Origin of the sequence: Azoarcus sp. KH32C, assembly GCF_000349945.1 — a bacterium.
Classification (GTDB): domain Bacteria; phylum Pseudomonadota; class Gammaproteobacteria; order Burkholderiales; family Rhodocyclaceae; genus Aromatoleum.
Window position 1 is genome coordinate 2,344,958 of the sequence record NC_020516.1, and the last position, 56,318, is coordinate 2,401,275.

Here is a 56,318-nt window from a genome sequence, read left to right on the forward strand (position 1 = left end):
GGCGGTCAGCGCGCCGATGTCTTCCGGTGTCACGAGGGCGTGCATCGGCGAGCGCTCGACAGCCGTCGCCATCAGGGCGTCGAAGCCGGCGATGCCGGATGCGGCGCGGGTCATCAGCGGGCCGGGCGAGACGGCGTTGACGCGGATGTTCTTGCCGCCGAGTTCGAACGCCATGTAGCGGGTCGCGGCTTCGAGCGCGGCTTTGCACAGGCCCATCACGCCGTAGTTGGGGATGACCTTTTCGCTGCCGAGGTAGGTCATCGTGACGAGTGCGCCGCCGCCGGCCTTCTCCATCAGCGGTTCGACCATCTTCGCGAGGCGCACGAAGGAGTGCGTCGAGACGTCCATCGCCAGCGCGAAGCCGTCGGCCGAGGTGTCGACGACGCGGCCGTGCAGGTCGTCGCGCTTGGCGAAGGCCATGCTGTGGACGGCGAAGTCCAGCTTGCCGTGGTTCTTTTCGATCTGGGAGTAGACGTCGGCAAGCGTTTCCGGGCGGGTGACGTCGAGCAGGTAGGCGTCCTTGATGCCGAGGCGGTTGATGACCGGCTCGATGAACGCGCGGGTCTTGTCGTTCTGGTAGGTGACCACGAGGGTGGCGCCGGCTTCGGCACAGGCTTCGGCGACACCGGTGGAAATCGATTTTTCGTTGGCGATGCCGGTGATCAGGCCGACCTTGCCTTCGAGGTTGACGAGGGGCTTCATTGCAACTCCGTGAGCGGTTTGTGTTCCGGGAGGCCGTGTCAGTCGCCGCGGTCCCGGGTGGTATAGGGAGGGAGGCGGGATGCTGGCACGGCGACTGCTTGCAGTAATTTGCGCAATGCAGCATTCTAGCATCACGGGCGGTGAAGCGCCTTTACTGCCGACGAGCGAGCGATGACCGGTACGACCTATATATTCATGGATTTTGATGGCGTCACCCACCCTTGGGGTGAGGTGGAGGACTTCCGCTGTTTGCCGCTAATCGAGGCGGTGCTGCGGGAGTACGAGGAAACGCGCATCGTGATCGCGTCGGATTGGCGGATGCTGTTCTCCCTGTCCAAGCTCGTCAGCCGTTTCGCCGAAGACATCCGTCCGCGCGTCGCCGGGGTGACGCCGCACGTCATTCCGAAGCGCGGAGCCGAGCTGCATGGCCTGCGCGAACGCGAGGCGATGCTGTGGCTGGGCCAGCACGTGCCGAACGTGGCGGACGCGGCCTGGTGCGCCTTGGACGACGCGCCTGGTAACTGGCTGTCGCGCTCACGTCTCGTGCTGACCGATTTCAAGCACGGCTTCACGGATGAAGATGCCGGGGCGCTGCGCCGCCTGCTCGACAGCTTCCGGTCGGGCAATCCGGTTCCGGCGACGTCCCGCGAGCCGTCTTTTCTGGGGCGCGCCTGACGGTGCCGGGTCGCGCTCAGATCGACCAGAGCGGCGGTTCGTCCATCAGCGCGATCTGCTCGCGCATTTCCAGGATGCGGTCCTGCCAGTAGCGCTGGGTGTTGAACCACGGGAACGCGGCCGGGAAGGCCGGGTCTTCCCAGCGGCGGGCGATCCAACCCGAGTAGTGGATCAGGCGCAGTGTGCGCAGGGCTTCGACGAGGTGCAGTTCGCGCGGGGCGAACTCGTGGAAGTCCTCGTAGCCCGCGAGAACGTCCCCGAGCTGCCGGCTCATCTCTTCGCGCGTACCCGACAGCAGCATCCACAGATCCTGCACCGCCGGCCCCATCCGGCTGTCGTCGAAGTCGACGAATTGCGGACCCGGTGCCGGACCTGCTTCGCTCCACAGGACGTTGCCGCCGTGGCAGTCGCCATGCAGGCGCAGCGTCGCGTAGGAGCCCGCCCGGTCGAAACAGCGGTGCACGCCGTCGAGCGCCTGGTCGACGGTGCTATGCCAGGCCGCAAGCAGATCGTCGGGGATGAAGTGGTTGGCGAGCAGCCAGTCGCGCGGTTCTTCGCCGAAGCTGACGATGTCGAGCGCCGGGCGGTACCGGTAGGCCTCAAGCGCGCCGACCGCGTGGATGCGACCGATGAAGCGGCCCATCCATTCGAGCGTCGCCGGATCGGAGAGCTCGGGGGCGCGTCCGCCGACGCGCGGAAAGACTGCGAAACGCAGGTCCTGATGACGCAGCAGCGTGTGGCCGCCAACCGAAATCGGCGGGACAACGGGAATTTCCCGGGCGGCGAGCTCGGTGACGAAGGCGTGTTCCTCAGCGATCGCTTCATCGCTCCAGCGCGCCGGGCGATAGAACTTCACGACCAGCATCGGCCCGTCTTCCATGCCGACCTGGTAGACGCGGTTCTCGTAGCTGTTGAGCGCCAGCAGGCGCCCGTCCGGGGCGAGGCCGCAGGACTCGAGGGCGTCGAGGATGAGGTCTGGCGTGAGCGTTTCGAAGGGCAGAGGGGACATCGGAGTGGTCGGGAAGGGCATGGTGCCATTGTCGCAGGATTTGGATACGACCGAGGGATTTGCCCGCGCGGCGCCCGGAGGCGAGAATAGATCCTTTTTTCCGCGGAAGCCGAGCATGACCGACGACGCACGTACATCGCCCTCGAATTCCATTCCCGTCGATACGCTGGCCCCGGTGGTCGGTGTCGATGGCCAGAAGCTGGCCGCGCGCATGGCGCAGGATGCGTTTGCCCAGGTGTTCCGCTTGAGTTTCTCTGACGACGAAGGCGAGCGGGTTCGCGGGCTGGAGGCGTTGCGGGAGGCCTTGCGAAAATGGAGCGACGCGGCGGGCGAGGACGATGCCCGCGCCCTGCGCCTCGCGATGGTCGTCGCCGGGCTTGACCAATGGGGGCTGGCGTATAGCCAGGCCTTCGATCTGGTGGCGATCCCGGCCCTGTCCGAGTTGATCGGCGCCTTGCGCACCGCGCTCGATGCGTCGCAGGAGGCGCGCTTCCTGCAGCAATTTGCGGCGATCGATGCGCTCGAAGGCAACGCCATCGATTTCAAGATCGATCTGCGGCGCGGCATCCACCTCGCGCTGTGGCACGCGATGATCGCGAGCGAAGAGCGCGAGCAGGCGACGGCGATCCTGACGCGACTCGGGGGCATGATGTTCGCGCTGATCCAGGTGATGCCCGAGCTGGGCTGGCGCCTGGTGGCCGATGCGCTCGCCAACATCCAGATCCAGTGTCTGGCCGAAGGGCTTGCCGCCGAGGGGCTGGCGCGCGAGATGAATGAGGCGCTTTTTGCCGCACTCGCCACGGAGCTGCGCGTCGATTGCCGCGACCGGGTGATGGCGCACGCGACGCAGGCGGTGCTCGCATGGCAGCGGGCGCGCCGGCCGGCGTCGGGACAGATTCATTAAGGATATTTCATGGCGTTGAAGGCGACCATCTACAAGGCGGATCTCTCTGTCGCCGACATGGACCGGGGTTATTACGGCGATCACAACCTGACGATCGCGCGCCACCCGTCCGAAACGGACGAGCGGATGATGGTGCGCCTGCTCGCGTTCGGGCTCCACGCCGATCCGGCGCTGACCTTCGGCAAGGGTCTGTGCGTGGACGACGAGCCCGACCTGTGGCAGAAGGACCTGACGGGGGCGATCCAGCGCTGGATCGACGTCGGCCAGCCGGACGAGAAGTGGATCCGGAAGGCCTGCGGGCGAGCCGACGAGGTGGTCGTGATCAGCTACGGGCGGGCGTCCGATGTATGGTGGAACGGGGTGCGGGACAAGGTTGCGCGGCTCGGGAATCTGACCGTGTGGAATCTCGACAGTGACATCGCGCCTGCGCTGGCCGCACTGACGAAGCGGACGATGCGGCTGCAATGCACGGTGCAGGACGGGCAGGTCTGGATGACCGACGGGGCCGAGACGGTGGTCGTCGAGCCGAAGCGGCTGATGGGGCCGCAGGCGGCCTGAGCGGCTCCGCGTTCGCGTCACGCTGGTCGGCGTGACGATATTCCGCATCGCTGCATCGTGGCGTTGGCGTTTTTCGCACGGGCGCTTTAGAGTTGCGTCATGTCGGGTTCCGACTGCGATGGTGGAGATAGCCATGAGGCGAGAGCTGGCGGCGTGTATCCTCATTGGATGGGCCGGAGGGGTGGGTGCTGCCGATTCGGTGGCGCCGCAGACGCCGGCGGAATCCGACGATCGTGACAGCGTGCTCGTAGGGGGGCGTGAAGCCCTGCGTGGTCTCACGGAGCGGGTCGCGACCGAGGTCGACAGCTGGTTCGGCGACAAGCCTTTCCGCGAAGGGGGGCGGGTGTCCGGCAGCATCGGCTTCAAGGCCTTGTTTCGCCAGGGCGATTCGCCCGACACGAGCGTTCGCTTCCAGGCCCAGGTCAATCTGCCGAATCTGAACGACAAGGGCTATCTGTTCTTCGGGCGGGACAACGAGCGCGAGCTGGTGACCGACCAGCCCGACACTTTTTCGCGTCGGGAACTGCTCCTCAACGAGCGGCCGCGAACCGAGCAGACGGCTTTCGGCGGTGTCGGCTACCGCTTTCTCGACTTGTTCGACTTGCGCGCGGGCGTGCGTAAGGCTTACAAACCGTATGTGCAGGCACGCTATCGCAAGGTCTTCGGGCTGACGGCACACGATGCGCTGGATTTCCGCGAGACGCTCTTCTGGAACACGGATGACGGCGTCGGTTCGACGACGGCCCTGAATTTCACCCACGCCTATACGCCGACCCTTGCGCTGCGCTGGCAGAATGCCGGTACGATATCCCAGGATTCCGATGGCACGGAGTGGTTCTCGAGTCTTGGCCTGTTCAAGAACCTGTCGGAGATGCGGACGGTATCGTTCGAGGGGCTCGTCAGAGGCGAGACGGCCGGCCCGAACGATATCAAGGAGTATGGCGTGAGGCTGACCTGGGAGCAGCCCGTCTTCCGGGACTGGACCTTCGTTCAGGTCAGCCTGGGGCACTTCTGGCCGAGGGGCGAGGCGGATTCCGGTCGCAGTCGCCAATGGTCCATGGGACTCGGCGTCGAACTGCGGTTCTGACTTTCCGCCATCGACCCCCGCCGAGGCCCTGCAGCGCGTCGGCGTATTTGCCGCAGCATCGCTATTTGTCTTGTCTGCCCGTCCTGTCGGCGGCAGGGGGAGCCGTTTTGTGAGTTTCAAGGATCAACTGCTGATCATTGCGTTGCTGATTGCACTGAGTGCCTTTTTTTCGATCGCGGAAATTTCGCTCGCGGCCGCGCGCAAGATCAAGCTGCGCATGATGGCGCAGGATGGCAACGCGGCGGCGGGGCGGGTGCTGAAGCTGCAGGAGAACCCAGGACATTTCTTCACCGTGGTGCAGGTCGGGCTGAACGCGATTGCGATTCTTGGCGGGATCGTCGGCGAGTCCACGTTTTCGCCGGCGCTGGAGCAGGCGATCGGCCTCGTCTACCGCGGCGAGATGCTGGAGACGATCAGTTTCGTGCTGTCGTTCGCCGTGGTCACGTCGCTCTTCGTGCTTTTCGCGGATCTCATCCCGAAGCGGCTGGGCATGATCGCGCCGGAGCGGATCGCGGTCGCAGTGGTCAAGCCGATCCAGTTCTGCCTGGTGGTCTTGGCGCCGGTCGTGTGGGTCTTCGACGGGCTTGCGAGCTGGCTGTTCCGGTTGTTCAAGCTGCCGGACCGCCGGCCCGAGGACATCACCTCCGACGAGATCGTCGCGATGGCCGATGCGGGGGCGCAGACCGGCGCCGTGCTCAAGCAGGAGCGGCAGCTGATCGCGAACGTGTTCGAGCTGGATGTGCGTACCGTCGCGTCGGCGATGACTTCGCGCGAGAGCATCGTCTATTTCACGCTCGACGAGCCCGAGGAGAGCATCCGCGCGAAGCTCGCCGATCAGCCGCACGGCCGCTTTCCGGTGTGCGACGGGCCGATCGATTCAGTCGTCGGATATGTCGACCTGAAGGACATCTTCGCCCGCATCCTGTCGGGCCGGAAGCTGGCGCTCGGCTCGGATCCGGTCGTGCGCACCGTGCTGGTGATCCCGGAGTCGCTGACGCTGTTCGAGGCGCTGGAGCGCTTCCGTAGTGCGGGCGAGGATTTTGCGCTGATCGTCAATGAATACGCGCTGATCGTCGGCATGCTGACCTTGCAGGACGTGATGAGCACGATGATGGGCGAGCTTGCGGGCAATCCGGAAGAGCTTATCGTCAGGCGCGACGAGGATTCGTGGCTGATCGACGGCGTGACGCCGGTGGCGGATGTGCTGAATGCGCTGGGCATCGATGAATTCCCGGAGAGCGAAAACTACGAGACGATCGCCGGATTCATGATGTACACGCTGCGCAAGGTGCCCAAGCGCACCGATACCGTGACGCTTGGCGAGTTCAAGTTCGAGGTCGTGGACATCGATCATTACCGGATCGACCAGCTGCTCGTGACGCGCGCGAAGCCGGGTGGCGACGCGTCCGGCGGTGCACCGGCCGGTTGAAGGCGCAGTTCAGGTCTCGTCGAGGCCGAAGCGGATGCCCTGCGCGAGCGGCAGTTCACCCGAATAGTTGATCGTGCAGGTCGCGCGGCGCATGTAGGCCTTCCAGGCGTCCGAGCCGGATTCGCGGCCGCCACCGGTATCCTTTTCCCCGCCGAAGGCACCTCCGATTTCGGCGCCCGACGGGCCGATATTGACGTTGGCGATGCCGCAGTCGCTGCCCGTCGCGGACAGGAAGCGTTCCGCTTCCATCAGGTCGCGCGTGAAGATCGATGACGCGAGGCCTTGCGGCACGTCGTTATGCAGCGCGATCGCTTCGTCGAGCTCGCGGTAGCGCAGCACGTAGAGGATCGGTGCGAAGGTTTCGCGTCGCACGACCGGGGTCTGGGCGGGCATTTCGACGAGGGCCGGGCGACGGTAACAGCCGGCGCCGCATTCGGGGATCGTCACCGGCTCGCCGCCGTGCACCCGGCCGCCGTCGGTACGGGCTTCGGCAAGCGCGGCGTCCATCGCGCCGCCGGCTGCGGTATCGATCAGGGGACCGACGAGCGTGCCGTCCGTGAGCGGATTGCCGACTGGCGCACGTCGCCACAGGGTACTGAGCCGTTCGACGAGCGTGTCGGCGATCGTCTCATGGACGATCAGGCGGCGCAGCGTCGTGCAACGCTGACCCGCTGTGCCGACGGCGGCAAAGAGGATGGCGTGTTCCGCGAGCGACAGATCGGCGCTGGGGCAGACGATCGCGCCGTTGTTGCCGCCGAGTTCGAGGATCGAGCGTCCGAGGCGGGCCGCGACGCGCGGGGCGAGCGCCTTGCCCATCGCGCAGGAGCCGGTCGCGGACAACACGGCGATGCGTGAATCGTCGGCGAGCACGGTGGCGAGTTCGCGATCGCCGATCAGGACTTCGAGCAGGCCGGCGGGGATGTCATCGAGTTCCCGGCTCGCGGTCTCGAAGAGGGCCGCGCAGGCGAGCGCCGTGAGCGGTGTGCGGTCGGAGGGTTTCCAGACGACGCTGTCGCCGCAAACCCAGGCGAGCGCCGCATTCCACGCCCAGACCGCGACGGGGAAGTTGAAGGCCGATACGACGCCGACGACGCCGGCCGGATGCCATTGCTCCATCATGCGGTGTCCGGGGCGTTCGCTGGCGATCGTCAGGCCATGCAATTGCCGCGACAGGCCGCAGGCGAAGTCGCAGATGTCGATCATCTCCTGGACTTCGCCGAGGCCTTCCTCGCGGATCTTGCCGGTCTCGATCGTCACGAGTTCGCCGAGGGCGGTCTTGTGCGTGCGCAGCAGGTTGCCGAAGCGGCGGACGAGTTCGCCGCGATGGGGGGCCGGCACGCTGCGCCAGGCGTCGAAGGCGTCGCGGGCACGGTCGAGCGCGGCGTCGGCGCCAGCGGGCGTGTCGGGCGCGATGTGGGCCAGCGTCGAGCCGTCGATGGGGCTGCGCACCGGCAGCGTTCCGCCTTCGAGCTGTTGCGGCGCGACGCCGAGCAGGTGAAGCAGCGATACCGTTGCGGATGCGAGTGCCATGGCTCCCTCCGGGGCGGTCGATGCCCGGTGGACCCGCAGGGAGCATGGATGTTCCGATCAGTATGCGAAGCGCGGGGCGAGCTCTTCCAGGTTGAGTTCGCTGAGGATCTGTTCGAGGCGCTCGCGCGCGTTGCCGCGACGCTGGCCGGTCGCGCGGGCGACGATCAGCTCGTTCTTCATCGAGTGTTCCCAGCCGACGAGCTCGGTGACGGTCAGTTGGTAGCCGTGCGCTTCGAGGAGCAGGCAGCGCAGGACGTTCGTGAGCTGGCTGCCGAACTCGCGGGTGTGGATCGGGTGGCGCCAGATCTCAGAGAGCGGCGTCCTGGCGAAGGATTCGCTCTTGTGCTTGCGCAGCACGGAGGCGACTTCGGCCTGGCAGCAGGGCACGAGCACGATGAAACGGGCGTGCTTTTCGAGGGCGAAGCGGATCGCGTCGTCGGTCGCGGTATTGCACGCGTGGAGCGCCGTGACGATGTCGATGCGTTCTGGCAGCTCGGTCGAGCCGATCGATTCCTCGACCGTCAGGTTGAGGAAAGACATACGCCCGAAACCGAGGCGGTCGGCCAGTTCGCGCGACTTCGCGACGAGTTCGTCGCGCGTCTCGATGCCGTACACGCGGCCTTGCTCTTTGGCCTTCAGGAAGAGGTCGTAGAGGATGAAGCCGAGGTAGGACTTGCCCGCGCCATGGTCGGCGAGCGTCAGGTCGCCGCGCTCGGCGAGCACCTCTTCCATCAGCCGTTCGATGAAGTTGTAGAGGTGGTAGACCTGCTTGAGCTTGCGGCGGCTGTCCTGGTTGAGCTTGCCGTCGCGCGTGAGGATGTGGAGTTCCTTCAGCAGTTCGACAGACTGGCCTGGGCGGAGCTCGGCGAGCAGGGGATCGGGCGAGGCCGGCTTCGCTGCGGGTGCGCTCCTGTGGGCTTTGTGGGGTTTGGCGGACATGGACTTACTTGTCGTCGTAGTCGCCGGGAATCCCCAACGCCTTCCAGCCGTCCTTGCCGAGCTTCTTCATCGTCTCGATGTTGCGTTCGTAGATCGTCTCCGCGTTCGGGAAAGCCGCGACGGCGCGCTCGACGCTTTCTTCGCGCAGCAGATGCAGGGTCGGGAAGGGCGAGCGGTTGGTGAAGTTCTCGATGTCGTCGGGTTCGCTGTCCTCGAACTGGAAGCGCGGGTGGAAGCTCGCGACCTGCAGCACGCCTTCGAGTTCGTGCTCGACGACGGCCTCTTCGGCGATCGCGGCGATCTCGTCGAAGTCGAGGAAGTCCTGGAAGAGCGTCGGGTGGACGAGGAGCGTGGTGTCGACTTCGGCCGGGTCGGCTTCGGCGAGGAATTCGAGTTCGCGGTCGAGGTCCTCGAGAAAGGCGTCGGTATGCTTCGCGTCGCTGACGACGATGCGGACCTGATTGTTCACATAGACGGATTTTGCGAACGGGCACAGGTTGAGCCCGATCACGGCCTTTTCCAGCCATTGCCGCGTGGCGGCGATCACTTCGTCACGATTCATGGGTATTCCTTGAAAGGCCGCCATTTTGCCCCAATCGGCACGCGATCGAGGCGATAATGCGCGCCTTGTCTACAGATTCAGTTTCCGATGCCCATCCAGTGGTTTCCCGGTCACATGACCTCGGCGCGCAAGAAAGCGGCCGAGACCATGGCTTTGACCGATGTCGTGATCGAAGTGCTCGACGCCCGCATTCCCGAGGCGAGCAGCAATCCGATGATTCGCGAGCTGCGTCTCTTCCGTCAGCGTCCGTGCCTGAAGATCCTCAACAAGACGGATCTGGCGGACCCGGTCGCGACGCGCGCATGGCTGGACTACTTCAACAGCCAGCCGGGCGTGAAGGCGGTGGCCTTGTCATGCAAGAAGCCAGGCGACGTCGCGCGCGTGCCGGCCCTGTGCCAGGGCCTCGCGCCGCACCGGAACGATGGCACGAAGCCGCTGCGCATCATGATCATGGGCATCCCGAACGTGGGCAAATCGACGATGATGAATGCGCTGCTCAAGCGCCGGGTGGCGGCGGTCGGCGACGAGCCGGCGGTGACCAAGCAGCAGCAGACCTTCGACCTCGGCTCGCACACGACGATCACCGACACGCCGGGCCTGATGTGGCCGAAGATCGAGCACGATTCGGACGGCTTCATGCTCGCCGCGAGCCACGCGATCGGGCGCAATGCCGTGATCGACGAGGAGGTCGCGGAGTTCCTCGGCAACCTGCTGCTCGACCGCTATCCGGCGTTGCTGGCGAGCCGCTACGGCGTCGCGCCGGAACGGCTCGAAGCGCTCGACGGGGTCGGGGTCGTGGAGACGGTCGCGGCGAAGCGCGGCTGCCGCCTGAAGGGCGGCGCGCCGGATCTCGAGAAGGCCTCGCAGATCCTGCTCAACGACTACCGCAGCGGCGCGCTCGGGCGGATCAGTCTGGAGACGCCCGAAACCCGTCGCGCGATGCTCGCGCAGGACGGCGAGGTCACGACTCCAGCCGGAAACCCACCTTCAGCTTGACCTGGAAGTGCGCGATCTTGCCGTCGGTGATGTGGCCGCGAATCTCGGTCGCCTCGAACCAGTCCATATGACGGACGGTCTTCCCAGCGGTATCGATGGCGTTGCGGATGGCGTCATCGACGCTGACGGGGGAGGAACCGACTATTTCGACGAGCTTGTACACGTGGGCCGACATCGCACTCTCCTCGATGATTGATCGGGCAGCGCTCCCAGTATAGAGAAGGGTTCCGGTCTTGCCCGGCCGCGGGTGAGTAACGATCCGTGCGAGCCGTGGCGTGCGTCACGGTGCAGATGTCGTATTCCGTGCGGCAAGCTAGCGTGGTGCATCAAGCGTGCTTATGTCGTAATCAGGATTGCTTGCGCTGCTTCTCTCCATACCGTACCGTATCGAGTCAAACGATAAGGACAGCCCCTGATGAGAGAGCAGATGCAGCGGATGAAGGTCCTCGGCGCGGGGATCCTCAGCCTGATCCTGGTGATGGGCGTCGCGCGCTTCGCCTATACGCCGCTGCTGCCGCTGATGCAGGCGCAAGCCGGGCTGGGCGTTGCCGAAGGCGGATGGCTGGCGGCGTGGAACTACGCGGGCTACCTCACCGGCGCGCTGACGGCCTCGTTGATCAGCGACCTCGTGCTCAAGGACCGGCTGTACCGCATCGGGCTCGTCGTCGCAGTTGTCAGCACGGTGGCGATGGGGCTGACGACGGATGTGTTCTGGTGGTCCGTGTGGCGCTTCGTCGCGGGCTTGAGCAGCGCGTCGGGGATGCTCCTCGGCACCGGGCTGATCCTGAACTGGCTGATCCGGCATCAGCACCGCTCCGAGCTCGGTATCCACTTCACCGGCATCGGTCTCGGCATCGCCGGCTGCGCGGTCGCGGTGTGGGTGATGAGCCAGTGGTTCGACTGGCGGACGCAGTGGTTCATTTTGAGCGGGCTCGGCGTGCTGCTGCTGATTCCTGCGTGGCGCTGGCTGCCGCCGCCGGATCGCACGTCCTTCACGGTCGGCGGGCAGAAGATGGAGGACAATCCGCCCGGACCGGCCTTCATGCGCGTGTTCATGGCGGCGTATTTCTGCGCGGGCGTGGGCTACGTCGTCAGCGCGACTTTCATCGTCGCGATCGTCAACAAGCTTCCGGGGCTCGAAGGGCGGGGGGCGTTGGTCTTCCTCGTGCTGGGGTTGTCGGCCGTGCCGGCCTGCATCGTGTGGGACTTCATCGCCCGGCGCATCGGCTACCTGAATTCGCTGGTGCTGTCGTACGTGCTGCAGATCGCCGGCATCCTGCTGCCGCTCGCGGGCGGGTTGGCGCCGGCCTTGCTGGGCGCGCTGCTCTTCGGCGGCAACTTCATCGGCGCCGTGAGCCTGGTGCTGACGATGGCGGGGCGCTACTACCCGACGCGTCCGGCGAAGATGATGGGCAAGATGACGATCGCGTACGGCGTGGCGCAGATCCTCGGGCCAGCGGTGACGGGCTGGCTCGCGGCGGGGAGGGGGAGCTATGCCGACGGGCTGTATGTCGCGGCGGCGGTGATGGCGGTCGGCACGGTGCTTGTGCTGGTGCTGAAGGGCATCGAGGTGAGAGAGAACGCTGCGATTGCAGTAGCCGGCAGCGATCCCGTTTAGAATGCGGCCCTCCGGCGCGTGCGCCGGAACCGTTGCCGAACTGGATCACTGGACTCCCCCGAATGTTGCGAATTACCGAACTCAGGCTGCCGCTCGATCATCCCGAGGGCGCGCTGAGCGACGCGATCGTTGCGCGCCTTGCGATCGAACCCGACGAACTGCTCGACTTCACCGTCCATAAGCGCGGCTACGACGCCCGCAAGCGCGGTGCGATCATGCTGATCTACACGGTCGACGTGAAAGTCGCCGACGAGCCCGCGCTGCTGCAGAAGTTCGAGTCGGATCGCCACATCTCGCCGACGCCGGACATGAATTACCGCTTCGTCGGCAATGCGCCGGAACAGCTCGCGCATCGGCCCGTCGTGATCGGCTTCGGGCCCTGCGGCATCTTCGCGGCGCTGATTCTGGCGCAGATGGGTTTCCGGCCGATCGTGCTTGAACGCGGCAAGGCGGTGCGCGAGCGCACGAAGGACACCTGGGGCCTGTGGCGCAAGAACGTGCTGAACCCGGAGTCGAACGTGCAGTTCGGCGAAGGCGGCGCCGGGACCTTCTCCGACGGCAAGCTCTACAGCCAGATCAAGGACCCGAAGCACTACGGCCGCAAGGTGCTGACGGAGTTCGTAAAGGCCGGTGCGCCGGAGGAGATCCTCTACGTCAGCAAGCCGCACATCGGCACCTTCCGCCTGGTCACGATGGTCGAGAACCTGCGCGCGGACATCGAGGCGCTGGGCGGCGAGATCCGCTTCAAGCAGCGCGTGAGCGATGTTCTGATCGAGGACGGCCAGGTGCGAGGTGTGATGATCGAGGGCGGCGGCGAGATCCGCAGCGACCACGTCGTGCTCGCGCTCGGTCACAGCGCACGCGACACCTTCGAGATGCTGCATGCGCGCGGCGTGTTTATGGAGGCGAAGCCGTTCTCGGTGGGCTTCCGCATCGAGCATCCGCAGTCGCTGATCGACAACGCGCGCTTCGGCCCCCAGGCGGGGCATCCGATTCTGGGGGCGGCGGACTACAAGCTCGTGCATCACGCAAAGAACGGGCGGGGCGTGTATAGCTTCTGCATGTGTCCGGGCGGCACGGTGGTCGCGGCGACCTCAGAACCGGAACGTGTCGTCACGAACGGCATGAGCCAGTATTCGCGCAATGAGCGCAACGCGAACGCCGGCATCGTCGTCGGTATCACGCCGGAGGATTTCCCCTCGGCCGGACCGCTTGCCGGGATCGACTTCCAGCGCAAGTGGGAGTCGCGCGCGTACGAACTGGGCGGTGGCGATTACGTCGCGCCAGCGCAGTTGGTCGGCGACTTCATCAAGGGGCAGCCGTCGGTGGTGCTCGGTTCGGTCGAACCTTCGTACAAGCCGGGCGTGAAGCTCACGGACCTCGCGACCAGCCTGCCGGACTATGCGATCCAGGCGGTGCGCGAGGCGCTGCCGGCTTTCGAGCGGCAGATCAAAGGGTTCTCGATGCGCGACGCGGTGTTGACCGGCGTGGAGACGCGAACCTCGTCGCCGCTGCGGATCACACGCGGTAACGACTGCCAGAGCCTCAACGTGCGGGGGCTCTTCCCGGCGGGTGAGGGGGCGGGCTACGCAGGCGGTATCCTGTCGGCGGGTGTGGACGGCATCCGCGTCGCCGAAGCTGTGGCGCGGTCGATCCTGGGTGAGAGCGCCCCGGTGCTGGAGGAGGCATGATGGACGGTTCGATCGAGGAGCGCTTTGCGCGCATCGAAAGCAAGCTCGCGCTCGCCGAGGATACGGTCGACGCGCTCAATATGACGGTGTTCCGGCAGCAGAAGCAGATCGAACGCCTGCAGACGCAGCTCGCGGAAATGCATCGCCAGATGGCGACGCTGAAGCCCGATTCGCGGCGCGATTTGCGCGACGAAATTCCGCCGCACTACTAGATTCCGCTTGCGCGCTACCGTTGGGTGCCTAGATTGAACCTGTGCGGGCGCGGTACGTCCTTGCGTCCACGTCGTCTAGGAGAGCCTCATGAGCGAGCCGAGTCCGAATGTCGCGCAAAAGGGACCGTACGCGGTCGAGCTGAAGGCCGGCGAGACTTACTTCTGGTGTCAATGCGGCAACAGCAAGCACCAGCCGTTCTGCGACGGCTCGCACAAGGGCGGGCCGTTCCGACCGGTGCAGTTCGTCGCGGAGAAGAGTGAAACGGCCTATCTTTGCGGCTGCAAGCATTCGGGGCATAAGCCCTTCTGTGACGGGACGCACAAGAACGTGTAGCCGAAATGGCGAGCGGCGCCCGCTCAACGTCTGATGAAGACCGGGCAGTCGTAACCTTCGGGACACAGCATGCGCACGAGCAACTGGGGGCGCTCCTCGTCCCACGACCACTCGGTCGGATAGCTGAAGATGCGGATCTTCCACATCTTGCCGTTGCTCAGGGCGGGGGCGTGCTGGCTGACAAAGCGGTCGAGGTCCTCGAGCCTGCCCTCGTGCAGCAGGCGATGGGCCTCGTCGAGCGCGATGAGTTCCGGCGGATCGACCGTCTCGTCGATCGGCGGCTCGTCGCCGCGGTCCCGGATGCAGGCGATGTAGTGGATCGGTGCATCGCGCTGCTCCGCAGAGATCCAGCAGTCGAATGCCATCTTCGGGCGCGGCTGCGGCGGCTCCTGTGCGTGCACCGCGGGAAGCGCCACAAGCGCCGCGGCGAACAGCCGCCTTCGGAGTGCGGGAAGGTCCATGGCAGCCCCCTTCGGGTGCGGGTCGGCGCCGCCAGCCGAAATTCGCCGGCGGCCCCAGCTATTATGTGCCCGGCATTGCGCGCGGGCAACCGATGCTCGCGCCGAACGTCGCCGCCGGGCCGACGTGGGGGCGGAGGGGCTCAGCTCACCTTGGCACGCAGTCGGCAAAGCCGGCACGCAGTTCGGCCTCCGGGAGCCGGCGGCCGATCAGCACGATCCGGGAGCGCCGCGCGTCGGCGACGCTCCATGGCGAGCCGTAGTCGAAGCCGGCGAGCCGATGCACGCCCTGGAAGACGAGGCGGTTCGGCTGGGCGGGGATCGCGAGCACGCCCTTGTAGCGCAGCAGGTCGTCGCCGTGGCGATCGAGAATGCCCTGCACGAAGGCGCCGATGCGGTCGAGGTCGACGTCGCCGGCGTGTTCCAGCAGCAGCGCGCCGACTTCGTCCGGGTGGTTGCGGCGCCCGAACGCGTTGGCGGCGCCGGCTGCGGCGGGCCGGAAGCGCGGGGCGTCGTTCGCGAGCAGCGTCTCGTTGAGGTTGAAGCCGCGGATGTCGAGCAGGAAGGCGAGGTCGAGCGGTCCGGTCGCGGCAAGTCGCCGGATCGGGGCGCGCGGGTTGATGCGGGCGAGGCGTTCGGCGAGGGCGTCGAATCGCTCGTCCGCGATGCCTTCGCTCTTCGAGACGAGCAGGCGGTCGGCGAAGCCGATCTGCTTCAGCAGCACCGGATGTTCGTCGAGTTGTCGCGGCGCGTGGATCGCGTCGACGACGGCGAGCACGGCGTCGAGGAGGTAGCTGTCGGCTAGCTCCGGTTCGGCGAAGAAGGTCTGCACGACCGGGCCGGGGGCGGCGAGGCCGGTCGTCTCGATGACGATGCGGTCGAAGGCGAGCTCGCCGGCGTCGCGGCGCGCCTTGAGGTCGAGGAGACTCTTCGCGAGGTCGCCGCGGATGGTGCAGCACAGACAGCCGTTGGTCATCTCGACGACTTCCGCGGTCTGTTGCACCAGCAGCTCGCTGTCGATGTTGACCGGCCCGAACTCGTTCTCGATGACCGCGATGCGCTGGCCGCTCGCCTCGGCGAGGATGCGGTTCAGCAGCGTGGTCTTGCCGGCGCCGAGGAAGCCGGTGAGCAGGGTCACCGGGATGGGCGAGGCGTTGGTGTTTTCCATGTCGTCCACCTAACAGCAGCGGCCGGAGCCTCCGCCGTAGCGGGCCTCCTGCCGTTCGCGGAAGAATTCCTCGTAGCTCATCACCGGGCGGTCCGGGTGCGTCGCCTTCATGTGCGCGACGTAGGTGTCGTAGTCGGGCAGGCCCACCATCAGGCGGGCGGCCTGCCCGAGATACTTGCCGAGCTTGGAGAGGTCGTTGAACACGCGCCTACGCCGCGGCGCCCTGCGACGCGGTGCCCGACGCGCCGACTTCCTGCGTGGTCGGATGCGCGACGCGGTAGGCCTGCCAGCATGAGCGCAGGCCGTAGACCAGGATGCTCACGACGACGAGCATGAAGAACACGGAGAGGCCGGCGTCGATCTGGTTGTTGAGGATGATCTGCTGCATCTGGTCGACCGTCTTGGCCGGAGCGAGCAGTTCGCCGCGCTCGAGCGCCGCCTTGTAGCGCGAGACCTGGGCGAGGAAGCCCACCTTCGGGTTCGCGTCGAAGACTTTCTGCCAGCCGGCGGTCAGCGTGCAGGCGAGCAACCACACGGTGGGAGCCAGCGTGACCCAGGCGAAACGCTCGCGCTTCATCTTGAAGAGCACTACGGTCGCGAGGATCAGTGCGACGGCGGCGAGCATCTGGTTCGAGATGCCGAAGAGCGGCCACAGCGTGTTGATGCCGCCGAGCGGATCGACGACGCCCTGGTACAGGAAGTAGCCCCAGGTGGCGACGCACAAGGCGGTGGCGATGGCGTTGCCGACCCAGGAGTCGGTGCGCTTCATCGCGGGCACGACGGTGCCGAGGAGATCCTGCAGCATGAAGCGGCCCGCGCGGGTGCCGGCATCGACGGCGGTGAGGATGAAGAGGGCTTCGAAGAGGATCGTGAAGTGGTACCAGAAGCCCATCATGCCGGTGCCGCCGAACATCACCGAGAAGATCTGCGCCATGCCGACGGCGAGCGTCGGTGCGCCGCCGGCGCGGGCGATGATGCTGTGCTCGCCGACCGCGGCGGCCGTGCTCGTCAGGAGCTCGGGCGTGACGACGAAGCCCCAGTTCGAGATGACCTGCGCGGCGGTCTCGGCGGTCGGGCCGAGCACGGCGAGCGGGCTGTTCATCGCGAAGTAGATGCCCGGATCGATGATCGAGGCGGCAATCAGCGCCATGATCGCGACGAAGGACTCCATCAGCATGCCGCCGTAGCCGATGAAGCGGGCGTGCGTTTCGTTCTCGATCAGCTTGGGCGTGGTGCCGGAGGCGATCAGCGAGTGGAAGCCGGAGACGGCGCCGCAGGCGATGGTGATGAAGAGGAAGGGGAAAAGGTTGCCGGCCCAGACCGGTCCGGTCCCGTCGATGAAGCGGGTGACGGAGGGCATCTTCAGGTCGGGGGCGACGAAGGCGATGCCGACGGCGAGCGCGACGATCGCACCGATCTTGAGGAAGGTCGACAGGTAATCGCGCGGCGCGAGCAGCAGCCACACCGGCAGCACCGAGGCGACGAAGCCGTAGCCGATCAGCATCCAGGTGAGCTGTTTGCCGTTGAAGGTGAAGAGCGGCGCCCAGGTTTCGCTCGCGGCGACCTGTCCGCCGCCGATGATCGCGAGCATCAGCAGCACGAAGCCGATCACCGACACCTCGCCGATCTGCCCGGGACGGATGTAGCGGGTGTAGAGGCCCATGAAGATCGCGATGGGAATCGTCGCCGCGACCGTGAAGGTGCCCCAGGGGCTTTCGGCGAGGGCTTTCACGACGATCAGGGCGAGCACGGCGAGGATGATCACCATGATCATGAAGGTGCCGAAGAGCGCGATCACGCCGGGTACGGGGCCGAGTTCGGATTTCACCAAGTCGCCGAGCGAACGGCCGTCGCGGCGCGTCGAGACGAAGAGGACCAGGAAGTCCTGCACCGCGCCGGCGAAGACCACACCCGCGAGGATCCACAGCATGCCCGGCAGGTAGCCCATCTGTGCGGCGAGCACCGGGCCGACGAGCGGGCCGGCGCCGGCGATGGCGGCGAAGTGGTGGCCGAAGAGCACGTACTTGTTCGTCGGCACGTAGTCGAGGCCGTCGTTGTGACGGTAGGCGGGGGTGGTGCGGTTCGGGTCCAGCGACATCACCTTGTCGGCGATGAACAGGCTGTAATAGCGGTACGCGATGAGGTAGACGCAGACGGCGGCGACGACGATCCACAGGGCGTTGATCGTTTCGCCGCGGTTGAGCGCGATGTATCCGAGCGCGGATGCGCCGAGGACCGCGAGCACGGCTCCCGCCGCATGTCTTGTGAGACTTGTCATTTCACTCCTCCTTTGTCCGGGCGGCCTTTTGCATAGGCTCTGGTCGTACCGGACGGGGTCCGGGCTCCGGCACCCTGCCGGAGATTGGCCGCGACTTTGGCCCCAAACGGTCTTGCGGACCATTCGCAGTACTACTTTGCGGGTCTGCGTAGTACTACGTAGCCCGCTCCGCGCGTGGGCCGGAACACTACAATCGGGGGCTGGAATGGAGGAAATGCGGTGCGTCTGAAATACAAGGTCATCGTGTTGGCGGTGTTGCCGCTGATTGCGGCGGTGTCGGCGATCGCGATCCTCGTCGCGATGCAGGCGCGCGATCTCGTCGAGCAGCAGGAGGCGGTGCTGAAGGAGGCGATGCTCGCGGCGAAGCGGGCGGAGCTGCAGCACTACGTGCAGCTCGCGCGGACTTCGATCGACCACCTGTATTCGTCCGGGCGCGACGATGACGCGGCGAAGGCCGAGGCGAAGCGCATCCTCAGCGAGATGAATTACGGCGACGACGGCTATTTCTTCGCGTATGACGTCACGGGCCTCAGCCTCGTCCATCCGCGGCAGACCGAACTCGTCGGACGCAACCTGTGGGACAAGAAGGATTCGGAGGGACTGCCCGTCATCCAGCGGTTGATCGAGGTCGCGGCGTCGGGCGACGGATTCTTGCAGTACAAGTGGCGCAAGCCTTCGAGCGACAAGGAGACCGACAAGCTTGGCTACGTCGTGTCGCTGGATCGCTGGGGCTGGGTGTTCGGCACCGGCATCTACCTCGATGACGTCGAGGCGGTGCGCGCGAGGCTGCGCGACCAGATGTCCTCGCGGATCACGGAAACGGTTTTCGGCTTTACGCTGGTCGCGGTCGCCGCGTTGCTGATCGTGTTTGCGGGCGGCATGGCGCTCAACATCAGCGAACACCAGCTCGCCGATCGGCAGCTGAAGGCGCTCGCGCAGCGCATCGTGACCTTGCACGAGGAGGAGCGTGCGCGAGTCGCGCGCGACCTGCACGACGGGCTGAGCCAGCTGCTGGTGTCCGTCAAATACCATCTGGAACTCGCGAAGGAGCGCGCGGTCGCCGGACGCGATGACGTCGCCGAGCAGATCGGCAAGGGGCTCGACGGGCTGGGCGTCGCGATTTCCGAGATCCGCGGCATCTCGCACAACCTGCGGCCCTCGCTGCTCGACAATCTCGGTCTGCCGGCGGCGCTCGGGCAGCTGCTGGACGAGTTCCGCGCGCGCACGGGCATCGCCGTGGATGCCGCGATCGGTCAGGTCGATCTCTCGGCCGACGAGGCGGGGGCGACGACGCTGTACCGGATTGCGCAGGAGGCGCTGACGAACATCGAGCGGCATGCGGGCGCGCAGCATGTGCGCTTCGGGCTCGAAGCGCTCGGCGGCAGGGTGCGGCTCGCGATCGCGGACGACGGTTGCGGCTTCGACACGTCGCGGATCGACCACCCGCGCAGCGGCGGCATCGGACTGCGGAACATGCGCGAGCGGATCGAACACCATGGGGGGCGGCTGGCGGTTGTTTCGACGCCGGGCCGGACCGAACTGACGGTGGAACTGCCGTGTCCGAGCGCGGCCGGGAAAGGAAAGGCGTGATGAGCGAAGGTGGTGGCGCGAAGATCCGGCTGTTTCTCGTCGATGACCATCAACTCGTCCGCGACGGGTTGAGGGCGCGGCTCGGGGATATCGAGGAGTTCGAGATCGTCGGCGAAGCGGCGAGCGGCAAGGAGGCGCTGGCGGCGGTCGAAAGCCTGCGTCCGGACCTGGCCCTGGTCGATGTCGGCCTGCCGGACATGACCGGCATCGAGCTGACCTCCGCGCTCGGGGAGCGCTGTCCGGTGCTGCGGGTGCTGATCCTGAGCATGTACGACAGCCAGGGCTACGTGATGTCGGCGATGCGGGCGGGCGCGCGCGGCTATGTGCTGAAGGATGCGCCCTCGAGCGAGATCATCGCGGCGATCCGGGCGGTGGCGGCGGGCGGCGCCTACTTCAGCAGTGCGTTGACGGCCGCGTTGGCGACTCCTCAGGCAGAAGACAACGCCTTGACGGAACGCGAGCGCGAGGTGCTGATCCTCGTCGCGCAGGGCGACAGCAACAAGCGCATCGCGCAGAAGCTCGACGTCAGCGTGCGCACCGTCGAGACGCATCGCCTGAACCTGCGCCGCAAGCTCGGCATCGAGACGGCGGCAGGGCTGGCAGCTTATGCGCTCAAGCGCGGCTGGATAAAGGGTTGATCGCGCTGCCCTGCAGATAGCTTTTCAGCAGGGCCTGGAAGCGTGCGACATCGAGCGGCTTGGTGAGGTAGTCGTCGAAACCGGCGGCGCGCGCCGATGTGATGTCGTCGGGCATGGCGTTCGCGCTCAGCGCGATCACTGGCGTATCGCGCAGGCCAGGGATCTGCCGCAGGCGGCGTAATGCTTCCATGCCGCAGATGCCGGGGAGGCCGAGATCCATCAGGATGAGGTCGGGGTGGCAGGCGCGTGCGAGCTCGAGGCCGGTCTCGGCGGTGACGGCGTCGATGAGGCGCAGCCGCGGGTGCAGCGCGATGATCTTTTGCACGAGACGCAGGTTGGCGGCGTTGTCCTCGACATAGAGCAGGGTGTGGGTCGCGCCGGCGGCGTCGGGCGAGGCGGCGGTCTCCGGTTCGTGCGCCGCGGCCGGGCTCGCGCAGGCGGCCGGGGTCGGCGTGCAGGGGATCGTGACGCGAAAGACGCTGCCTTCGCCCGGGCGACTGTCGACGGCAATCGTGCCGCCCATCGCCTCGACGAGCCGCTTGCACAGCGCCAGCCCGATGCCGGTGCCCTCGACCTGGCGGCTCGCTTCGCCGTGGCGCTCGAAGGGCTTGAAGAGACGCGGCAGGAACTCGGGGGCGATGCCGATGCCGGTGTCGTGCACGGCGAGATGCACGAGGCCGGGCTCGGTGGTGGCGACGAGCGACACCTCGCCGCCGTCGCGGTTGTACTTGACGGCGTTCGAGAGGAGGTTCAACAGCAGCTGGCGCAGGCGCAGGCGGTCGACGCGCAGCAGACAGTCGGTGGGCACCTCGGCGCCGAGCGCGATGCGGCGCGCCTCGGCGAGCGGGCGCACGAGCGACAGGCATTCCTGCGCGAGCGGGGCGAGCTCGACCGACTCGGGGGCAAGTTCGAGACGGCCGCTTTCGATGCGCGCGAGGTCGAGCACCTCGTTGATCAGCGCGAGCAGGTGCTTGCCTGCGCGCAGGATCTCGTCGAGGCTCTCGCCCTGGTCGGTGGTGAGGGGGGCGGCCGGGTCGGCCTTCAGCAGTTGCGAGAAGCCGAGGATCGCGTTGAGCGGCGTGCGCAGCTCGTGGCTCATGCTGGAGAGGAACTCGCTCTTCGACAGGTTCGCGCGCTCGGCCTCTTCCTTCGCCGCGAGCAGCTCCTCGGTGCGCTGCGCGACGCGCTCTTCGAGTTCCTCGTTGAGCCGTTCCAGTGCTTCTTTTGCTCGCTTGCGCTCGCTGATGTCGCGAACGAAGGAGCAGTTCAGTTCCCTGTTGCCGATCTTGACGTGGCCGGCGACGACTTCGACCGGGATCAGGTGGCCGTCGCGGTGGCGGAGCATCGATTCGAAGCTGATCGAGCCGCGTTTCGTGAGCCGGTCCGAGAAGCGCGACCATCCGTCAGTGCTGTAGCGGACGTCGACGTCAGCGATGCCGCGCTGGAGGAGTTCCGCGCGGTCGTAGCCGAGAAGCTGGCAGGCGGCCGAGTTCACGTCGACGAAGCGCGCGTCGCAGTTGATCCAGAAGAGGCCGTCGGTCGCCGCTTCCAGGCTGAACCGCGTGAGCTGGAGCGCCGTTTCGGTCCTGCTGCGGACGAGTTCGGCGGCCGCGCGTGCGGAAAAGATCCGCATGACGTGTTCGGGGTGCTCGTCGGGGGTGAGCGGGCGACGCCAAAGGGCGGCGATGAGGCCGATCGTATCGCCCGCTTCGTCGCGCAGCGGCACGCCGACGTACGCTTGCGCTTCCATCTCGATGAGATGCAGGTCGTCCGGGAACAGGGTAGCGACGGTGGAGCGATGAATCGAGCAGCCCGTCGCGACCGTGTCCGCACAGGGGGTTCCGGGAAGTTCATAGCGGAAGTTGTTTGCTACGCCATCGGGCGTGACCAGGCCGATCGTCGACACCGTTTCGCCTTCGGCATCGAGTTCGCCGACGAGCGCGAAGTCGGCATCGAGCAGTTTGGCGAGCCGGATGGCCAGGGCTTGGAAGAAGCTCGATCCGGACTCCACGGACAACTCTTCGGCGACGAAGCGAAGTGCGTTTTCGGAATGCTTCCGGTCGTGTTCGCGGGCGATCTTTTCGAGGGCGATGCCGAGGCGCGACGCCAACTCGACCAGCAGGTTCTGCGCGGCTTCGTCGAAGGCGTCGGTCTCGCCCGCATAGAGTGTGAAATTCCCGATGACCTTGCCGTCGCGGACGATCGGCAGCGCGCCGGCAGCTGCCCACCCGTGGCGTCGTGCCTCTTCATGCCATGACGCGGTGCGTTCGTCGGCGAGGAAATCCTGGCACCACACGGGGTGTCCGAGACGGATTGCGGTGCTGGTGGGTGCGCGGCCGAGCGGGGCCGAAGCGGAGATCGGCAGGGGCTCTTGCAGGATCTGCTCTTCGGCCCCGGTGCCGAAGGCCGCGATTGGGTTCAGGATCCCGGTGTCCGGATCGACCAGTCCGACCCATGCGGCTCGCATTCCCCCGAGTTCGACCGCGGCACGGCACACGCGGGGAAAGAGCTCATCTTCGCTGTTGCAGCGGAAGATTTCCTGGTTGCAGCGGTTGAGGGCCGCGTAGATCATCGTGAGCCGTTGCAGCCGGGTTTCGGCGGTAACGCGCTGCGTGATGTCGGTGGCGATTTCGAGGCGCACGATGCGCCCATCCAGCCATTCGATGGCCCTGTCGTAGATGTGATACCAGCGCCCATTGAGCGTATTGCGGAACTCCCAAACGTGAGGTTCGGCGGGGCTGCCGTGCTCGTCGACAAGCCGGGGATTGGTGCAGAACTCGCAAGGCCCCGTCTGTCCGACCTGGATCGCCTGCCAGCACACGCGGCCGACCAGCTTGTCGGTCTGCAAGGCCTCGTGCGTGTAGCGGTTGGCGAAAATGATTTCGTGCGACTGCATGTCGCTGACGTAGATGATCGCCGGCAGGCTGTCGAGAACGCGGAGCAACGTGTCGTCGACGCGACGCGGCAGCAGGATCGGCGACGGTCTCGTCGCGCGCAGCGTGGCCCGCCGGGCACGTGCGGCCCGGGCGCGTTTGGTGGCTGGAGGAGGGTCCCGGTGCGGCGTGCTCATGATTCGGCCTTGTCGAGGAGAGTCTGGAGCATGCCCTGGAATTTGTCCAAGTCGAGGGGCTTCGTGAGGTAGTCGTCGAAGCCCGCGGCCCGGGCGAGCACGATGTCGCTCGGCATCGCGTTGGCACTGACGGCGACCACCGGGGTATCGCGGAATTCGGGTTGTTGCCGCAGCCGTCGCAGCGCTTCCATGCCGCAGATGCCGGGGAGGCCGAGATCCATCAGGATGAGGTCGGGGTGGCAGGCGCGGGCGAGCTCGAGGCCGGTCTCGGCGGTGGCGGCGTCGATGAGGCGCAGCTGCGGGTGCAGGGCGATGATCTTTTGCACGAGGCGCAGGTTGGCGGCGTTGTCTTCGACATAGAGCAGGGTGTGGGTCGCGCCGCCGGCGTCGGACGAGGCGGTGGTCTCCGGTTCGTGCGCCGCGGCGGGGCTCGCGCAGGCGGCCGGGGTCGGCGTGCAGGGGATCGTGACGCGAAAGACGCTGCCTTCGCCCGGGCGGCTGTCGACGGCAATCGTGCCGCCCATCGCCTCGACGAGCCGCTTGCACAGCGCGAGCCCGATGCCGGTGCCCTCGACCTGGCGGCTCGCTTCGCCGTGGCGCTCGAAGGGCTTGAAGAGACGCGGCAGGAACTCGGGGGCGATGCCGATGCCGGTGTCGTGCACGGCGAGATGCACGAGGCCGGGCTCGGTGGTGGCGACGAGCGACACCTCGCCGCCGTCGCGGTTGTACTTGACGGCGTTCGAGAGGAGGTTCAACAGCAGCTGGCGCAGGCGCAGGCGGTCGACGCGCAGCAGACAGTCGGTGGGCACCTCGGCGCCGAGCGCGATGCGGCGCGCCTCGGCGAGCGGGCGCACGAGCGACAGGCATTCCTGCGCGAGCGGGGCGAGCTCGACCGACTCGGGGGCAAGTTCGAGACGGCCGCTTTCGATGCGCGCGAGGTCGAGCACCTCGTTGATCAGCGCGAGCAGGTGCTTGCCTGCGCGCAGGATCTCGTCGAGGCTCTCGCCCTGGTCGGTGGTGAGGGGGGCGGCCGGGTCGGCCTTCAGCAGTTGCGAGAAGCCGAGGATCGCGTTGAGCGGCGTGCGCAGCTCGTGGCTCATGCTGGAGAGGAACTCGCTCTTCGACAGGTTCGCGCGCTCGGCTTCTTCCTTCGCCGCGAGCAACTCCTCGGTGCGCTGCGCGACCCGTTCTTCGAGTTCCTCGTTGAGGCGCAGCAGCTCTTCCTTCGCGCGTCGGCGGTCGCTGATGTCGGCGATGATCCAGATGCTGCCCTCGTGCGGGCGACGAGGATGGATGGCGCTGCCGGTCGCCGCGCCCCAGAACACCGTGCCGTCTTTGCGCTGCATCGGCAGTTCCTCGTTGTAGCACCCGCCTGTGGACAGCGTGCGGTACGACTCCTCGCCGATCGTTTTGAATTGCGCGTCGGACGCGAAGACGACGCGGGTGGATGTGCCGACCAGCTCGCCGGGCTCGTAGCCGAGGATCTCTTCGACGCGCCGGTTGCAGCCGACGATCGTGCGCTGCTTGACCTGGACGATCCCGACCATCGCATTGCGCAGGATCGCCTGGTTCTCGGTCAGCAGGCTGCGCGCGCGCTGCTCCTGGCGCTTGCGCTCGGTGATGTCGCGCGCGAGGAGCAGGAAGCGGACGTCCTTGCCCGGGGGCGTCGGCTTGCGGGAAACGGACAGCTCGAACCACAGCGTCCCGGTCGGCAGATGCACCGGGAATTGTGCGCCCTGCGATTGCCCTTCGAGCTCTGCTTCCTCGAGCGCGGACATGATCGTCGTCGCCGCGCCGGGACGAAGGTGCTCGAAGACGGTCTTGCCGATGAGTTCTTCCGGTTGCGCGGCAAAGGCCGAGTTCCGCGGCGCGTGGTAGGCGTGGTAGCGGCCGTGGATGTCGAGCTCGCACAGGACGTCGGGGATCGCGTCGAGGGTGGACTGCAGTTGCGCCTGTGTGGCGAGGATCTCCGCGGTGCGGTCCTGCACCAGCGTCGCGAGTCCGCGGCGGTGGGCCTTCAGTTCGACGAGGATCATCGCGAGGTAGGCGAGCACCGCCGAAAACGCGAAGCCGAAGGCCGCATTGACCGGAAGCTCGGTCGAATTCGCCCACCCGGCCGCCGGCGCCGCGCTCAGTGTCCAGCGGACGTTGGCGATGTCGATGCTGGCTTCGACCGGCTCCGGGAGCGGTGACGGCGTGGATGCGGCGATCAGCTGGCGTTCGCCGTTGTCGGGATGGGGGCGCCACAGCTGGTATGCGATGCCGTTGTCGGCCAGTGCCTTGAGCTGGGCCGGTTCGAGCACCTCGGGCAGGTGGGTGACAACAGTGACGAAGCCCCAGAATTCCTTCGTTCCGGTCTGCTCGTCGAGGAACACCGGCAGCCTTCCGACGACGCCGCTGCCCCCCTGGACGAGGTTGAAGGGACCGGCGAGGGTCAGCTGGCCCGTGTCCCGCGCGAGCCAGGCTTCGCGGCTTCTTCCGGCATCGTGGAGGATGTCGTGCCCGATGGCGGTACGGTTGCCTTCGAGAGGGACGACCTGTCGGATGACCCCGCCCGGCAAGAGCTGCAACGCGGCGGCGCCCGGGTAGAAGGGCAGCATCTGAGCGGCCAGCGTGTCGAAATCGCGGATCGTGCCGCCGCCCTGGCGCACCAGCGCGGCGAGCGCATACGTCGCCGACATCGAACGTTCGAGCACTTGCCGGACGGCGTGTGCGCGGCTTTCGATCTTTTCCTGGATCGTCGCGCGTTCGCTGCGCTGACGGCTCTCCTCCTGCTTCCAGACGAGCAGGCCGGAGACGGCCGTTGCCATCAGGAAAATCACGGCCGCGACCGCGATCGGGCGGCCTTGCTTTTGTAGATGGGGCGAGAGCAGGTTCTTCACAGCGCCATTATAGGAGCGTGCTCGTGGGCCTCCGCGGGCGCAGTGGAGGCGTCGGGGGGCGTTCCCGGTGGTCGGGTCGAATCTGCGCCCGTCGCGTCGCGGGCGTCCGGCAGGGTGACGGTAAAGGTGCTGCCGTGGCCCGGGTCGCTCACGACATGGATGTCGCCGCCCATCGCCTCGACGAGCCGTTTGCAGACGACGAGCCCGATGCCGCTGCCTTCGATGCTGCCGTTCTGCGCGCCGAGCCGGTTGAAAGGTTCGAAGAGCTGGGCCTGTTGTTCGGGCGCGATGCCTTGGCCGGTGTCGGACACCATGATCCGCAGGTGGCCGTTGGCGTCGAGCTCGCTGTGGACGCGGACGAGGCCGCCTTGCCGGTTGTACTTGATGGCGTTCGACAGCAGGTTCAGCACGATCTGCTTCAAGAACTGATGGTCCGCCTCGACGGCGAGGCCCTGGTCGCCGCTCGACTCGATCTTCACCTCGTTGCGCTGCGCGAGCGGCGAGACCATCCCGATGCAATCGGCAATCAAGTCGCTGCAGGCGATCGTCTCGAGCTGGAGTTCGATGCGTCCGGATTCGATCTTCGACAGATTGAGGATGTCGTTGATCAGGTGGAGCAGGAGGTCGCCAGCCTTCAGGATCTGGTCCACGCTTTCGCGGTGCGTGGGAGCCAGATGGCGGTCCATGGCGATCAGCTGCGCGAAGCCGAGCACCGCGTTCATCGGTGTGCGCAATTCGTGCGACATGCTGGACAGGAATTCCGACTTCGCCCGGTTCGCGCGGTCGGCATCCTCCTTCGCCGCGACCAGCGCGTCGGCGGCCCGCTTGCGCTCGGTGACGTCGAGGCCCACCGACATGACGTATTTCGGCCGTCCGTCCGGCTCCGTCAGGACGCTGTTCGACCAGGCGATCTCGTAGACCCGTCCGTCCTTGGCGACGAGGCTGCCTTCGAAACGGCCGTGATGGCCGCGGGCGACGAGGCGGGCGAAGGATTCGACGGTGCGCGGAATTTCGGCCTCCGGCGCGGCGACGTCCCACAGGCGCTTGCCGAGCACTTCTCCAGCGCTGTAACCCGTGAGCTCTTCACAGGCGCGATTGAAGCGGACGATGTTCCCGACCGGATCGAACACGATCGACAAGGCATTGGTGTTGTCGATCAGGCCGGTGATGAAATTGCGTTCGGTGCTGAGTGCGAGGTTCGCTTCCTTGAGCTTGCGCGCAGCATGGGCATTGCGCCCCCAGAACCAGAAGGCGACGGCGACCAGCGCAGTGATCGCAACACCGCTGGCGAGAAAGAGGTCGGAGAAGGGGCCACGCTGTACCGCCGCATCGTTCGGCCAGATCCGGAACTGCCAGCCGGCGTCGTCGTTGATCACGAACTTGCGCACCTGCGCTTGCGCCCGGCTGGATTGGGGTGGGACGCCGCGGCGGAACACGCTCTCGCCACCCAGCGTCACTTCGAGCCCGAAGCTCAGCGAGTCGATTTCCCGGCTCAAGGGGTCCAGGAGTTCGTCGACGCGAAAGACGGCGACGAGATAGCCGTCGGCTTGCCGGCCGACCGTCAGCGCGCGCGTGATCAGCAGGCCCCGTCCGCCCTGGACCAGATTGATCGGGCCGGTGACGATCGGCGCCGCCGAAGCCCGCGCACGCTCCAGCATCCGGTAGCGGATCGGGTCCCGCGAGTTGTCGAGACCGATGGCCGCTTCGTTGCCGCGCTCGGGCACGACCCACCGTACGCGGCCCTGTGTGTCGACCCACTGCAGCGCCAGGAATCCCTGCAGATCGGCGACATAGTTGGCGGCATCTTGTTCCCACTGCGCGTGTGGCGTGCCGCCAGCAACCTCCCAACGCTTCGCCATCCGTTCGAGGGCGGTGATCCGTTGCTGCAGCGAATCGGCAAAACGTTGGCCGAGTCCGGTGGTTTCCGCGTCCAGGAGGCGGCTTTGGCGCTCTTCGATCAGCAGTTCCAGGCCGTTCCACAGCAGCAGCGTCAGCGCGAGCTGTCCGACGACGACGACGGCTGCGATCCAGCGGCGCGGCGATGTGATCCACCGGACCTTCTGTCGGAACGTGGCCGCGATGTCGAGACTGAGCGATGTCACCATGGCCGTCAGGCGGGTAGAGCGTCGCGGAGGCGCTCGTAGAGGGTGTCGAGGTCGATCGGCTTCGTCAGGTAGGCGTGGAAGCCGGCGTCCCGGGCGTTGCGGATGTCGTGGAGCATCGCGTCGGCCGTCACGGCGATCACGGGAATGTCGCAGGTCTCGGGGATCGACTTCAGGATCCTGACCGCGTCGACGCCGCTGATGCCCGGCAGGCGGACGTCCATCAGGATCAGGTCCGGGCAGTGATGGTGGGCGAAGTCGATGCCTTCTTCGGCGCTCTCGCGGATGTGCAGCACCAGGCCAGGAACGCGGGCGAGGCTGCGCTGCATCAGCAACGCGTTGATCGGGTTGTCCTCGACGTACAGGATGTTCACCGGCCGGCCCGGATCGAGCGTGGCGATGAAGTCGCGCGAAGGCACCTCTTCCGCGTCTTCGATGTCGAGTTCCGGCGTCGGGTCGACGGGGAATTCCGCCCAGAAGGTGCTGCCGACGCCGACGTCGCTGTCGACGCCGATCTCGCCGCCCATGCTTTCCACGAGCCGCTTGGTGATCACGAGTCCGATGCCGGTGCCCTCGATGCCGCTGGAGGCGAATCCGAGCCGGTTGAAGGGCTGGAAGAGCTCGGGCATGCGTTCGACGGGAATGCCGTGGCCGGTGTCGGAGACGCTGACGCGAAGGCGTCCGTCGCGCGTCTCGGCGGTAAGGCGGACTTCGCCCTCGGGCCGGTTGTACTTGATCGCGTTCGAAAGCAGATTGAGCATGACCTGGCGGAACCGCGTTGCGTCGATCATCACGTTCGGCAGGCGTTCGGGCAGTTCGGCGACGACCGCGACCTGGCGCGGCCGGGCGAGCTTTTCCGAGGCTTCGAGCGCGAATTTCAGCAGCGGGGCCGGGTCGGTCGAGTGGATGTCGAGGGTGTTGCCGCCGGACTCGATCTTCGCGAGGTCGAGGATGTCGTCGATGAGCCGCAGCAGGTGCTTGCCGCCGTCGACGATGTATTGCAGGCACTGCTTCTGGTTGTCGTCGAGCGGCGCCTCGGGCGAGTCTAGAAGCTGGCTGAAGCCCATGATCGCGTTGAGCGGCGTGCGCAGCTCGTGGCTCATCGACGACAGGAATTCCGACTTCGCGCGGCTCGCGGTCTCGGCCATCTCCTTCGCCTGGTTCAGTTCCTCCTCGAAGAGCAGCCGTTCCGTGATGTCGCGGATGACGCCGACCGTGCCGATGAACTTGCGCTCGGCCTGACCCGTCTCGCCATACAGCCCCATGCTGTTGACCTCGACGTGCACGAGCGCCGAGCCGATCGTGCACAGCTCGCCGAACACCGAGGCGTGAGTCTTGGTGATCAGGCGCACGCGAAGGCCGACCGTCATCCGTTCCTTGGTGCGGCGTTCGTTGAAGAGCTTGGGCGCGTTGGGCGCGGCGCTGCCGGACAGGCGCGGGAGGACGAGCTCTGCGCTGGCGTTCGGCACGTCCTCGGGGTGGACGAGGGTGCTGAAATGCTGGCCGACGAGCTCGCCCGGGTCATAGCCGAGGCGCGTGATGGCGTCGTTGAGGAAGGTGAAGTTTCCGTTCGCGTCGAGCTTGTAGACGATGTCGGGCACGGCCGCGATCAGCGAGCGGAAGCGTTCCTCGGACGCCGACAGCAGCTCGATGTGGCGCGCGAGCTGGACGTTGGTCTCCTTCAGCTTCTTCTCGCGTTCTTCGAGCTCCTGCGCCTGGACCGACGAATTCAGCAGCGCGATCGAGAAGAAGTCGAACACGCGAGCGCGGTCGGCGACGAGCGGGTAGGTCTTGCCGCCCTGCGTGACGGGCAGGGTGGTGCTCGTCTGCGCGGGGCGGATGGCACCGGCGGCCTTGCGCTGCAGCAGCGTCGAGACCGTCTGGATCAGGACGTTGGGGTTGTAGGGCTTGTTGAGGTAGCCGTCGGCGAGCGCGTTGAGGCCGTTGACCAGCTCCTCGAACTTGTTCGACGCGGTGACGAGGATCACCGGGATGTGCCGCCACGCCGGCGAGCGCTTGACCGCTTCGCACAGCGCGAGGCCGTCCATGACCGGCATCGCGATGTCGGAGAGGATCAGGTCGGGCTGGCCGTTGAGCGCGTCGAGCGCGGCGCGGCCGTTTCCGAAGACTTCCACCTCGTAGCCCGCCTGGACGAGGAGGTGGCGCATGACGGCCGCCTGGGAGGGGCTGTCTTCGACGACGTAGATTCTGGTCACGTTGTTATGTCTCTGCTTGTCGTGGGGGCGGCTTCTTCGCGCTCAATCGTCTGCCGTGGCCGTACATTCTTCCGGCACGTGGATCGCCGTTTCGCCGACCGGTTCGGCATGCTGCTGCATCACGCGCAGCGTTTCCGGCAGCGTGTCGTGGAAGAGCGTCACCAGTTGCGGATCGAGGTGGGAGCCGGCCATGCGGTGGATCTCCGCCAGCGCGTCCTCGACCGGCCAGGCGCGCTTGTAGGGGCGCTCCGAAGTCAGCGCGTCGAAAACGTCGGCGACCGCCGTGACGCGCGCGGCGAGCGGGATGTCGGTGCTGCCGATGCCGTGCGGGTAGCCCGTGCCGTCCCACTTTTCGTGATGGCTCAGGGCGATGTTGCGCGCCATGTTCATCAGTTCCGAGTCGTGGCCGGACAGGATCTCCGCGCCGATCACCGTATGCGTGCGCATGATCTTCCACTCCTCCGCGTCGAGCTTGCCGCGCTTGAGCAGGATCGCGTCGGGGATGCCGATCTTGCCGATGTCGTGCATCGGGCTGGCGTTGAGGATCAGTTCGCAGTCGGATGCGGGGAGTCCCGCATGGCGGGCGAGGTTCGCCGAGATCTTGCTCATGCGCAGGATGTGCAGGCCGGTCTCGTTGTCGCGGTATTCGGCGGCCCGCCCGAGCCGGCGCACGACTTCGAGACGTGTCTCGGTGACTTCGCAGGTGCGCGCGCGCACCGTCTCCTCGAGCGCCTCCTTCTGCTGCTTGAGCCGGCTTTCGAGCACGCGCATCTGCAGCATGTTGCGGATGCGGGAGAGCACTTCTAGGCATTCGAAGGGCTTGGTGATGAAGTCGCGGGCGCCTGAGTCGAGCGCGCGCAGGCGGGTGGGCATGTCGGGCTGGGCGGTGAGGATCAGCACAGGCGGGAGGTTCTCGGGGTCCATGTCGGCGAGCGCGCGCATCACGTCGAAGCCGTCCATGTGCGGCATGCGCAGGTCGAGCAGGATCAGGTCCTGCGGTTCGCGGCACTGGATTGCGAGTGCATTGCGCGGGTCGGTGGTCGAGGTGACGCGAGTGCAGCCTTGCGTCTTGAGGAGCTTTTCGAGCAGCAGGACGTTGGCCGATTCGTCATCGACGATCAGGATCCTGGCATTGGTCAGTTCGGGGGCCCATGCTTTCATGATCTAGTCCTGCAGAGCGTAATCAACGATGGCTTCGTTGCCGCATCCGGCGTAACGAAGCGAACTGGCAAGCCTGCTTGCGAGCGCGATGCCGCGGCCGTGCGGCAGCTCGTTCGTCTGACACGTGCGGGCCGTGTGGCGGGCATGATCGAATCCCTTGCCGCTGTCGGCGATGCGGATCTGGAGAAGGCGCTTGCCGCCCTCGATGAACTGCGAGAACTGGACGTCGATGGCGCCTTGCTGCAGTTCCGCGAGGCGCTGCGAGCGTTCCCGATGGAAGGCTTCGTAACCTTCGGGGCGCTGCTTGAGTGCGGAGTCGAGCCGCAGCAGGCCGTGGTCGATGGCGTTCGTGCAGAGCTCGTTGAGGATCAGCAGCAGTTCGCCGAATTCGTTTGCGCCGAGGCTCAACTGGTTCAGCCACCGCGTCAGCAAGGGCTGGACCGCCTGTTCGCGGATTTCGGCCGCGCCGAAGTGCAGGTGCAGGCTCCAGTTGCTGGCGTTGAATTGCGGCGTCTCGATCGACGGATGCGAGTGGTTGCAGGGTTGGTGCAGCGCGCCGGTGCAGGCGATTGCGGCGAGCGAGAGGTCGTCGTGGTTGTCGCGACCGCCGAGGTGGGCGGTGACGGCATCGACGATCGCCGCGAAGCTGTCGTCGCCGCCATTGTGAGCGATCGCGTCGAGCAGGCGCGTGCGTCCGAAGGGTTCGCCGGCCGGGTTTTCGGCGTCGATGAGGCCGTCCGAGCACAGCAGCATTTCCCCTTGTTCGCTCCAGTGCCAGTTTTCGAGGCAGGGTTCGAACTCGGCATCGGAGAGAATGCCGAGCGGTGGATGGCGCGAGGGCCATTCGTAGGCGACGCCGCGATCGGCACCGACGAACAACACCGTGGGGATGCCGCCGTTCCAGACCTCGATCTGGTGGCGGTAGCGGTCGATGCTCACCGCGGCGGCGGCGACGAAACGGTTTGCCGGCAGCAGGCCATGCAGCTTGTTGTTGATCTCGCGCACGATGCTGCCGATGTCGTAGCCGCGGCGCGTCATCATGTAGAAGGTGTCGATCGCCGGAATCACGCTGATCGCGGCGGCGAGCCCGTGGCCCGTGCTGTCGGCGATCAGCGCGTGGAGCGTGCCGGTGGGCGAGCAGGCCTGGGCGATGACGTCGCCGGAGAGGTGGCGCGCGGGTTTGATCCAGCGTTTCAGCGGGCCGGTGAGGCAGTCGCTGTAGCCGACGATGTGGTCCAGGATGTGCCGCGTGAATTGCTGTTCCTGCTCGTTGTTGTCGCGATACGCGGCCAGCCGTGCGGCATTGTCGGCGATGTGCGCCTGCATGTCGGCGATGCGGCGCATCACCTCGATCTTGGCGCGCAGCATCGCGAGGCTGACGGGCTTGGTGAGGTAGTCGTCGCCGATGCCGAGGCCTTCGAGCTGCTCAGTCTCGCTGCTTTTCGCCGACAGGAAGATGATCGGCAGCCAGCGCGTGCCGCACAGCGCGCGGATCTCGGCCGCCGCGGCGTAGCCGTCCATCACCGGCATCATGACGTCCATGAGCGCCACGTCGGGCAACTGCTCGCGGCAGGCATCGACCGCCTCGCGGCCGTTCGACGCGCACACCGCTTCGTGGCCGAGGGTGCTCACGAAGCGGCTGATCAGGCTGCGGTTGGCCTCGATGTCGTCGACCACGAGGATGCGTAGTCTGGAAGACATGATCAGTCGATCCTGAACATGCGGCCGAAATTCGCGACTTCGAGCACCTGCTTCACCATGCCGCGGGCGCCGGAGAGAACGACCTCGCTGCGCGCGTTGCCGGCGGCCTTCTCGCGCAGCAGGAGCAGCATGCCCAGCGCCGAGCTGTCGAGGTAGTCGACGCGGCTGAGATTGACGACGATCTGGCGAGCGTCCTCAAGGTTGAGCGCTTCTTCCGAGCACTTGCGAAATTCGGCGTGCAGGCTGAAATCGAAGCGCCCGTGGATAGCGAGAATCGCCTGGTTGTCCTGGCGGGTCAGTCTCACGGTCATGGTGTCTCTCTCCTGGCGGTCTTAGTGTTGGGCTTCTTATACGCGGATACTGCGTTGCGCCCCGCGTGCGAAGCGCGACAGCATCCGTCCGGCGATTTCTTCGAGCGGCGCCACTTCCGCAGCGGCGCCGAGGGCGATGGCTTCGCGCGGCATGCCGAAGACGACGCAGCTCGCTTCGTCCTGCGCGATCGTGTGCGCGCCGCGATTGCGCATCTCGAGCAGCCCTGCGGCACCGTCCTTGCCCATGCCGGTCAGGATCACGCCGACCGCGTTGCCGCCGGCGCAATTGGCCGCGGAGCGGAAGAGGGCGTCGACAGACGGCCGGTGGCGGTTCACCGGCAGACCTGCGTTCAGCTCGACCGTGTAGTTGGCGCCGCTGCGGGCGAGGAGCAGGTGCGAGTGGCCGGGGGCGATATAGCAGTGCCCCGGCAGTATCCGCTCGCCATGTTCGGCTTCCTTCACGTGCACGCGGCAGATCGAATCGAGCCGCCGCGCGAAGGTCTGGGTGAAGCCCGGCGGCATGTGCTGGGCGACGAGGATCGCGGGCGCATCCGCCGGCATGCGCATGAGCACGTCGCGCAAGGCTTCGGTGCCGCCCGTCGAGGCGCCCATGATCATCAGTTTTTCGGTTGAGGTGATCGGGTCGGCGACGGCCGGCAGGATCGCGTCCGCAGTGTGGCTCGCCGACACCGCGAGCGCCCGCTTGCGCAGCTTCGCCGTCGCCGCGGCGCGGATCTTGTCGCCGAGTTCGTCGGCATACGCCGACAAGCCGCGTTCGATGTCCATGCGCGGCTTGGCGATGTAATCGACGGCGCCCAGTTCCAGAGCCCGCAGCGTGACCTCCGAGCCGCGCTCGGTCAGCGACGACACCATCACCACCGGCATCGGCCGCAGCCGCATCAGGCGGCCGAGGAACTCGAGGCCGTCCATGCGCGGCATCTCGATGTCGAGCGTGATCACGTCCGGGCTCAGGCGCTTGACCAGGTCGCGCGCGTAGATCGGGTCGGCCGCGGTGCCGACGACCTCGATCCCCGGCTGTGCGGAGAGGATCTCGCGCAGCACCTGGCGCACCAGCGCGGAGTCGTCGACGATCAGGACCTTGATAGTCATCGCAAAACGCGCCGATCAGCTGAAGAGCTCGACATCGCCGCCGAAGCGCGTGCGGGCGAGGCGCGTTTCGTAATCCTCTTCGCGCCGCGCGATGGTGTCGTTGTTGAGGCGCCGCAGCTTCTTCACGAGCACGCGACCGGTCCGGGGGAAGAAGTACACCTTGCGCGGGCAGTCGTCGAGGAGATCGCTCGCCGCGACCTTCAGGCCCTCGAGCTTCATGTATTCGGTCGCGAAGCGCGCGTTGCGTTCGCCGACGTTGGTGACGTTGAAACCCTTGATCACCTTGCCGCCGCCGAAGAGCTTCACCTCGAAGCGCTCCCGGCTCGCACCGCGTTTGACGAGGTCGTTGATCAGCACCTCCATCGCGTAGGTGCCGTAGCACGCGGCCGAGGAGACCGGCGTAGCACCATCGTTGCGTTCGTGCGGCAGCATGAAGTGATTCATGCCGCCGATGCCCAGCAGCGGGTCGCGGATGCAGGCCGACACGCAGGAACCGAGCACGGTGACGATGACGATTTCGCGGTCCGTCGTGTGGTAGTCCCCGGGCAGGATCTTGACCGCATCGATGTTGAAGATCGGGTCGAAATACCGGTTGGGGCCGGGCGGCGTGTCGAAATCGCGTTTCATGATCGTCCGCTCAATGCCGGATGGGCTCGTAAATGGTCTTGCCGCGCAGCCGAAAGAGATCGTGGGCATTGTGGAAGTTCTCCGAGTGTCCGGCGAACAGCAGACCGTGGGGGGCGAGCAGCGGAACGAAGCGCTCAAGGATGCGGCGCTGCGTCGGCTTGTCGAAATAAATCATCACATTGCGGCAGAAGATCGCATCGAGCGGCCCCTCGACCGACCAGCGCGGATCGAGCAGGTTGATCTGGTCGAATTCGATCAGGTTGCGCAGCTCCGGCCGCACCCGGGCGAGACCTTCGTTGCGCCCCGTGCCGCGGTTGAAGTGGCGCTTCAGCGTCGCCGCGGGGAGCTTTTCGACGCGGTCGAGCGGATAGATGCCCGCCCGCGCGCGCGTCAGCACCTGCGTGTCGAGGTCGGTCGCGAGGATGCGCGCGGGCGGTGTGTTGGAGCCGTAGGCGTCGGCGAGCGTGATCGCGATGGAGTAGGGCTCCTCGCCCGTCGACGCCGCCGCGCACCACACCCGCAGGCCCTTCGGCCGCTTGCGCGCGAGCTCGGCGAGCACCGGGAAATGGTGCGGCTCGCGGAAGAAGGAGGTCAGGTTCGTCGTCAGTGCGTTGACGAACTGCTCCCACTCCCGCCCGTCGTCCTGTTCCAACAGCGCGAGGTAATCGGAGAAGCGTTCCAGCGCGTTGGCCCGCAGGCGTCGCGCGATCCGGCTGTAGACCATGTCGCGCTTCTTCTCCGACAGCGAGATGCCGGCGTGGTCATAGATGAGCTGGCGGATGCGCGCGAAATCGCGATCCGTATAGTCGAACTCCCGCTCTTTATCGATCACTTCCGGCATGGGTCGGGGCGTCATGAGTCAGCGTGCTGGGTGGCCAAGCGCGGAATCAGAACTCGTCCCACTCGTCTTCCGGGCCGCCCGCAGGGACGGCGGCGATTGCCTTGCGTGCGGGACGGACGGGCACCTGCGGCGCGGCGGGGCGTTCCGGCGCGCGCGCGGGTGCAGCGGCCGCGGTACGGCGGGCGCCGGCGACCAGACCCTTCACGACGCTGAGACCCGTCGGAGCCTTGTTGTCGAGCTTGAACACGCTCACCGCCTGCGCGAGGTTCTGCGCCTGCTCCTCCAGCGCCTCGGCGGCGGCGGCGGCTTCCTCGACCAGCGCGGCGTTCTGCTGCGTCACCTCGTCCATCTGCGTGACGGCCTGGTTGACCTGCTCGATGCCCGAGCTCTGCTCGATCGACGCCGCCGAGATCTCGCCCATCACATCGGTGACGCGGCGGATCGAGCCGACGATCTCGTCCATCGAACTGCCCGCCTGCTCGACGAGACGCGAGCCCTTCTCGACCTTCTCGACCGAGTCGTCGATCAGCGCCTTGATCTCCTTGGCCGCACCCGCGCTGCGCTGCGCGAGGCTGCGCACTTCGGAGGCGACGACCGCGAAGCCGCGGCCCTGTTCGCCGGCGCGGGCCGCTTCCACCGCGGCGTTCAGTGCGAGAATGTTGGTCTGGAAGGCGATGCCGTCGATCACTGAGATGATGTCGACGATCTTGCGCGAGGACTCGTTGATCGACCGCATCGTGCCGACCACTTCGCCGACCACCACGCCGCCCTTGCCGGCGGCTTCGCTCGCGCCGTTGGCGAGCTGGTTCGCGTGGCGCGCGTTCTCGGCGTTCTGCTTCACGGTCGAGGTCAGCTCTTCCATGCTGGAGGCGGTTTCCTCGAGGCTGGAGGCCTGCTCCTCGGTGCGCTGCGACAGGTCCTGGTTGCCCTGCGCGATTTCCTTCGACGCAATGTTGATCGAGTCGACCGAGCTCTTGATCTCGTCGACGAGCTTGCGCAGGTTGATGACCGTCGTGTTGATCCCTTCGCGCGTCAGGCCGAAGAGGCCGGGGTAGTCGTTGTCGACGGTCTGGGTCAGATCGCCGTGGGCGAGGGCGTCCGCGACCTGCATCACGTCGCGCAGGCCCTTGTCGGTGATCTCGGAGAGTTGGTTGAGCTGTTCGGCCAGCGTCAGCATGAAGCCCTTGCGGCCTTCGGCCGTGACCTTCACGTCGAACTCGCCGCGCGTCGCGGCCGCCTCGACCAGCGTCTGCACTTCGTCGACGGTCGTGCGCAGGCTGTCCTGCATCGTCTTCAGCGACGCGAGGAGGCTCGTCGTGTCCCCCTTCCTGACCTGCAGTTCCATCGACAGGTCGCCATTGGCGATGCGATGGACGGCCTCGGCGGCGTAGATCGGCTCGCCGCCCAACTGGCGCGCGATGCTGCGGGCGATCATCAGCGACAGCACGCCGAGCACCAACAGGATCGGCACGATCATCATCGCGAGTTTGACGACTTGCTGATGGAACTCGGCCTCCAGCTCGTCGATGTAGATGCCCGAGCCGATGATCCAGTCCCAGGGCGCGAAGCCGCGTACATAGGAGATCTTCGGGACCGGAACCTGGGAGCCGGCCTTCGGCCAGTAGTAATCGACAAAGCCCGAGCCCTGATCCTTCACGACACGGACGAACTCGACGAACAGCAGCTTGCCGTTCGGGTCCTTCAGCCCCGACATGTCCTTGCCTTCGAGCTCGGCCTTGGCCCCGTGGTAGAGGGTCCGCGGCGTCATGTCGTTGATCCAGAAGTACTCGTCGCCGTCGTAGTGCATCTGGCGGATCGTCTCGCCGGCAAGCTTCTGCGCCTGTTCGCGCGACAGCACCCCGTCCTTCTCGAGCTGGTTGAAGTGGACGAGAACCGAATAGGCGGATTCGACGACGTTGCGCGTCTTGTCCTGCTTTTCCTTGAGCGCCTGGGCCTTGCCCTGCACGAGAAAGACGCCCACGGCGAGCAGCAGGCCGATGACTGCGACGCCGGTGAGCCAGGCGAGGCGCGTGCTGACCTTGAGGGACTGAAGTTTCTTCACTGTGTGTCTCCGGAAAATTGCGAATCCTGGGTTCTTGTCATCCGATCGGAAGGCGCCTAGGCGGCCGCCGCTTCCACGAGTTCCATGTCCTCGCTCGTCATCAGGCGCTCGATGTCGACGACGATGATCATCCGTTCGTCGATCGTGGCGAGGCCGAGCACGAAGCGGGTATCGACCGTTGCGCCGAATTCGGGCGCTGCCTTCAACTGGTCCTGGCCGAGCGTGATCACGTCCGAGACGCCATCGACGACCATGCCGACGACGCGCCCGGCGACGTTCAGGATGATCACGACCGTGAAGGCGTCGTAAGTCGGCTCGCTCAGGCGAAATTTGATCCGCATGTCGACGATCGGCACGATCACGCCGCGCAGGTTGATCACCCCCTTGATGAAGTCGGGCGCATTCACGATGCGGGTCACGGCGTCGTAGCCGCGGATCTCCTGCACCTTGAGGATGTCGATGCCGTATTCCTCGCTGCCGAGCGTGAAGGTCAGCAGTTCGTCGCCGGCGTGCGGCGACAGTTCGGACGATGGGCTTGCCGTCATGAGTTCTTCCTTGGCTGCGTTCAGGGCCGCGGCGCGAGGGCTGCGATGTCGAGGATCAGGGCCACGCGTCCGTCGCCCATGATCGTGGCGCCGGCAAAGCCGGGCACCTTGCGGTAATTCGTTTCCATGCTCTTGATGACGACCTGGTGCTGGCCGAGCAGGCGGTCAACGAAGAGCGCGAGGCGTCCGCCGGCGGTCTCGACGATCACGACGATGCCGCGGGTCGGATCGCGCGTTTCCGGCTCCAGATTGAAGTTCTGGTAGAGCGGGATCAGCGGCAGGTATTCGCCGCGCACATGCACGACCTGCCCGGTGCCGGAGATCGTGCGGATGTCGCTCGCCGCGGGCTGGAAGGATTCGACGATGTAGGTCAGCGGCACGATGAACACTTCGCCGCCGACGCCGACCGACATGCCGTCGAGGATCGCGAGCGTCAGCGGCAGGCGGATCGTGACCTTGGTGCCGATGCCCGGTGCGGACGCGATCTCGACGCGACCGTTGAGCGCATCGATGTTGCGCTTGACGACGTCCATGCCGACGCCGCGGCCGGACACGTCGGTCACGGTCTCCGCGGTCGAGAAGCCGGGCGCGAAGATCAGCATCCACACCTCCTGGTCGCTCATCGCGTCCGACATCGCCATCCCGCGCTCGCGCGCCTTCGCGAGCAGCTTCTCGCGCCGCAATCCGGCGCCGTCGTCCTCCACCTCGATCACGATGTTGCCGCCCTGATGTGCGGCGCGCAGCGTCACGGTGCCGCGCGGGCTCTTGCCGGCGGCGGCGCGGCGATCCGGCATCTCGATGCCGTGGTCCAGGCTGTTGCGCACGAGGTGGGTCAGCGGATCGACGATCTTCTCGATCAGGCCCTTGTCGAGCTCGGTCGCCTCGCCCTCGGTCACGAGCGCGACGTCCTTGCCGAGCTGATTCGCGAGGTCGCGCACGACGCGCGGATAGCGGCTGAAGACGAAGGACATCGGCATCATGCGGATCGACATCACCGTGTCCTGCAGATCGCGCGTGTTGCGTTCGAGCTGCGCCATGCCGTTGAAGAGGCGCTCGGCGATCTCCGGCGCGAGTCCGCCGACCGTCTGGGCGAGCATCGCCTGGGTGATCACGAGCTCGCCGACGAGGTTGATCATGTGGTCGACCTTCTCGACGCTCACGCGGATCGACGAGTCGGCCGCAGCCTTGTCGGCAGGCTTCGCAGCCGGCTTGCGCGCTTCGGGCGCGGGGGAGGCCGGGGCGGTTTCGGCGACGGGCGCGGGCAGGGGCTCGAAGAACCCGTATCCGGGATCCGGTTCTTCCACCGTCGGGGAGTCGGTGAAGAAGCCGTATCCCGGATCGGGTTCGGCGGGGCAACCGGGGGCGTCGTCGAAGAAGCCGAAGTCTTCATCCCCGCTTGCCGCTGCGCTCGGAGCGTCGGCGCCCGCCGCGCAGCTGTCCTGTTCGATATGCAGTTCGTCCGGTAGCGCGACGAAGTCGAAGATCTCCCGGATGCGTTCATCGTCCGCGCCGGTGGCAACCGTGAAGACGTAGCGGAAGCGGCCCGGGGTCAGTTCTTCCGTGAGCAGGGTCGCCTCGCCCTGGTCGGCGAGTTCGGCCAGTAGATTGGTCGCCGTCTCGCCGCTCGTGCCGGCGGCCGATTCATTCGGCGTGTAGGTGACGGTGATGCGGTTGGCGGCGGGAGCGTGGACTTCCGCTGTGGGCGCCGTGGAAGCCGCCGCAGGCGTTGTACTCGCCAGTTCGCGCAGCCGCCCAATGATTGCCTCCGCAGCGGACGGATCGACGTCGGCTGCGTCGCGATGTCCCGCGAGCTGCGCGCTCAGCACGTCGCCCGCCTTCAGGAAGACGTCGATCATCTCCGGGCGCAGGGCGAGTTCGTGATTGCGGATGCGGTCGAGCAGGCTTTCGAGGACGTGCGTCACTTCGGTCAGATCGCCGAAGCCGAAGGTCCCCGCGCCGCCCTTGATCGAATGCGCCGCGCGGAAGATCGCGTTCAGGTCATCGGCGTCCGGCGCGGCGATGTCGAGCTGCAGCAGCAGGCTCTCCATCGTCGCCAGATGCTCGCCGGCCTCCTCGAAGAAGACCTGGTGGAAGTGCGAGAGGTCGGTTTGCATGCGCGCTCGCGATTGGGGCCGGAATCAGCCAATGACCTTGCGGACGACTTCGAGCAGCTTCTGCGGGTCGAAGGGCTTCACGAGCCAGCCGGTGGCGCCGGCCGCGCGGCCCTGCGACTTCATCGCGTCGCTCGCTTCGGTCGTCAGCATCAGGATCGGCGTGCTGCGGTATGGCGGCAGGCCGCGCAACGACTTGATCAGCGTCAGGCCGTCCATCTTCGGCATGTTCTGGTCGGTCAGGACCAGGGAGAACGATTGCGTGCGCGCCTTCGCGAGCCCGTCCGCGCCGTCGCCGGCCTCGACCACCGTGTAACCCGCCCCCTTCAGCGTGAAGGCCACCATGCCGCGGACGGAAGGGGAGTCGTCCACGGTCAGAATCGTCTTGCTCATGCGTTTCTCCTGTTCATTGCGGGCGGGACATCAGAAGAGCTCGATGTCGCCGGCTGCCATTTGCTGTTGTTTGACCGGGCTGCGGTTCGACGCGGCGATGTGCTCGGCCGCCTGGTGGATCGCGCCCTTCAGCGCGCTCAGGCGATTGCCGAGCGCGCCTTCCATCGCGCCGGTGTCGGTGCGGATCGCGGCGATGTCGTGCAGCGCACTGCCGAGCGCCTCGATGCGCTGGGCGATGTGGCCGACCAGCTGGGTGGTCAGGTCCTGGAACTGCAGCGAGGTCACCGCGACGCTGACGTCCTCCTCGACGCGGTTCGCGATGTGCGCGAGCTCATCGACAGTGCGGGTGCTTTCGGCATTGATCCCCGAGAGCGTCGCCAGCATGCATTGGATGCCGGCCTTCGATTCGAGCGCGAAGTTCATGTCTCGCGCCGCCATGTGGTTAATCTCGGCCTCGGCTCCCCGTATCGAGCCCTTCACCTCGTGCATGTAAGCGACGATCTGGTTCGAGAATTCCTTCGAGCGGTCGGACAGCCGGCGCACCTCGTCCGCCACGACGGCGAACCCGCGGCCTTCCGCTCCAGCCCGCGCCGCCTCGATCGCCGCGTTGAGCGCGAGGAGATTGGTCTGATCCGAGATGCCCGTCATCTCGCCGAGCACCGAATGCATCTTCTCGACCTGCATCGAGATGTCCTGCATCTTCTCGACGAGCGAAATGCCGATCTTGCTCGTCTCGATCGTCGTGTCGACGAACATGCTCATCGTTTCCGATGTCTTTCCGACGAAGGACTCGAAGCTCTCGACGCCGCCCGCCGCGTCGGCTGCCTGGGCGTGGGTCGGAACCGTCAGCCGCACGGCCAGCGCCTGTTGCTGGGAAAGGTGGTCGTTCATGCCGGAAAAACTGGACAGGAGCTTTCCGCCCGCATCGGCGACGAGGCTGCGGACCTGTTCGAGTTCGTCGCGGATGGCGTGGAACTGGTCGTTGAAGGCCAGGGAAAACTGTTCGAGCATCGCGTGGGTCTCGCCTTCGAGGCCTGCCATCGCGGAGTCGAGCTCATGCTGGCTGCGCAGGTTGGCTTTGGCCTGACGCTGCAGGGCGAGGAAGGCGACGAGGCCCGAGGCGCCCACCGTGGCGACCAGCAGGAGCCATCCGGCGAGGCCGAGCGGCAGTTGCAGTGTCCATGCGGCGAATGCGACCGCGCTACCGAGCGCGGCGAACGGCAGCAGCAGTGTGAAAACCGGCGACGTGGACCGGCGGGCGCTCATCGGCCTGCTCCCTGTGCGGACGCACAGGCGAACGGATCACACGGCAGCGAGCATGGCGCAGAAAGGGACGGCCTGGTCGAGGTCTTCACCGTAAAAGCTCTCCCGCGCAATAGGCGCGAAGGGAATTACGGCAGGGATCAGGCCGGAGGTTCGACGTACCCCAGGGGCTGGGAGGTACGCCTGTGATCTTGAAGACTGGATGATCACCGGCTTCGCGGGGATAGGGCGAAAGTGATATCCAGCGGGGTGGAATTTAGGGCTGCACTGGAGTCTTGTCAACAAACAGATACAAATCTTCCGTTACATACGTCACGGTCTGTCGCAGGCAAGGGCGTCCCCGCTGTCAGCGCGACCCTCTGCCGCCGCCGACGATGGTGTTCAGCGTTTCCGTCGCGCCCACGATCATCTCGGCGAGATCCGCGACACGGCGGCGCTGCGACCGCGCCTCGACGCGCAAGAGTTCGAAGGCCGCGGCCTGGCTCAGCTTGTGGCGCTCCATCAGAATGCCGACCGCGATGCTCGTCTCGCGCCCTATCGACAGCGCCGTCGACAGGTTCCGCTCGGCCGTGCGAAGGCGGGCGAGATCCTGGGCACGGGCCAGCGCCGCCTGGACGGTCGGGATCAGCTGCGGCACGTTGAGCGGCTTGACGAGGTAGCCGAGCGCGCCTTCGTCGATCGCCTTCTGGACCACCTGGGCCTCGTCGAGCGCCGACAGGAACATGAAGGGGACGTCGGTCTCCTGCCGCAGCGTCGCCGCCACCTCGGTGCCGTTCAGCCCGGGCAGCATGATGTCGAGGATCGCGAGGTCGGGCTGATGCTCGAGCGCGAGCTGGACCGCCTCGTTGCCGGTGATGGCTTCGAGGGTCTCGTAGCCGCCGCGCTTCAGGCAGGTCGCGAGCAGATGGCGCGAGGCCCGGTCATCCTCGGCGATGAGGATGGTGAGTGCTTGCTGTTCGTCGGCCACGATTGCCCGTCCTGAAGTTCGGAAGCGCGGATGTTACGCCGGATTGGCGCAACGATGGGACGGATCCCATTCGACGAACGCGGTTTTGTGGCCCCGCTCAGGGCCGCTCGCCGCGCGCCGCCAGATAGATCCCCGCCAGCAACAACGCGAAGCCCGCGAACTGCAGCGGCGCAAAACCCTCGCCGAAGATGATGAAGGCCATCGCCGCGCTGCCCACCGGTTCGCCGAGCGTAACGACCGCGACGAAGGTGGCCGATACGTGGCGCAGCGACCAGTTGTAGGCCGTGTGGCCGAGGAGCTGCGGCCCGAGTGCCATGCCGCCGAGCACGGCCCAGGCCGAGAGGCTGAAGCCGCCAAGCGGCGCGCCACTGCCTTGGCTCGCAGCGACGAGGAAGAGCGCGGCCGTGCCATACGCGAGCCACACATAGGCGGGTAGCGGCAGGCCCGCGCGCAGCCGCCTGCCGATGAGCAGATAGGCCGAGAAGCACCACGAGCCGACCAGGGCCAGCAGGTTGCCGAACAGGGGATTCGATCCGGCCCCGGCGTTCTGCGCATCGCTCAGGAAGATCAGCAGGCTCCCGCCAAAGGACAGCGCGATGCCGCCCAACATCATGCGGCTCGGCCGTTCGCGAAACAGCACGAAGGACGCGAGCCCGATCCACAACGGGTTCGTCGTCACCAGCGCGGTGCTGGAGGCCACGGACGTATATTCGAGCGAGGTGATCCAGATGCCGAAATGCAGCGCCAGGAACAAGCCCGCCGCCAGGGCGAGGATCCACTGGCGGGAGCTCAGGCGCGCGAGCGCCCGGCCCGATTGAAACAGCGCGATCGGTGTCACGACGAGCGCCGCCAGCCCCACCCGCCAGCACGCCACCGCGAGCGACGGCACCCCATCGGCCTGCGCGATACGCGCGAAGATCGAGCCGAAGGAGATTGCCATCAGCCCGATGCCGAGCACGACAAACGGCATCCAGCGGGGCGGGGCGGCGACGCTGCTCATCAGTGACCGCCTTCCAGGTAGGCCGCGCGCACTTCGGGGCTCGCGAGCAGTTCCTGCCCACTGCCGGCCAGCACGATCTCGCCGTGCTGCAGCACGTAGCCGCGATGCGCGACGCGCAGTGCGTGGTGCGCGTTCTGCTCGACCAGCAGCACCGTCATGCCGTGCTCGGTGTTGAGCTCGCGGATGATCTGGAAGATGCGCTTGATGTAGATCGGCGCGAGGCCCAGGGACGGTTCGTCGAGCAGCAGCAGCTTCGGCCGGCTCATCAGCGCACGCCCGATCGCGAGCATCTGCTGTTCGCCGCCCGAGAGCGTGCCCGCACGCTGCGCGGCGCGCTGCTCCAAGATCGGGAACATCGCGTAGATCCGCTTGATGTCGGCGTTGAAGTTCGCCGGATCGGCGAAGGTCGTGCCCATCAGCAGGTTCTCCATCACCGTCATGCGCGAGAAGATGCGACGGCCTTCCGGCACGATCGCGATCCCGCGGCGCGAGATCTGATGGCTCGGCACGCGCGTGATGTCCTCGCCGTCGAAGACGATCCGGCCCATCGAAGCGCCGGGCTTGCCGAAGAGGCTCATCATCAGCGTCGATTTGCCGGCGCCGTTCGCGCCGATCAGCGTCACGATCTCGCCGACCTGCACCTTGACGTCGATGCCTCGCAGCGCGTGGATGTGGCCGTAATGGGCGTGCACGCCCTCCATATGCAGCATCATGCGGCCACCTCCACCTGTGCGGATTCGTCCTCGTCGTCCTCGCCGAGGTAGGCCTTGATGACGTCGGGGTTGTTGCGGATTTCCTCGGGCGTGCCCTCGGCGATCTTGCGGCCGTAGTTCAGCACGCAGATATGGTCCGAGACCTTCATCACGACGCTCATGTCGTGCTCGATCAGCAGGATCGCGATGCCTTCCTGCTGGCACAGCGAAAGCAGCAGCGTGTTGAGTTCGGCCGATTCGCGCGGATTGAGACCCGCGGCCGGCTCGTCGAGGCACAGCAGCACCGGATCGACGCACAGCGCGCGCCCGATCTCGATGCGCCGCTGCGTGCCGTAGGGCAGGTCCCCCGCGGCCACGTCGGCGATGTCGATCAGCCCCAGGCGCTCGAGCCAATGCACGGCCGTCTTCAGCGCCTCGGCCTCGGCCTTGCGGTAGGCGGGCAGGCGGAAGATGCCGGCGATCGAGAAGCGCGACGCCGTCTGCAGGAAGTTGTGCTGCGCGACGATCAGGTTCTCCAGCACCGTCATCTTCGGAAAGAGGCGGATGTTCTGGAAAGTCCGCACGACCTGCGCGTCACGGGCGACGCGGTGGCCGGTCATCGTCTCCAGGCGCATCTCGCCCTTCTTCGGATGCGCGAGGCGCACGCTGCCCACCGTCGGCTTGTAGAAGCCGGTCAGGCAGTTGAAGAAAGTCGTCTTGCCGGCCCCGTTCGGGCCGATGATCGCGGTGATCTTGCCTGCGGGCACCGACACCGACAGATCGTCGATGGCGGTGAGGCCGCCGAAGCGCATCGTCAGATTTTCGACGGAGAGCAGGGTTGCGCTCATGCTTGACCTCCGATTGCTGCGGCCTTGTTGGCACCGGCCTGGTTGAGACGGATCGTGGGTTCGCGCGACGACAGCAGACCGCCCGGCCTCCACACCATGATCAGCACCATCGCGGTACCGAACATCAGCATCCGGTACTCGGAGAAGTTGCGGCCCAGTTCAGGCAACAGCACCAGCACGAGAGCCGCGAGCACGACGCCCAGCTGGCTGCCCATGCCGCCCAGCACCACGATCGCGAGGATCGTCGCCGACTCGGTGAAGGTGAAGCTTTCCGGCGAGATGAAGCCCTGGCGCGCCGCGAAGAACACGCCGGCGAAGCCGCCCAGCATCGCGCCGATCGTGAAGGCCGAGAGCTTCACGTTGGTCACGTTCATGCCCATCGCCTTGCACGCGATCTCGTCCTCGCGCAGCGCTTCCCACGCGCGGCCGACCGGCAACTTCCGCAGCCGCGACACGAATACGTTCGTCAGCAGCGCCAGCACCAGGATCAGGTAGTACAGGAAGATGATCCGGTGCATGCCCGAGAACTCGATCCCGAAGAAGCTCGCGAAGCTCTGCGTGCCTTCGGCCGGACTGCGCTCGAAGGGCAGGCCGAAGAGCGTCGGACGCGGGATCGAGCCGATGCCGTTGGGGCCGTTCGACAACTCGGTCCAGTTCACGAGGATCACGCGGATGATCTCGCCGAAGCCCAGCGTCACGATCGCGAGGTAGTCGCCGCGAAGGCGCAGTGTCGGATAGCCCAGCACGATGCCGAAGGTCGCAGCGGCCGCGCCGGCGACCGGCAGCGCTTCCCAGAAGGTCCAGCCGAAGTGCGAGAAGAGCAGGGCGTAGGTGTAGGCGCCGACCGCGTAGAAGGCGACGTAACCCAGATCGAGCAGACCGGCGAGGCCGACGACGACGTTGAGACCCCAGCCCAGCATCACGTAAATCAGCACGGTCGTTGCGGTGTCGATCACGTAGCGGTTGTCCGAGAACGCGATCGGCATCGCCACCGCTGCGCCGAGGACGACCCAGCCGATCGCCTTGATCGCCACAGGCGTCCGGTCGACCTTGAGCTCGCGACCCTTCGCCGCCCGCCGGTTACGGAACTGGTCCATGATCCAGCGGAAGACGAAGCGTCCGGCGAAGGATGCCCCGACGAACATGGCGAGCATGCCGAAGCGGGTGGTGACGGCGAGCGCGCCGCCTTGGTCGACGGTCGTCAGACCGACCATCGGGATGCCGAGCAGCAGCGCGACGAAGGCCACCCAGGCGGCGTCCTTGAAGCGTTCGGCGGGGGTGCGCGCATGGCGCGCAACGATGACTGTACTCATCAGACCTTCTCCACTTCCGGACGGCCGAGGAGTCCGCTGGGGCGGAACATCAGCACGAGAATCAGGATCGCAAAGGTCGCGACGTCCTTGTATTCAGGCGACAGGTACGCGGCCCAGAAGGATTCGATCAGGCCGATGATCAACCCGCCGAGCATCGCACCCGGCAGCGAGCCGATCCCGCCCAGCACCGCCGCCGTAAAGGCCTTGATGCCGGCGACGAAGCCGATGAAGAAATCGACGACGCCGTAATACACCGTCACCATCACGCCGGCGACCGCCGCGAGGGCTGCACCCAACATGAAGGTCGCCGAGATCGTGCGGTCGACGTTGATGCCCAGTAGCGCCGTCATCGTGCTGTCCTGCTCGCAGGCGCGCTGCTGGCGCCCGAACGCGGTCTGCGTGATGAGGTAAGTGAAGGCCACCATCAGCACGATCGTGACGAGCACGATCATGATCTGGGTCCAGGACACCTGCACCGTGAAGTCGGCCGTCTGCCACAGCTCGATGCCGCCTTCGATGACGGGCGGAATCGGCTTCACGCGCGCGCCTTGCGTGAGCTGCACCATGTTCTGCAGGAAGATCGACATGCCGATCGCCGAGATCAGCGGCGCGAGGCGGGTCGAACCGCGCAGCGGCCGATAGGCCATGCGTTCGACCGCCCAGCCGTAGGCTGAGGTGAAGAAGATCGCGGTGATCAGCACCGCGATGAGCGCCAGCGGCAGCGACGTGACGCCGAGGGCCGCGAGCAGCGTGAAGGCGGTGACCGCGATGAATGCGCTCACCATGAAGATATCGCCGTGGGCGAAGTTGATCATGCCGATGATGCCGTACACCATCGTGTAGCCGATCGCGATCAGGCCGTAGACGGCCCCTAGCGATAGGCCGTTGATGAGCTGTTGCAATGCATATGCCACAGCAGTCTCCTTTCTCGTTATGCAGAATGCGCCACGCGTGCAGCCGAGGGCTCGGCGCGATGGCCGCGCGATGTCATCCGGAGAGAGCGCCGCCGGCTTCGTGGGCCGGCGGCGCGGTAGCCGGGCGGGTCACCCGGCCAATCGGAACAGAGGCTTACTTGGCGTAGTCGTACTGGCCGCCCTTCCACTGATACACGACGAAGCCCGGCTTCTTCTGGTCGCCCTTGGCGTCGAAGGAGAGGTCGCCGATCACGGTCTTGAAGGTGTTGCCGCGGATCGTCTTCTCCAGGTCGGCGAACTTGGTGCTCTTCGCCTGGGTGGCCGCTTCCGCGAACAGCTGGAATGCGGCGTAGGCGTACATCACGTAGCCTTCAGGCTTGACGTTCGCAGCTTCGAACTTCTTGACGACCGGCGCAGCGTCCGGGTTCTTGCGCGGATCGGGCGAGAACGTGAACATCACGTTGTCGGCGTTGGCGCCGGCTGCGGTGACGAGCTCCGAGTTGGTCATCGTGTCGCCGCCCATCACGGTCAGCTTCAGGCCGGCCTGCTGCGCCTGGCGCAGGATCAGTGCGACTTCGGTGTGGTAGCCGCCGTAGGCCAGCACTTCGACGCCGGCTTGCTTGAGCTTCGTGACGATGCCCGAGTAGTCCTTCTCGCCCGCAGTAATCGATTCGCGCAGCGTGGGCTTCACGCCCTTGGCTTCCATCGCCTTGGCCATCTCGTCGGCGAGACCCTTGCCGTAGGCGCTCTTGTCGTCGAGCACGGCGACCTTCTTGCCTTTGAACTTCTCGGCGATGTAGCTGCCGGCGACCATGCCCTGCTGGTCGTCACGACCCATGATGCGGAAGACGTTCTTCAGGCCGCGCTCGGTGACCTTCGGGTTGGTCGACACGGTCGCCATCGGGATGTCGGCTTCCGAATAGACTTCCGACGCGGGGATCGTCGAGCTCGAGCACCAGTGGCCGTGCATGAAGACGATCTTCTTGTTGACCATGGCATTGGCAACCGACACGGCCTGCTTCGGATCGCAGGCATCGTCGCCGACTTCCAGCTTCAGCTTCTGGCCGAGCACGCCGCCCTTGGCGTTGATGTCGGCGATCGCCATCTCTGCACCTTTGCGGATCTGCTCGCCGGCGGAGGCATATTCCCCCGTCATCGGGCCGGCGATCGCCACTGCCAGGTCGGCGTGCGCAAGTTGGGTCTGGGCGCCGAGCGCGAGGAATGCGGTGGCGATGAGCGTCTTTTTCATGTGTTTCCTCCGTGGTGTCGATGGACGTTCAGGTACTGCACGAGCGTCGCCCCCGCGTCGAGCACGTGGGCCCGGGTCAGGGACGCCGCAGCGTCGGGATCGCGCCGCGCGAAGGCATCAAGGATCGCCTGATGTTCGCGCTGCGTCTTGGGCATCTCGGTCTGCGTCGTCATCGCCAGCAGGGCGCGCACGTAACGCTCGACCTTATCGTAGAGCGCACGGATTTCCGCCAGCAGGATGGGGCGGTCCGCGTCTGCATACAGTGTCGAATGGAACTGCCAGTTCAACTCGCCCCAGCGTCCCGTGTTAGAGGAGGCCACGAAGTCGGCAAGCTTTTGGCGAGCCTCGGCGAGTCGTTCGTCAGTGATGCGCGCGGCAGCGAGACCGGCTGCACGGGCTTCGAGCAGCGCGCGGATGTCCATGTATTCCGAAATTTCCGCCGGCGACAAGCCGGCGACGACGGCACCACGGTTCTTCGAAAAACTGACCAGTCCTTCCGCCTCGAGCCGCTTGAGCGCTTCACGCACGGGAATCTTGCTGACGTGGAAGCGGGAAGCGATTTCGTCCTGGCGGAGGACTTCTCCGGTGGCCAATTGCCCCTCGACGATGGCATCACGCAGCGCTTCGGCGATCTGATCCGATGCCGACAGGCGCATCACGCGCGGAACTTCGAGTTGGTCGAGTGCAGAGGCCATCGAAAGTATTCTATAAGATCGTATACGGTATACGTGGAAGCCGCAGATTACATATCCTTCAAATCGATTACAAGCTGCAGTGCAGCATCGGAAACAGGGAGGCTTGGTCCGCGAAAACGGACAGAAAGATCAGGCGCGCCGGGAGCGGTTCCAGAACTGCGCTACAACCGCGGCCGCCAGAACGCCGGCTGCATCAGCGACCCAATCGCGCACGTCGCAGGAGCGCCAGCTGGTGAAGGATTGTGCGATTTCGATGGCTGCGCCGTAGGTGAGGATTCCGGCTGCCAGGGTGCGAAATCTACCCGGCCAAGCGGCAGCGCCGAGCAGGGTGATCGTGAAGAAGGTCAGCACGTGCTCGACCTTGTCCTGCCACGAGACGATCTTGGGTTCGTAAGTCGTCGGCAGCAATGCAACAACGAAGACGGCGATGAGTATCGCTACGAAGAACGACCTTAGAAGTCGAACGCGTCGTGATGTCGACACGGAAGCCTCAGCCTTCGGGAGTCTTCAGTTCCACCCACAGGACCCATTGTCCGCAGGCATTGCGGGGACTGCGCAACGAACCGTGCCACGGGCCTTCGATGCATTCGCCCTTGTCATCGTGCTCGTCGTATTCCACCTCGCCGGCTGCGGAGCCCGGCTTGCGCTTGCCGCCCCAGCGATTGCAGGAGACGCAGCGTTTGCGATCGAGAACCTGGGTCGCCATCGGCGCTTTGCGGCTTGATTCGTCAGACCCGATCCGCCGCGACGTGGGCGGTGAGTGCGTCGCGAATGTTGCATTCGCTCTGCCAGACGGCCCGCTCCTCATTGGCCGATACGTAGGCCTGCGCCTCGGCATCGGTCAGTGCGGTCAGGGTTTCGAGCGTGCGTTGCAGGATCGCATGCTGGGGAAGCATCGTGCCGAAGAACAACACGCATTCACCGCGCTGGATCAGCAGGGTCGGGAAATTCTCGACGTCGAGGTCGGTGATCCACTCCGCTTCGTCTTCGACGTCGATCCAGTAGAACCCCGCCTCCGGCCACTGCGCGGACAATGCTTCGAAGCCCGCACGGTATTCCCGGCACGTGCCGCACCATTCGGCACACAGGCAGATTACGAGGAGATCGGGGAGAACTGGCGTTTTCATCGGCACGACGTCGGAGGAGCGCCCGACGAGGCTAACACACTCCGACACCTCGCCCAAATCGCTCCAGGGCTAGCCAGGCTGATGTTGGATCCGATATACCTTCGGGTCGTCCGCGTATTCGATCAACACCTTCCTGACCCGTTCCTGCCAGAGCTCGGCGAAGCGCGCACGGATTTCCGGACCGCAGCCCGGGTGCAGGCTGCAGGCCATCAGCTCCGGCATTGCCGGATCGGCTGGAATCGGCGCCAGGTCGACCTGCGCGTCGACGACAGCGCCGTTGTCGAGGCGCGAGAAGCGGACTGCCATCGGCTGTTCGGCGGCAAAATCCAGCAGGTTGCGGCGGACGAAGCGTGCTGCGACTCCCTTGAATCCCCCCTCGTGCGCGGCGCCGGTCAGCAGCGTGACGACGCTCGCGATCACGCCCGTCACGCCGCTGTCGATGGCGTCGCGAAAGCGGACCTGCACGCCGCCCCGCTCAGGAATGCTGTCGGGGTATAGCGCCGCGAGCGCATGGCAAGTCAGCATGTAGGCCGACGCGACGGTCGGGCAGGAATGTCCGGCCAGCCGGACGGCATCGTCGTAGCGATATTCGAACAGACCCTTGTCGGCAGCGCCGAGAAATTCGGCGAGGGGGTCGCGGACGAGCAGTCTTCGGACATCGGCGAGGAAATGAGGTTGTCGTTCGTTGTGCATGCAGGATTCTCCGGGGCAAGGATCGTCGCCGGCCCGTGGGCGGTGAGTCGTGACGGAATCGCATGCAAGGGTCGCAATGAAGGCGCCGTCCGGCCTTGATCAGTGTCAATACCTATCAGATCGCGGGGGAAGCGGTACCGCTTACTCGTGCCGCCGGCGCAAATCGACCAGATGACACTGACGTTTGTCACGCCATACAAAAAAATGGGTCACGTTGGGCAGCTCTAATCACGAAATGCGTTCGGAATGTGGTAACAATGGCATATGCACAAAAACAAGGCGGCCGAAGAGCCCTTTAGCCGTGTCCCCCAATGGCTCGGACGATCGGGCTCTGGCGAAATCGGTCGGCGAGCACGGAGTGCGGCTTTTCGGCGTGGAGACCCGGAGCCGAATTGAAGATGAGGGATCGGGCAATGGCCGCGTCGCGACAGCTTGTCTTTGCCCTTGCGCTCGGTGTGGCGCAGGGGAGCGCCGGAATGGCGCATGGGGCGGATCTGACGGATATCAGCTTTGAAGAATTGACTTCGCTGAAAGTCAGTTCAGCGTCACGCTTCGTTCAGTCGGCGCGCGAGGCGCCGTCGGCGGTGGAGGTCATTACCCGCGAGGACATCCGGCGCTATGGCTGGAAAACTCTCACGGAGGCGCTCACCGCCCTCACCGGCATCTACGCCGTCAACGACCGGGCGTACGACTTCGTCGGCGCCCGCGGCTTTCTCGTGCCGGGCGACTACAACACGCGCTTCTTGCTGATGATCGACGGGCAACGAACCGCGGACAACGTCTACGAACAGGCGATGTTCGGCAGCGAGTTCCTGCTCGACCTGAGCTTGGTCGATCGCATCGAGTACGTTCCGGGGCCGGGTTCGGCGATCTACGGGAGCAACGCAATCTTCGGCGTCATCAACGTGATCACCCGCCGCACCGAGGAATTGCCGCCGCTGCAGCTCGCCACGCGCCTTTTCGATGACAATCTGCACGAGGCACGAGTGACGGCCGCGAAGCGGTTCAAATCCGGCGCTTCGTTGCTGATCTCGGTGATGCAGGGCGAAAGGGATGGGCGCAACGAAAAATATGCCGACCCCGGTGGCACGCTGCTGCTGCACGGCGGCGAGGTTTCGCCTGACGGCATTGCCCACGATCTCGACCGGCAATTCCGGCAGCAGCTCTTCGCCCGCTACGAACTCGAGGCATTGTCGCTGACGGCAAAATACGGTTCCCGACGCATCAAGCCCTCGTCGGGGCTGTACGGGACGCTATTCGATGACGCGGGCATTAGCATCGAGGACACCTACTTCAGCACCGTCGCACGCTACCAGCGTCAGCTTTCCGCAGATCTGGGCGTCGATGCGCGGCTGGAGTATGGGGAAATGGTCTACCGGGCCGATTATCCGTATGACGACGACAGCGGCAACCGGTACATCAATCACGACGATACCGCCGGCGCCTGGTGGAGTGGCGACGCCCGCTTCCTGTATTCCGGACTGGCCGATCACAAGCTTGTCGCCGGCTTCGAGGCCGCGGTCGATACCACGGCCCGGCAGCGTAACTTCGACGTCGGCGTTGCCGTCAATCCTTCCCTGGATGCGGATAGCCGTCGCCATCGAACCGGCATCTATGCGCTCGACGAATGGGCGATTGCCGAGCGGTGGCGGATCAATGCCGGATTGCGCCACGACCGATTCTCGATCGGGGATTCGGCGACGAGCCCGCGGCTCGGGGTGATCTGGCTTGTCGACGAGGCCAACACACTGAAGCTGCTCGGCGGGCGGGCATATCGCGTCCCCAATGCCTACGAGCGCGACTATGCCAACGGTTTCAGCTACCTCGCCAACACGGCGCTCGAGCCGGAAACCATGCAAACCATTGAAACCGTATGGGAAGCGCGCCCGGGGCCCTTACGCGACTACCGCATTTCGCTGTTCGACTACCGGATCTCGAATCTGATCGCCCAGATCGAGACGTCAGGCGGAGCCTTGCAATTCCAGAACCAGTCCCGCATCAGCGCGCGGGGGCTCGAGCTCGCATGGCGTGAGCGCTGGACATCGGGCGCGCAGCTCCAAGGGAGTGTGGGATTCAATCACGCGCGCACCGACGACGGTAAGCGGCCCGGGTTCAGTCCCGCGTGGCTCGCCAAGCTGCGCGCAAGTCTCCCGCTGCCGGGAGATTTCTGGGTATTGAGTGCCGAGCTGCAGGCTCAGCCGGCGACACGCTACGTCTGGCATGACCAAGGGCAGCGCCTGCCGGGACGTACCCTCGTCGACGTCGCGCTGACGCCGGCCCGGCTCGCTCCGGGCCTTGACGGGTACCTGCGGATTCGAAACCTGTTCGACCGCCGTTTTGCATACCCCGGCTCCGACGAAGCGCCCGTGCCCGCGGTTCCCGGGATCCGGCGCACCGTCGAGCTTGGCGTGAGCTACAGCTTCTGAGAACCCGGATGATGCCGATCCGCACCCGACCGGTCCAGGCCACCACCCATTCTGCGTGGTATGCCCTGCGGTTTGCCGCGATGATGTTCGCGGCCGTGTTCGGGCAGGTGGGGGGCGCGGCAGCCGATGGCGGCGAAGGGGCCCTGAAGGCGGCGTATCTTTACAACTTCGCCGTATACACGGACTGGCCGGTGTTGCCGACAACGTTCGAGTTCTGCATTGCGGGCAAGGATGACTTCGGCGACAGCCTCGACGCGATCGCGCGCAAGCAGATATCCGGCCGCCAGATCCGCATCCGGCGCTTTCAGGGGGGGGACGTGCCGGGCGAGTGCAATCTCGTTTTCATCGTCGCCAGCAACCGGGTGGCCGGTTCCCAGGTGCTCGCCGCGGTGGCCAGGCGCCCCGTCCTGACGGTGGGCGACGTGGGCCTCGAGACCGACGACAGGCCGATGCTGCAACTCGCCAGAGAGAACGGACAACTGTGCTTCAGCGTCAATCAGCCCGCGGCGCATGCCGTCGGGCTGACCTTTTCGTCGAAGATGCTGCGCCTTGCGCGCAGCGTCCAGTAGGGAGATATCCCCGATGCGGACATGGTTCGACAATCTCCCGATCCAGAAGAAGCTGTCGATTCTCAACGTGCTGACCGCGCTCATCGCGGGGATCGTGGCAGCCTTGCTGCTGGTCGTCATGATCTGGCGCGTCGAATACGACGGCGCGAAGCTCGAGACCGAGGTCAAGGCGGCCATCATCGCCGAGAATGCGTTGCCGGCGCTGCAGTTCGGCGACCGGCGGACCGCGCGGGAAGTCCTGTTCGGCCTCAGCCGCGACAGGAACGTCGTCGCCGCACGAATCGTCAGCGGCAAGGGCGAGGTGTTTGCCGAATACGAATCGGATGCGGCACGGGCGCCCCATCCCCGTTTCGGCCCCCGCGACATCGAGGTCGAAGTGCCGATGCTGGTCGGCACCGAGCGGGTCGCCACGTTGCGCATGACGTCCGACACCGCCCACGTCCTTGCGCAAATCGCCACCTACGTCGGCGCCGTGGGCTTTGCCACGATAGTGTCGCTGCTCGTCGGCAGCCTGATCGTTTTGCGCCTGCAGCGCGGGATCACCGATCCGCTGTCGCAGCTCACGAGCCTGATGAAGGACGTGTCTTTGGGCGGAGATCTCTCGCGACGCGCCTCGGTTCCGAGTCACGACGAACTGGGCGACCTCAGCGACAGCTTCAATCGCATGATCGAGCAGGTTGAACTGCGCAACCTCGCGCTCGGCAAGGAGTTGTCGGAGCGCATACAGGCCGAAAAGCGCCTCGAACACCTCGCGCACCATGACCAGGTCACAGGCTTGCCGAACCGGCACTTCTTCCGCCTGCGTACCGCCGACCTCCAGCGGGCCGGCGTGCTCCAGCAATCGACGACGGCCCTGTTCTTCATCGATCTCGACAACTTCAAGTACATCAACGACACCTTCGGCCACGACCTCGGCGACCAGGTGCTCATCGCGGTCGCGGAGCGGTTGTCCGGCTCGGTTCGCGCCCACGACATGGTCGTGCGTTTCGGCGGCGACGAATTCGTCGTGTTGCTGGATCGTGTCGGCGATGAGTCCCACGCATCGAGGATCG

Annotated in this window: 52 protein-coding genes and 1 pseudogene (2 of these 53 running past the window's edge); 15 read left to right on the forward strand and 38 right to left on the reverse strand. The window is 66.1% G+C overall.

Going from position 1 to position 56,318, the window contains the following annotated elements; all coding sequences use genetic code 11:
- Positions 1-702: the 5' portion of an enoyl-ACP reductase FabI gene (fabI, locus tag AZKH_RS10200; protein WP_015435689.1), read on the reverse strand. 78 nt of this gene lie to the left of the window's left edge; 702 of the gene's 780 nt are visible here — the first part of the coding sequence; its start codon is at positions 700-702; its stop codon lies off the left edge, out of view.
- A 171-nt stretch (positions 703-873) separates the two neighbouring features.
- Between fabI and AZKH_RS10205 the strand changes: the two genes are divergently transcribed.
- A complete protein-coding gene (locus AZKH_RS10205; protein ID WP_015435690.1) occupies positions 874-1,377 on the forward strand; it encodes an HAD domain-containing protein in 504 nt (167 codons plus the stop codon).
- Between the two features lie 16 nt (positions 1,378-1,393).
- On the opposite strand, the gene AZKH_RS10210 is transcribed toward AZKH_RS10205, so the two are convergent.
- A complete protein-coding gene (locus tag AZKH_RS10210; RefSeq protein WP_041657171.1) occupies positions 1,394-2,386 on the reverse strand; it encodes a serine/threonine protein kinase in 993 nt (330 codons plus the stop codon).
- A gap of 115 nt (positions 2,387-2,501) precedes the next feature.
- Between AZKH_RS10210 and AZKH_RS10215 the strand changes: the two genes are divergently transcribed.
- From AZKH_RS10215 to AZKH_RS10230, 4 genes are all read left to right on the forward strand, one after another.
- Entirely contained in the window at positions 2,502-3,290 is a 789-nt protein-coding gene (locus AZKH_RS10215; protein WP_015435692.1) for a hypothetical protein, read from the forward strand.
- 9 nt (positions 3,291-3,299) lie between these two features.
- Entirely contained in the window at positions 3,300-3,848 is a 549-nt protein-coding gene (locus tag AZKH_RS10220; protein WP_015435693.1) for a YaeQ family protein, read from the forward strand.
- 133 nt (positions 3,849-3,981) lie between these two features.
- A complete protein-coding gene (locus AZKH_RS10225) occupies positions 3,982-4,935 on the forward strand; it encodes a hypothetical protein (protein WP_015435694.1) in 954 nt (317 codons plus the stop codon).
- A 109-nt stretch (positions 4,936-5,044) separates the two neighbouring features.
- Entirely contained in the window at positions 5,045-6,364 is a 1,320-nt protein-coding gene (locus tag AZKH_RS10230) for a hemolysin family protein (protein ID WP_015435695.1), read from the forward strand.
- 9 nt (positions 6,365-6,373) lie between these two features.
- Here AZKH_RS10230 and AZKH_RS10235 read toward each other — a convergent pair whose 3' ends face one another.
- The 3 genes from AZKH_RS10235 to AZKH_RS10245 are packed head-to-tail and all read right to left on the reverse strand — an operon-like array spanning position 6,374 to position 9,395.
- Positions 6,374-7,894: an aldehyde dehydrogenase family protein gene (locus AZKH_RS10235; protein ID WP_015435696.1), complete on the reverse strand. Its 1,521-nt coding sequence runs from the start codon at positions 7,892-7,894 to the stop codon at positions 6,374-6,376.
- A gap of 57 nt (positions 7,895-7,951) precedes the next feature.
- Positions 7,952-8,833 carry an SAM-dependent methyltransferase gene (locus AZKH_RS10240; RefSeq protein WP_015435697.1) on the reverse strand — a complete coding sequence of 294 codons (882 nt, stop codon included), beginning with the start codon at positions 8,831-8,833 and terminating at the stop codon, positions 7,952-7,954.
- A gap of 4 nt (positions 8,834-8,837) precedes the next feature.
- A complete protein-coding gene (locus AZKH_RS10245; protein ID WP_015435698.1) occupies positions 8,838-9,395 on the reverse strand; it encodes a DUF1415 domain-containing protein in 558 nt (185 codons plus the stop codon).
- 87 nt (positions 9,396-9,482) lie between these two features.
- Here AZKH_RS10245 and ylqF point away from each other — a divergent pair, with 87 nt between their 5' ends.
- Positions 9,483-10,391: a ribosome biogenesis GTPase YlqF gene (ylqF, locus tag AZKH_RS10250; protein ID WP_015435699.1), complete on the forward strand. Its 909-nt coding sequence runs from the start codon at positions 9,483-9,485 to the stop codon at positions 10,389-10,391.
- Here the strand turns inward: ylqF and AZKH_RS10255 are convergent.
- On the reverse strand, positions 10,357-10,566 hold the full coding sequence (locus tag AZKH_RS10255) for a dodecin (RefSeq protein WP_015435700.1): 210 nt from the start codon (positions 10,564-10,566) through the stop codon (positions 10,357-10,359). The genes ylqF and AZKH_RS10255 overlap by 35 nt on opposite strands.
- 240 nt (positions 10,567-10,806) lie before the next feature.
- On the opposite strand from AZKH_RS10255, the gene AZKH_RS10260 reads away from it, so the two are divergent.
- The 4 genes from AZKH_RS10260 to AZKH_RS10275 all read left to right on the forward strand — a co-directional run bounded on the left by AZKH_RS10260 (position 10,807) and on the right by AZKH_RS10275 (position 14,246).
- On the forward strand, positions 10,807-12,009 hold the full coding sequence (locus AZKH_RS10260) for a YbfB/YjiJ family MFS transporter (protein ID WP_015435701.1): 1,203 nt from the start codon (positions 10,807-10,809) through the stop codon (positions 12,007-12,009).
- 62 nt (positions 12,010-12,071) lie between these two features.
- Positions 12,072-13,700: an NAD(P)/FAD-dependent oxidoreductase gene (locus AZKH_RS10265; RefSeq protein WP_015435702.1), complete on the forward strand. Its 1,629-nt coding sequence runs from the start codon at positions 12,072-12,074 to the stop codon at positions 13,698-13,700.
- Positions 13,697-13,912 (forward strand): SlyX family protein, encoded by a 216-nt coding sequence (locus AZKH_RS10270; RefSeq protein WP_015435703.1) that lies wholly within the window; start codon positions 13,697-13,699, stop codon positions 13,910-13,912. Before AZKH_RS10265 ends, AZKH_RS10270 begins: the two co-directional genes overlap by 4 nt.
- An 88-nt stretch (positions 13,913-14,000) precedes the next feature.
- Positions 14,001-14,246 (forward strand): CDGSH iron-sulfur domain-containing protein, encoded by a 246-nt coding sequence (locus AZKH_RS10275; protein WP_015435704.1) that lies wholly within the window; start codon positions 14,001-14,003, stop codon positions 14,244-14,246.
- 23 nt (positions 14,247-14,269) lie between these two features.
- Here the strand turns inward: AZKH_RS10275 and AZKH_RS10280 are convergent, their stop codons facing one another.
- The 4 genes from AZKH_RS10280 to AZKH_RS10295 all read right to left on the reverse strand — a co-directional run bounded on the left by AZKH_RS10280 (position 14,270) and on the right by AZKH_RS10295 (position 18,150).
- Positions 14,270-14,707 carry a hypothetical protein gene (locus AZKH_RS10280; RefSeq protein WP_015435705.1) on the reverse strand — a complete coding sequence of 146 codons (438 nt, stop codon included), beginning with the start codon at positions 14,705-14,707 and terminating at the stop codon, positions 14,270-14,272.
- Positions 14,708-14,852: 145 nt separating this feature from the next.
- A complete protein-coding gene (locus tag AZKH_RS10285) occupies positions 14,853-15,872 on the reverse strand; it encodes a GTP-binding protein (protein ID WP_015435706.1) in 1,020 nt (339 codons plus the stop codon).
- A gap of 9 nt (positions 15,873-15,881) precedes the next feature.
- Positions 15,882-16,076, reverse strand: coding sequence for a YbdD/YjiX family protein (locus AZKH_RS10290; RefSeq protein ID WP_015435707.1), 195 nt, complete (start codon positions 16,074-16,076; stop codon positions 15,882-15,884).
- 4 nt (positions 16,077-16,080) lie between these two features.
- Entirely contained in the window at positions 16,081-18,150 is a 2,070-nt protein-coding gene (locus AZKH_RS10295; RefSeq protein WP_015435708.1) for a carbon starvation CstA family protein, read from the reverse strand.
- 219 nt (positions 18,151-18,369) lie between these two features.
- Between AZKH_RS10295 and AZKH_RS10300 the strand changes: the two genes are divergently transcribed.
- Together AZKH_RS10300 and AZKH_RS10305 are read left to right on the forward strand one after the other, a co-directional pair.
- The gene (locus tag AZKH_RS10300) at positions 18,370-19,740 is read left to right on the forward strand and encodes a cache domain-containing protein (RefSeq protein WP_015435709.1); all 1,371 of its coding nucleotides are present in this window, start codon (positions 18,370-18,372) and stop codon (positions 19,738-19,740) included.
- A complete protein-coding gene (locus tag AZKH_RS10305; RefSeq protein WP_015435710.1) occupies positions 19,740-20,378 on the forward strand; it encodes a response regulator transcription factor in 639 nt (212 codons plus the stop codon). Before AZKH_RS10300 ends, AZKH_RS10305 begins: the two co-directional genes overlap by 1 nt.
- Here the strand turns inward: AZKH_RS10305 and AZKH_RS26285 are convergent.
- From AZKH_RS26285 to AZKH_RS10445, 28 genes and pseudogenes are all read right to left on the reverse strand, one after another.
- Positions 20,353-23,448 (reverse strand): GAF domain-containing protein, encoded by a 3,096-nt coding sequence (locus AZKH_RS26285; protein WP_015435711.1) that lies wholly within the window; start codon positions 23,446-23,448, stop codon positions 20,353-20,355. The two genes, AZKH_RS10305 and AZKH_RS26285, sit on opposite strands and share 26 nt — an antisense overlap.
- Positions 23,445-26,258 (reverse strand): ATP-binding protein, encoded by a 2,814-nt coding sequence (locus AZKH_RS26290; protein ID WP_231874508.1) that lies wholly within the window; start codon positions 26,256-26,258, stop codon positions 23,445-23,447. The genes AZKH_RS26285 and AZKH_RS26290 overlap by 4 nt, the downstream gene beginning before the upstream one ends.
- A 68-nt stretch (positions 26,259-26,326) precedes the next feature.
- The gene (locus tag AZKH_RS26295; protein WP_015435713.1) at positions 26,327-28,435 is read right to left on the reverse strand and encodes an ATP-binding protein; all 2,109 of its coding nucleotides are present in this window, start codon (positions 28,433-28,435) and stop codon (positions 26,327-26,329) included.
- A 5-nt stretch (positions 28,436-28,440) separates the two neighbouring features.
- Positions 28,441-30,648, reverse strand: coding sequence for a response regulator (locus AZKH_RS26300; RefSeq protein WP_015435714.1), 2,208 nt, complete (start codon positions 30,646-30,648; stop codon positions 28,441-28,443).
- Between the two features lie 42 nt (positions 30,649-30,690).
- Positions 30,691-31,809, reverse strand: coding sequence for an HD domain-containing phosphohydrolase (locus tag AZKH_RS10335; protein ID WP_015435715.1), 1,119 nt, complete (start codon positions 31,807-31,809; stop codon positions 30,691-30,693).
- Positions 31,810-31,812: 3 nt separating this feature from the next.
- On the reverse strand, positions 31,813-33,510 hold the full coding sequence (locus AZKH_RS10340) for a SpoIIE family protein phosphatase (protein ID WP_015435716.1): 1,698 nt from the start codon (positions 33,508-33,510) through the stop codon (positions 31,813-31,815).
- 2 nt (positions 33,511-33,512) lie between these two features.
- Positions 33,513-33,821, reverse strand: a complete 309-nt coding sequence (locus tag AZKH_RS10345) for an STAS domain-containing protein (protein ID WP_015435717.1) — start codon at positions 33,819-33,821, stop codon at positions 33,513-33,515.
- Positions 33,822-33,857: 36 nt separating this feature from the next.
- The gene (locus tag AZKH_RS10350; protein WP_015435718.1) at positions 33,858-34,931 is read right to left on the reverse strand and encodes a chemotaxis response regulator protein-glutamate methylesterase; all 1,074 of its coding nucleotides are present in this window, start codon (positions 34,929-34,931) and stop codon (positions 33,858-33,860) included.
- A gap of 15 nt (positions 34,932-34,946) precedes the next feature.
- Positions 34,947-35,558: a chemoreceptor glutamine deamidase CheD gene (gene cheD / locus AZKH_RS10355; RefSeq protein WP_015435719.1), complete on the reverse strand. Its 612-nt coding sequence runs from the start codon at positions 35,556-35,558 to the stop codon at positions 34,947-34,949.
- Between the two features lie 10 nt (positions 35,559-35,568).
- Positions 35,569-36,414 carry a CheR family methyltransferase gene (locus AZKH_RS10360; RefSeq protein ID WP_051071668.1) on the reverse strand — a complete coding sequence of 282 codons (846 nt, stop codon included), beginning with the start codon at positions 36,412-36,414 and terminating at the stop codon, positions 35,569-35,571.
- A 31-nt stretch (positions 36,415-36,445) separates the two neighbouring features.
- Positions 36,446-38,461, reverse strand: coding sequence for a methyl-accepting chemotaxis protein (locus AZKH_RS27910; protein WP_015435721.1), 2,016 nt, complete (start codon positions 38,459-38,461; stop codon positions 36,446-36,448).
- 56 nt (positions 38,462-38,517) lie between these two features.
- Positions 38,518-39,006, reverse strand: a complete 489-nt coding sequence (locus AZKH_RS10370; RefSeq protein ID WP_015435722.1) for a chemotaxis protein CheW — start codon at positions 39,004-39,006, stop codon at positions 38,518-38,520.
- Between the two features lie 20 nt (positions 39,007-39,026).
- Entirely contained in the window at positions 39,027-40,310 is a 1,284-nt protein-coding gene (locus AZKH_RS27995) for a chemotaxis protein CheW (protein WP_369795113.1), read from the reverse strand.
- A gap of 543 nt (positions 40,311-40,853) precedes the next feature.
- Positions 40,854-41,120: pseudogene (locus AZKH_RS28000) on the reverse strand (Hpt domain-containing protein); the annotation flags it as partial.
- Between the two features lie 24 nt (positions 41,121-41,144).
- The gene (locus AZKH_RS10380; RefSeq protein WP_015435724.1) at positions 41,145-41,510 is read right to left on the reverse strand and encodes a response regulator; all 366 of its coding nucleotides are present in this window, start codon (positions 41,508-41,510) and stop codon (positions 41,145-41,147) included.
- Positions 41,511-41,540: 30 nt separating this feature from the next.
- Positions 41,541-42,776, reverse strand: coding sequence for a methyl-accepting chemotaxis protein (locus AZKH_RS26305; RefSeq protein WP_015435725.1), 1,236 nt, complete (start codon positions 42,774-42,776; stop codon positions 41,541-41,543).
- 343 nt (positions 42,777-43,119) lie between these two features.
- On the reverse strand, positions 43,120-43,740 hold the full coding sequence (locus AZKH_RS10390; protein WP_015435726.1) for an ANTAR domain-containing response regulator: 621 nt from the start codon (positions 43,738-43,740) through the stop codon (positions 43,120-43,122).
- Between the two features lie 97 nt (positions 43,741-43,837).
- Complete coding sequence (locus AZKH_RS10395) at positions 43,838-44,740, reverse strand: DMT family transporter (RefSeq protein ID WP_015435727.1); 903 nt, start codon at positions 44,738-44,740, stop codon at positions 43,838-43,840.
- Positions 44,740-45,450, reverse strand: coding sequence for an ABC transporter ATP-binding protein (locus tag AZKH_RS10400; RefSeq protein ID WP_041657181.1), 711 nt, complete (start codon positions 45,448-45,450; stop codon positions 44,740-44,742). Before AZKH_RS10400 ends, AZKH_RS10395 begins: the two co-directional genes overlap by 1 nt.
- Complete coding sequence (locus tag AZKH_RS10405; RefSeq protein WP_015435729.1) at positions 45,450-46,280, reverse strand: ABC transporter ATP-binding protein; 831 nt, start codon at positions 46,278-46,280, stop codon at positions 45,450-45,452. Before AZKH_RS10405 ends, AZKH_RS10400 begins: the two co-directional genes overlap by 1 nt.
- Positions 46,277-47,593, reverse strand: a complete 1,317-nt coding sequence (gene livM / locus AZKH_RS10410) for a high-affinity branched-chain amino acid ABC transporter permease LivM (RefSeq protein WP_015435730.1) — start codon at positions 47,591-47,593, stop codon at positions 46,277-46,279. Before livM ends, AZKH_RS10405 begins: the two co-directional genes overlap by 4 nt.
- Positions 47,593-48,507: a branched-chain amino acid ABC transporter permease gene (locus AZKH_RS10415; protein WP_015435731.1), complete on the reverse strand. Its 915-nt coding sequence runs from the start codon at positions 48,505-48,507 to the stop codon at positions 47,593-47,595. The genes livM and AZKH_RS10415 overlap by 1 nt, the downstream gene beginning before the upstream one ends.
- Positions 48,508-48,661: 154 nt before the next feature.
- On the reverse strand, positions 48,662-49,756 hold the full coding sequence (locus AZKH_RS10420; RefSeq protein WP_015435732.1) for a branched-chain amino acid ABC transporter substrate-binding protein: 1,095 nt from the start codon (positions 49,754-49,756) through the stop codon (positions 48,662-48,664).
- Positions 49,753-50,451: a GntR family transcriptional regulator gene (locus tag AZKH_RS10425; RefSeq protein WP_015435733.1), complete on the reverse strand. Its 699-nt coding sequence runs from the start codon at positions 50,449-50,451 to the stop codon at positions 49,753-49,755. Before AZKH_RS10425 ends, AZKH_RS10420 begins: the two co-directional genes overlap by 4 nt.
- A gap of 129 nt (positions 50,452-50,580) precedes the next feature.
- The gene (locus AZKH_RS10430) at positions 50,581-50,934 is read right to left on the reverse strand and encodes a VanZ family protein (RefSeq protein WP_015435734.1); all 354 of its coding nucleotides are present in this window, start codon (positions 50,932-50,934) and stop codon (positions 50,581-50,583) included.
- 7 nt (positions 50,935-50,941) lie between these two features.
- On the reverse strand, positions 50,942-51,157 hold the full coding sequence (locus tag AZKH_RS10435; RefSeq protein ID WP_015435735.1) for a hypothetical protein: 216 nt from the start codon (positions 51,155-51,157) through the stop codon (positions 50,942-50,944).
- 22 nt (positions 51,158-51,179) lie between these two features.
- Positions 51,180-51,578, reverse strand: coding sequence for a thioredoxin family protein (locus AZKH_RS10440; protein WP_015435736.1), 399 nt, complete (start codon positions 51,576-51,578; stop codon positions 51,180-51,182).
- 69 nt (positions 51,579-51,647) lie between these two features.
- Complete coding sequence (locus AZKH_RS10445; protein ID WP_015435737.1) at positions 51,648-52,271, reverse strand: hypothetical protein; 624 nt, start codon at positions 52,269-52,271, stop codon at positions 51,648-51,650.
- Positions 52,272-52,684: 413 nt separating this feature from the next.
- Between AZKH_RS10445 and AZKH_RS10450 the strand changes: the two genes are divergently transcribed.
- The 3 genes in view from AZKH_RS10450 to AZKH_RS26310 are tightly spaced (at most 13 nt apart) and all read left to right on the forward strand, a layout consistent with a single transcriptional unit that may run on beyond the window.
- Entirely contained in the window at positions 52,685-54,697 is a 2,013-nt protein-coding gene (locus tag AZKH_RS10450) for a TonB-dependent siderophore receptor (protein ID WP_015435738.1), read from the forward strand.
- 8 nt (positions 54,698-54,705) lie between these two features.
- Entirely contained in the window at positions 54,706-55,266 is a 561-nt protein-coding gene (locus AZKH_RS10455) for a YfiR family protein (protein WP_015435739.1), read from the forward strand.
- Between the two features lie 13 nt (positions 55,267-55,279).
- A protein-coding gene (locus AZKH_RS26310) for a bifunctional diguanylate cyclase/phosphodiesterase (protein ID WP_015435740.1) crosses the window boundary here: on the forward strand, positions 55,280-56,318 show its 5' end (the start). The gene runs 1,067 nt beyond the window's last position; the window shows 1,039 of its 2,106 coding nt (coding positions 1-1,039); it begins with the start codon at positions 55,280-55,282; the stop codon falls past the right edge of the window.

What these genes read in the sequence shown, in the direction of transcription:
- AZKH_RS10205 (WP_015435690.1), top strand. Translation starts at nt 874, where the DNA reads ATGACCGGTACGACCTATATATTCATGGATTTTGATGGCGTCACCCAC.
- cheD (WP_015435719.1), bottom strand. Translation starts at nt 35,558, where the DNA reads ATGAAACGCGATTTCGACACGCCGCCCGGCCCCAACCGGTATTTCGAC.
- AZKH_RS10380 (WP_015435724.1), bottom strand. Translation starts at nt 41,510, where the DNA reads ATGAGCAAGACGATTCTGACCGTGGACGACTCCCCTTCCGTCCGCGGC.
- AZKH_RS10245 (WP_015435698.1), bottom strand. Translation starts at nt 9,395, where the DNA reads ATGAATCGTGACGAAGTGATCGCCGCCACGCGGCAATGGCTGGAAAAG.
- AZKH_RS10240 (WP_015435697.1), bottom strand. Translation starts at nt 8,833, where the DNA reads ATGTCCGCCAAACCCCACAAAGCCCACAGGAGCGCACCCGCAGCGAAG.
- AZKH_RS10210 (WP_041657171.1), bottom strand. Translation starts at nt 2,386, where the DNA reads ATGTCCCCTCTGCCCTTCGAAACGCTCACGCCAGACCTCATCCTCGAC.
- AZKH_RS10400 (WP_041657181.1), bottom strand. Translation starts at nt 45,450, where the DNA reads ATGCTGCATATGGAGGGCGTGCACGCCCATTACGGCCACATCCACGCG.
- AZKH_RS10220 (WP_015435693.1), top strand. Translation starts at nt 3,300, where the DNA reads ATGGCGTTGAAGGCGACCATCTACAAGGCGGATCTCTCTGTCGCCGAC.
- AZKH_RS10405 (WP_015435729.1), bottom strand. Translation starts at nt 46,280, where the DNA reads ATGAGCGCAACCCTGCTCTCCGTCGAAAATCTGACGATGCGCTTCGGC.
- AZKH_RS10280 (WP_015435705.1), bottom strand. Translation starts at nt 14,707, where the DNA reads ATGGACCTTCCCGCACTCCGAAGGCGGCTGTTCGCCGCGGCGCTTGTG.
- AZKH_RS10350 (WP_015435718.1), bottom strand. Translation starts at nt 34,931, where the DNA reads ATGACTATCAAGGTCCTGATCGTCGACGACTCCGCGCTGGTGCGCCAG.
- AZKH_RS10235 (WP_015435696.1), bottom strand. Translation starts at nt 7,894, where the DNA reads ATGGCACTCGCATCCGCAACGGTATCGCTGCTTCACCTGCTCGGCGTC.
- AZKH_RS10335 (WP_015435715.1), bottom strand. Translation starts at nt 31,809, where the DNA reads ATGAAAGCATGGGCCCCCGAACTGACCAATGCCAGGATCCTGATCGTC.
- AZKH_RS10450 (WP_015435738.1), top strand. Translation starts at nt 52,685, where the DNA reads ATGGCCGCGTCGCGACAGCTTGTCTTTGCCCTTGCGCTCGGTGTGGCG.
- AZKH_RS10440 (WP_015435736.1), bottom strand. Translation starts at nt 51,578, where the DNA reads ATGAAAACGCCAGTTCTCCCCGATCTCCTCGTAATCTGCCTGTGTGCC.
- AZKH_RS26290 (WP_231874508.1), bottom strand. Translation starts at nt 26,258, where the DNA reads ATGGCAACGGCCGTCTCCGGCCTGCTCGTCTGGAAGCAGGAGGAGAGC.
- AZKH_RS10285 (WP_015435706.1), bottom strand. Translation starts at nt 15,872, where the DNA reads ATGGAAAACACCAACGCCTCGCCCATCCCGGTGACCCTGCTCACCGGC.
- AZKH_RS10295 (WP_015435708.1), bottom strand. Translation starts at nt 18,150, where the DNA reads ATGACAAGTCTCACAAGACATGCGGCGGGAGCCGTGCTCGCGGTCCTC.
- AZKH_RS10425 (WP_015435733.1), bottom strand. Translation starts at nt 50,451, where the DNA reads ATGGCCTCTGCACTCGACCAACTCGAAGTTCCGCGCGTGATGCGCCTG.
- ylqF (WP_015435699.1), top strand. Translation starts at nt 9,483, where the DNA reads ATGCCCATCCAGTGGTTTCCCGGTCACATGACCTCGGCGCGCAAGAAA.
- AZKH_RS10395 (WP_015435727.1), bottom strand. Translation starts at nt 44,740, where the DNA reads ATGAGCAGCGTCGCCGCCCCGCCCCGCTGGATGCCGTTTGTCGTGCTC.
- AZKH_RS10275 (WP_015435704.1), top strand. Translation starts at nt 14,001, where the DNA reads ATGAGCGAGCCGAGTCCGAATGTCGCGCAAAAGGGACCGTACGCGGTC.
- AZKH_RS10215 (WP_015435692.1), top strand. Translation starts at nt 2,502, where the DNA reads ATGACCGACGACGCACGTACATCGCCCTCGAATTCCATTCCCGTCGAT.
- livM (WP_015435730.1), bottom strand. Translation starts at nt 47,593, where the DNA reads ATGAGTACAGTCATCGTTGCGCGCCATGCGCGCACCCCCGCCGAACGC.
- AZKH_RS26305 (WP_015435725.1), bottom strand. Translation starts at nt 42,776, where the DNA reads ATGAGCGCCCGCCGGTCCACGTCGCCGGTTTTCACACTGCTGCTGCCG.
- AZKH_RS10255 (WP_015435700.1), bottom strand. Translation starts at nt 10,566, where the DNA reads ATGTCGGCCCACGTGTACAAGCTCGTCGAAATAGTCGGTTCCTCCCCC.
- AZKH_RS10360 (WP_051071668.1), bottom strand. Translation starts at nt 36,414, where the DNA reads ATGACGCCCCGACCCATGCCGGAAGTGATCGATAAAGAGCGGGAGTTC.
- AZKH_RS10225 (WP_015435694.1), top strand. Translation starts at nt 3,982, where the DNA reads ATGAGGCGAGAGCTGGCGGCGTGTATCCTCATTGGATGGGCCGGAGGG.
- AZKH_RS10455 (WP_015435739.1), top strand. Translation starts at nt 54,706, where the DNA reads ATGATGCCGATCCGCACCCGACCGGTCCAGGCCACCACCCATTCTGCG.
- AZKH_RS26285 (WP_015435711.1), bottom strand. Translation starts at nt 23,448, where the DNA reads ATGAGCACGCCGCACCGGGACCCTCCTCCAGCCACCAAACGCGCCCGG.
- AZKH_RS10265 (WP_015435702.1), top strand. Translation starts at nt 12,072, where the DNA reads ATGTTGCGAATTACCGAACTCAGGCTGCCGCTCGATCATCCCGAGGGC.
- AZKH_RS10420 (WP_015435732.1), bottom strand. Translation starts at nt 49,756, where the DNA reads ATGAAAAAGACGCTCATCGCCACCGCATTCCTCGCGCTCGGCGCCCAG.
- AZKH_RS10345 (WP_015435717.1), bottom strand. Translation starts at nt 33,821, where the DNA reads ATGACCGTGAGACTGACCCGCCAGGACAACCAGGCGATTCTCGCTATC.
- AZKH_RS10340 (WP_015435716.1), bottom strand. Translation starts at nt 33,510, where the DNA reads ATGTCTTCCAGACTACGCATCCTCGTGGTCGACGACATCGAGGCCAAC.
- AZKH_RS10260 (WP_015435701.1), top strand. Translation starts at nt 10,807, where the DNA reads ATGAGAGAGCAGATGCAGCGGATGAAGGTCCTCGGCGCGGGGATCCTC.
- AZKH_RS10305 (WP_015435710.1), top strand. Translation starts at nt 19,740, where the DNA reads ATGAGCGAAGGTGGTGGCGCGAAGATCCGGCTGTTTCTCGTCGATGAC.
- AZKH_RS10270 (WP_015435703.1), top strand. Translation starts at nt 13,697, where the DNA reads ATGATGGACGGTTCGATCGAGGAGCGCTTTGCGCGCATCGAAAGCAAG.
- AZKH_RS10435 (WP_015435735.1), bottom strand. Translation starts at nt 51,157, where the DNA reads ATGGCGACCCAGGTTCTCGATCGCAAACGCTGCGTCTCCTGCAATCGC.
- AZKH_RS26295 (WP_015435713.1), bottom strand. Translation starts at nt 28,435, where the DNA reads ATGGTGACATCGCTCAGTCTCGACATCGCGGCCACGTTCCGACAGAAG.
- AZKH_RS10445 (WP_015435737.1), bottom strand. Translation starts at nt 52,271, where the DNA reads ATGCACAACGAACGACAACCTCATTTCCTCGCCGATGTCCGAAGACTG.
- AZKH_RS10370 (WP_015435722.1), bottom strand. Translation starts at nt 39,006, where the DNA reads ATGACGGCAAGCCCATCGTCCGAACTGTCGCCGCACGCCGGCGACGAA.